The organism is Novosphingobium sp. AAP1 (assembly GCF_001295765.1).
Taxonomy (GTDB): Bacteria; Pseudomonadota; Alphaproteobacteria; order Sphingomonadales; family Sphingomonadaceae; genus Novosphingobium; species Novosphingobium capsulatum.
On sequence record NZ_LJHO01000003.1, the window covers coordinates 403,700 to 460,326 of the forward strand.

General features: G+C 66.3%; 51 protein-coding genes (2 of these 51 running past the window's edge). 34 read left to right on the plus strand and 17 right to left on the minus strand.

Translation table 11 applies throughout. From position 1 onward, the window contains the following. The 5 genes in view from IP65_RS08920 to IP65_RS08940 are tightly spaced (at most 32 nt apart) and all read left to right on the plus strand, a layout consistent with a single transcriptional unit that may run on beyond the window. Positions 1–791: the 3' portion of a TonB-dependent receptor gene (locus IP65_RS08920; RefSeq protein ID WP_054131476.1), read on the plus strand. The gene continues 1,477 nt to the left of window position 1, outside the view; 791 of the gene's 2,268 nt are visible here — the last part of the coding sequence; its start codon lies off the left edge, out of view; the stop codon is at positions 789–791. 17 nt (positions 792–808) lie between these two features. After that, the gene (locus IP65_RS08925) at positions 809–2,047 is read left to right on the plus strand and encodes a cytochrome P450 (protein ID WP_054131569.1); all 1,239 of its coding nucleotides are present in this window, start codon (positions 809–811) and stop codon (positions 2,045–2,047) included. A 32-nt stretch (positions 2,048–2,079) separates the two neighbouring features. Then, a complete protein-coding gene (locus IP65_RS08930; protein WP_022676838.1) occupies positions 2,080–2,964 on the plus strand; it encodes a helix-turn-helix domain-containing protein in 885 nt (294 codons plus the stop codon). A 7-nt stretch (positions 2,965–2,971) separates the two neighbouring features. Beyond that, a complete protein-coding gene (locus IP65_RS08935; protein WP_054131477.1) occupies positions 2,972–4,438 on the plus strand; it encodes an aldehyde dehydrogenase in 1,467 nt (488 codons plus the stop codon). A gap of 23 nt (positions 4,439–4,461) precedes the next feature. Then, positions 4,462–5,562, plus strand: a complete 1,101-nt coding sequence (locus tag IP65_RS08940) for an NAD(P)-dependent alcohol dehydrogenase (protein WP_054131478.1) — start codon at positions 4,462–4,464, stop codon at positions 5,560–5,562. 11 nt (positions 5,563–5,573) lie between these two features. Here IP65_RS08940 and IP65_RS08945 read toward each other — a convergent pair whose 3' ends face one another. Next, the gene (locus tag IP65_RS08945; protein WP_231627619.1) at positions 5,574–6,110 is read right to left on the minus strand and encodes a TlpA disulfide reductase family protein; all 537 of its coding nucleotides are present in this window, start codon (positions 6,108–6,110) and stop codon (positions 5,574–5,576) included. A gap of 195 nt (positions 6,111–6,305) precedes the next feature. On the opposite strand from IP65_RS08945, the gene bchI reads away from it, so the two are divergent. The 4 genes from bchI to IP65_RS08965 are packed head-to-tail and all read left to right on the plus strand — an operon-like array spanning position 6,306 to position 10,076. After that, a complete protein-coding gene (gene bchI, locus IP65_RS08950; RefSeq protein ID WP_054131479.1) occupies positions 6,306–7,301 on the plus strand; it encodes a magnesium chelatase ATPase subunit I in 996 nt (331 codons plus the stop codon). Next, positions 7,298–9,010, plus strand: coding sequence for a magnesium chelatase subunit D (locus IP65_RS08955; protein WP_054131480.1), 1,713 nt, complete (start codon positions 7,298–7,300; stop codon positions 9,008–9,010). Before bchI ends, IP65_RS08955 begins: the two co-directional genes overlap by 4 nt. Beyond that, the gene (gene bchO, locus IP65_RS08960) at positions 9,007–9,900 is read left to right on the plus strand and encodes an alpha/beta fold hydrolase BchO (RefSeq protein WP_054131481.1); all 894 of its coding nucleotides are present in this window, start codon (positions 9,007–9,009) and stop codon (positions 9,898–9,900) included. Before IP65_RS08955 ends, bchO begins: the two co-directional genes overlap by 4 nt. Further along, a complete protein-coding gene (locus IP65_RS08965) occupies positions 9,897–10,076 on the plus strand; it encodes a hypothetical protein (protein WP_022677068.1) in 180 nt (59 codons plus the stop codon). Before bchO ends, IP65_RS08965 begins: the two co-directional genes overlap by 4 nt. A 184-nt stretch (positions 10,077–10,260) precedes the next feature. Here IP65_RS08965 and IP65_RS08970 read toward each other — a convergent pair whose 3' ends face one another. Further along, positions 10,261–11,034, minus strand: coding sequence for a hydroxyneurosporene dehydrogenase (locus IP65_RS08970; RefSeq protein WP_022677067.1), 774 nt, complete (start codon positions 11,032–11,034; stop codon positions 10,261–10,263). 65 nt (positions 11,035–11,099) lie between these two features. Then, positions 11,100–12,656, minus strand: coding sequence for a 1-hydroxycarotenoid 3,4-desaturase CrtD (gene crtD, locus IP65_RS08975; protein WP_054131482.1), 1,557 nt, complete (start codon positions 12,654–12,656; stop codon positions 11,100–11,102). Between the two features lie 90 nt (positions 12,657–12,746). On the opposite strand from crtD, the gene IP65_RS08980 reads away from it, so the two are divergent. The 11 genes from IP65_RS08980 (at position 12,747) to IP65_RS09025 (ending at position 23,321) form a co-directional block, all read left to right on the plus strand. Then, the gene (locus IP65_RS08980; protein WP_054131571.1) at positions 12,747–13,886 is read left to right on the plus strand and encodes a methyltransferase; all 1,140 of its coding nucleotides are present in this window, start codon (positions 12,747–12,749) and stop codon (positions 13,884–13,886) included. Positions 13,887–14,011: 125 nt separating this feature from the next. Continuing rightward, the gene (gene bchC / locus IP65_RS08985) at positions 14,012–14,971 is read left to right on the plus strand and encodes a chlorophyll synthesis pathway protein BchC (RefSeq protein ID WP_022677065.1); all 960 of its coding nucleotides are present in this window, start codon (positions 14,012–14,014) and stop codon (positions 14,969–14,971) included. Beyond that, entirely contained in the window at positions 14,968–15,954 is a 987-nt protein-coding gene (locus tag IP65_RS08990) for a chlorophyllide a reductase iron protein subunit X (RefSeq protein WP_028658065.1), read from the plus strand. Before bchC ends, IP65_RS08990 begins: the two co-directional genes overlap by 4 nt. Next, a complete protein-coding gene (bchY, locus tag IP65_RS08995) occupies positions 15,941–17,485 on the plus strand; it encodes a chlorophyllide a reductase subunit Y (RefSeq protein ID WP_022677064.1) in 1,545 nt (514 codons plus the stop codon). The genes IP65_RS08990 and bchY overlap by 14 nt, the downstream gene beginning before the upstream one ends. Next, positions 17,482–18,942, plus strand: a complete 1,461-nt coding sequence (gene bchZ / locus IP65_RS09000) for a chlorophyllide a reductase subunit Z (protein WP_022677063.1) — start codon at positions 17,482–17,484, stop codon at positions 18,940–18,942. Before bchY ends, bchZ begins: the two co-directional genes overlap by 4 nt. A 139-nt stretch (positions 18,943–19,081) precedes the next feature. Beyond that, a complete protein-coding gene (pufB, locus tag IP65_RS20830) occupies positions 19,082–19,237 on the plus strand; it encodes a light-harvesting antenna LH1, beta subunit (RefSeq protein WP_022677062.1) in 156 nt (51 codons plus the stop codon). Between the two features lie 79 nt (positions 19,238–19,316). Continuing rightward, on the plus strand, positions 19,317–19,502 hold the full coding sequence (gene pufA, locus IP65_RS09005) for a light-harvesting antenna LH1, alpha subunit (protein ID WP_022677061.1): 186 nt from the start codon (positions 19,317–19,319) through the stop codon (positions 19,500–19,502). Between the two features lie 118 nt (positions 19,503–19,620). Continuing rightward, the gene (pufL, locus tag IP65_RS09010; RefSeq protein WP_054131572.1) at positions 19,621–20,445 is read left to right on the plus strand and encodes a photosynthetic reaction center subunit L; all 825 of its coding nucleotides are present in this window, start codon (positions 19,621–19,623) and stop codon (positions 20,443–20,445) included. A gap of 14 nt (positions 20,446–20,459) precedes the next feature. Then, positions 20,460–21,434: a photosynthetic reaction center subunit M gene (gene pufM / locus IP65_RS09015; RefSeq protein WP_028658063.1), complete on the plus strand. Its 975-nt coding sequence runs from the start codon at positions 20,460–20,462 to the stop codon at positions 21,432–21,434. Then, positions 21,431–22,531: a photosynthetic reaction center cytochrome PufC gene (pufC, locus tag IP65_RS09020; protein ID WP_022677058.1), complete on the plus strand. Its 1,101-nt coding sequence runs from the start codon at positions 21,431–21,433 to the stop codon at positions 22,529–22,531. Before pufM ends, pufC begins: the two co-directional genes overlap by 4 nt. A gap of 262 nt (positions 22,532–22,793) precedes the next feature. Next, complete coding sequence (locus tag IP65_RS09025) at positions 22,794–23,321, plus strand: cytochrome c family protein (protein ID WP_148291759.1); 528 nt, start codon at positions 22,794–22,796, stop codon at positions 23,319–23,321. Between the two features lie 170 nt (positions 23,322–23,491). Here IP65_RS09025 and IP65_RS09030 read toward each other — a convergent pair whose 3' ends face one another. The 3 genes from IP65_RS09030 to IP65_RS09040 are packed head-to-tail and all read right to left on the minus strand — an operon-like array spanning position 23,492 to position 26,482. After that, positions 23,492–23,941, minus strand: a complete 450-nt coding sequence (locus IP65_RS09030; RefSeq protein ID WP_022677056.1) for a nuclear transport factor 2 family protein — start codon at positions 23,939–23,941, stop codon at positions 23,492–23,494. Beyond that, positions 23,938–25,275 (minus strand): SRPBCC family protein, encoded by a 1,338-nt coding sequence (locus IP65_RS09035; protein WP_022677055.1) that lies wholly within the window; start codon positions 25,273–25,275, stop codon positions 23,938–23,940. Before IP65_RS09035 ends, IP65_RS09030 begins: the two co-directional genes overlap by 4 nt. Positions 25,276–25,288: 13 nt before the next feature. Further along, positions 25,289–26,482: an aromatic ring-hydroxylating dioxygenase subunit alpha gene (locus tag IP65_RS09040; RefSeq protein WP_022677054.1), complete on the minus strand. Its 1,194-nt coding sequence runs from the start codon at positions 26,480–26,482 to the stop codon at positions 25,289–25,291. 165 nt (positions 26,483–26,647) lie between these two features. Here IP65_RS09040 and IP65_RS09045 point away from each other — a divergent pair, with 165 nt between their 5' ends. Beyond that, positions 26,648–28,306, plus strand: a complete 1,659-nt coding sequence (locus IP65_RS09045) for an AMP-binding protein (protein ID WP_028658061.1) — start codon at positions 26,648–26,650, stop codon at positions 28,304–28,306. On the opposite strand, the gene IP65_RS09050 is transcribed toward IP65_RS09045, so the two are convergent. Continuing rightward, positions 28,272–29,402, minus strand: coding sequence for an AI-2E family transporter (locus IP65_RS09050; protein ID WP_054131483.1), 1,131 nt, complete (start codon positions 29,400–29,402; stop codon positions 28,272–28,274). The two genes, IP65_RS09045 and IP65_RS09050, sit on opposite strands and share 35 nt — an antisense overlap. Positions 29,403–29,458: 56 nt before the next feature. Beyond that, a complete protein-coding gene (locus IP65_RS09055; RefSeq protein WP_022677052.1) occupies positions 29,459–30,256 on the minus strand; it encodes an SDR family NAD(P)-dependent oxidoreductase in 798 nt (265 codons plus the stop codon). Between the two features lie 150 nt (positions 30,257–30,406). Here IP65_RS09055 and IP65_RS09060 point away from each other — a divergent pair, with 150 nt between their 5' ends. Further along, a complete protein-coding gene (locus IP65_RS09060) occupies positions 30,407–31,168 on the plus strand; it encodes an SDR family NAD(P)-dependent oxidoreductase (RefSeq protein ID WP_022677051.1) in 762 nt (253 codons plus the stop codon). 148 nt (positions 31,169–31,316) lie between these two features. Here the strand turns inward: IP65_RS09060 and IP65_RS09065 are convergent, their stop codons facing one another. After that, positions 31,317–32,348: an NADP-dependent oxidoreductase gene (locus IP65_RS09065; protein ID WP_054131484.1), complete on the minus strand. Its 1,032-nt coding sequence runs from the start codon at positions 32,346–32,348 to the stop codon at positions 31,317–31,319. Positions 32,349–32,565: 217 nt separating this feature from the next. Here IP65_RS09065 and IP65_RS09070 point away from each other — a divergent pair, with 217 nt between their 5' ends. Both IP65_RS09070 and IP65_RS09075 read left to right on the plus strand, forming a co-directional pair. Then, positions 32,566–34,839, plus strand: coding sequence for a TonB-dependent receptor (locus tag IP65_RS09070; protein WP_231627620.1), 2,274 nt, complete (start codon positions 32,566–32,568; stop codon positions 34,837–34,839). Between the two features lie 67 nt (positions 34,840–34,906). Continuing rightward, on the plus strand, positions 34,907–35,686 hold the full coding sequence (locus IP65_RS09075; protein ID WP_022677048.1) for an SDR family NAD(P)-dependent oxidoreductase: 780 nt from the start codon (positions 34,907–34,909) through the stop codon (positions 35,684–35,686). A gap of 122 nt (positions 35,687–35,808) precedes the next feature. Here IP65_RS09075 and IP65_RS09080 read toward each other — a convergent pair whose 3' ends face one another. Next, positions 35,809–36,609, minus strand: coding sequence for a ThuA domain-containing protein (locus IP65_RS09080; RefSeq protein ID WP_022677047.1), 801 nt, complete (start codon positions 36,607–36,609; stop codon positions 35,809–35,811). Next, complete coding sequence (locus tag IP65_RS09085; RefSeq protein WP_022677046.1) at positions 36,609–37,037, minus strand: nuclear transport factor 2 family protein; 429 nt, start codon at positions 37,035–37,037, stop codon at positions 36,609–36,611. The genes IP65_RS09080 and IP65_RS09085 overlap by 1 nt, the downstream gene beginning before the upstream one ends. A gap of 295 nt (positions 37,038–37,332) precedes the next feature. Here IP65_RS09085 and IP65_RS09090 point away from each other — a divergent pair, with 295 nt between their 5' ends. Both IP65_RS09090 and IP65_RS09095 read left to right on the plus strand, forming a co-directional pair. Further along, positions 37,333–38,802 (plus strand): GH1 family beta-glucosidase, encoded by a 1,470-nt coding sequence (locus tag IP65_RS09090; protein WP_054131485.1) that lies wholly within the window; start codon positions 37,333–37,335, stop codon positions 38,800–38,802. A 16-nt stretch (positions 38,803–38,818) separates the two neighbouring features. Next, positions 38,819–39,814: an alpha/beta hydrolase gene (locus tag IP65_RS09095; protein ID WP_054131486.1), complete on the plus strand. Its 996-nt coding sequence runs from the start codon at positions 38,819–38,821 to the stop codon at positions 39,812–39,814. A gap of 38 nt (positions 39,815–39,852) precedes the next feature. Here IP65_RS09095 and IP65_RS09100 read toward each other — a convergent pair whose 3' ends face one another. Both IP65_RS09100 and IP65_RS09105 read right to left on the minus strand, forming a co-directional pair. Then, positions 39,853–40,206: a Rieske (2Fe-2S) protein gene (locus IP65_RS09100; RefSeq protein ID WP_054131487.1), complete on the minus strand. Its 354-nt coding sequence runs from the start codon at positions 40,204–40,206 to the stop codon at positions 39,853–39,855. 31 nt (positions 40,207–40,237) lie between these two features. After that, the gene (locus IP65_RS09105) at positions 40,238–41,281 is read right to left on the minus strand and encodes an NADP-dependent oxidoreductase (protein WP_054131573.1); all 1,044 of its coding nucleotides are present in this window, start codon (positions 41,279–41,281) and stop codon (positions 40,238–40,240) included. A gap of 155 nt (positions 41,282–41,436) precedes the next feature. On the opposite strand from IP65_RS09105, the gene IP65_RS09110 reads away from it, so the two are divergent. The 4 genes from IP65_RS09110 (at position 41,437) to IP65_RS09125 (ending at position 47,160) form a co-directional block, all read left to right on the plus strand. Continuing rightward, positions 41,437–41,844, plus strand: coding sequence for a nuclear transport factor 2 family protein (locus IP65_RS09110; RefSeq protein ID WP_022677902.1), 408 nt, complete (start codon positions 41,437–41,439; stop codon positions 41,842–41,844). A gap of 21 nt (positions 41,845–41,865) precedes the next feature. Continuing rightward, positions 41,866–43,056, plus strand: a complete 1,191-nt coding sequence (gene bktB / locus IP65_RS09115; protein ID WP_022677901.1) for a beta-ketothiolase BktB — start codon at positions 41,866–41,868, stop codon at positions 43,054–43,056. A 107-nt stretch (positions 43,057–43,163) separates the two neighbouring features. Further along, on the plus strand, positions 43,164–44,525 hold the full coding sequence (locus tag IP65_RS09120) for a malonyl-CoA decarboxylase (protein ID WP_054131488.1): 1,362 nt from the start codon (positions 43,164–43,166) through the stop codon (positions 44,523–44,525). A gap of 250 nt (positions 44,526–44,775) precedes the next feature. Then, positions 44,776–47,160: a TonB-dependent receptor gene (locus IP65_RS09125; RefSeq protein ID WP_022677898.1), complete on the plus strand. Its 2,385-nt coding sequence runs from the start codon at positions 44,776–44,778 to the stop codon at positions 47,158–47,160. Positions 47,161–47,213: 53 nt separating this feature from the next. Here the strand turns inward: IP65_RS09125 and IP65_RS09130 are convergent, their stop codons facing one another. After that, positions 47,214–48,755, minus strand: coding sequence for a carboxylesterase/lipase family protein (locus tag IP65_RS09130; RefSeq protein WP_054131489.1), 1,542 nt, complete (start codon positions 48,753–48,755; stop codon positions 47,214–47,216). 3 nt (positions 48,756–48,758) lie between these two features. After that, on the minus strand, positions 48,759–50,285 hold the full coding sequence (locus tag IP65_RS09135) for a malonyl-CoA synthase (protein WP_028657413.1): 1,527 nt from the start codon (positions 50,283–50,285) through the stop codon (positions 48,759–48,761). A 156-nt stretch (positions 50,286–50,441) separates the two neighbouring features. Here IP65_RS09135 and IP65_RS09140 point away from each other — a divergent pair, with 156 nt between their 5' ends. The 4 genes from IP65_RS09140 to IP65_RS09155 all read left to right on the plus strand — a co-directional run bounded on the left by IP65_RS09140 (position 50,442) and on the right by IP65_RS09155 (position 55,022). Continuing rightward, positions 50,442–51,122, plus strand: a complete 681-nt coding sequence (locus tag IP65_RS09140; RefSeq protein WP_022674637.1) for a GntR family transcriptional regulator — start codon at positions 50,442–50,444, stop codon at positions 51,120–51,122. Between the two features lie 54 nt (positions 51,123–51,176). Then, positions 51,177–51,542: a malonate transporter subunit MadL gene (madL, locus tag IP65_RS09145; RefSeq protein ID WP_022674638.1), complete on the plus strand. Its 366-nt coding sequence runs from the start codon at positions 51,177–51,179 to the stop codon at positions 51,540–51,542. After that, the gene (gene madM, locus IP65_RS09150) at positions 51,535–52,296 is read left to right on the plus strand and encodes a malonate transporter subunit MadM (RefSeq protein WP_022674639.1); all 762 of its coding nucleotides are present in this window, start codon (positions 51,535–51,537) and stop codon (positions 52,294–52,296) included. The genes madL and madM overlap by 8 nt, the downstream gene beginning before the upstream one ends. A 347-nt stretch (positions 52,297–52,643) precedes the next feature. Beyond that, positions 52,644–55,022 carry a TonB-dependent receptor gene (locus IP65_RS09155; RefSeq protein ID WP_022674640.1) on the plus strand — a complete coding sequence of 793 codons (2,379 nt, stop codon included), beginning with the start codon at positions 52,644–52,646 and terminating at the stop codon, positions 55,020–55,022. 50 nt (positions 55,023–55,072) lie between these two features. Here the strand turns inward: IP65_RS09155 and IP65_RS09160 are convergent, their stop codons facing one another. After that, positions 55,073–56,173 (minus strand): DUF475 domain-containing protein, encoded by a 1,101-nt coding sequence (locus tag IP65_RS09160; RefSeq protein ID WP_022674641.1) that lies wholly within the window; start codon positions 56,171–56,173, stop codon positions 55,073–55,075. 180 nt (positions 56,174–56,353) lie between these two features. Further along, a protein-coding gene (locus tag IP65_RS09165; protein WP_231627621.1) for a TonB-dependent receptor crosses the window boundary here: on the minus strand, positions 56,354–56,627 show its end. 2,198 nt of this gene lie beyond the right edge of the window; 274 of the gene's 2,472 nt are visible here — the last part of the coding sequence; the start codon falls outside the window, past its right edge — the gene reads right to left on this strand; it ends in the stop codon at positions 56,354–56,356.

Below are 56,627 nucleotides of genomic sequence, written 5' to 3' on the forward strand. Positions count from 1 at the left end.
GCCGCGCCGCGCTCAGCTACAAGTGGGACAGCGGGCTGCTCGGCTATGTCAGCTATAACCGCGGCTATCGCTCCGGCGCGTTCAACGGCGGTTCCTACACCTCTTCGGCGGGGATCAACTTCGTCAAGCCCGAGACCGTCAACGCCTATGAAGTGGGGCTCAAGGGCCGGCTGTTTGACCGTACGCTGTCGTTCTCGACCGCGGCATTCTATTACGACTATTCCAACCAGCAGTTGCAGGACACGCGCCCCGGCCCGGTTTCGATCCTGGTCAATGCGCCCAAGTCGGAAATCTATGGCGCGGAAGGCGAGTTTACCTGGACGCCCAGCACGCGCTTTTCGATCAACGGGTCGGTGGGCCTGCTGCATGCCACGTACAAGGAACTGACGCTCCAGGGCACTAACCTCGCCGGCAACGACCTGCCGTTTGCCCCGCACGTAACCGCGCAACTGGGCGCCGATATCGTGCTGCTCGACAATGGGCCCGATCGCGTGACGCTGTCGCCCAACGTGGCCTATGCCGGGCACCAGTATTTCACGCCGTTCAACCTGACCAATGCTGCCGGCACGGCGCAGAACAACGCCGAATTGCAGCAGGACGCCAATGCCAAGGTGAACGGCCAGATCACCTGGCAGCACGCCAACCTGCAACTGCGGGCATGGATCAAGAACGCCTTCAACGCGCGCACCTATGCCTATGGGCTCGATCTGCGCGGCGCGGGCTTCCCCTACAACTTCCTGGTGCAATCGGCCCCGCGCACGTTCGGCGCCAGCGCCAGGGTCACGTTCTGATGCAGGATACCCCGGCCATGACCACAGCGACCAGCACCCGGCCCGATTTCAAGAACCCCGATCTCTATGTAGCCGGGGTGCCGCACGACCTGTTTGCCCAGGTGCGCGCGGATGAGCCGGTCTATTGGAATGCGGAAGCGGACGGGCCGGGGTTCTGGGCGGTGTTGCGCTATGCCGATATCGTCGAGGTATCGCGCCAGCCGCTGCTCTATTCCTCGGCCTATGCCAACGGCGGCCACCGCATCTTCAACGAGAACGAGGTGGGATTGACCGGGGCCGGGGAGAGCGCGATTGGCGTTCCGTTCATCTCGATCGATCCGCCGGTGCACACGCAGTATCGCAAGTTCATGATGCCGGCGGTGGCGCCGGGCCGCTTGTCCGGGATCGAGGAGCGCATTACCGAGCGCTGCCGCGCCCTGCTCGACGCCATACCGCTGGGTGAGCCGGTGGACCTGGTCCAGGCCCTGTCGGCGCCCCTGCCGCTGATGACGCTGTGCGAGCTGTTCGATCTGCCGCCCGAGATCGGCTGGCATGATCTTTATGACTGGACCAACGCCTTTGTCGGCGAGGATGACCCCGAGTTCCGCCAGAGCCCGGAGCAGATGGCGCAAGTGCTCGGCAGCTTTTTTGCCCTGATGCAGGCCCTGTTCGACACGCGCCGCCACCAGCCTGGGGCAGACCTGGCGACACTGCTCGCCAATGCCGAGATTAACGGGCAGCCGGTGCAGTTTCGCGATTTCGTGGGCAACATGATCCTGGCGCTGGTCGGCGCCAACGAGACGACGCGCAATTCGTTGAGCCACACGGTGGTGAACTTTGCCGCCCATCCCGCGCAGTGGCAGCTGGTGCGCGATGATCCCGCGATCCTGGCCACGGCGGTGCGCGAGATGGTGCGCCACGCCAGCCCGGTGATGCACATGCGCCGCACCGCCACCGCCGATACCGTGCTGGGCGGCCAGGCCATCGCCAAGGGTGACAAGGTGGTGCTGTGGTACACCGCCGCCAACCGCGACGAAACTGTGTTTGCCGATCCCGACACCTTTGACATCACGCGGGGAAATATCCAGCATCTGGCATTCGGCAGCGGCCAGCACGTGTGCATCGGTTCGCGGCTGGCCGAGATGCAATTGCGGGTGGCGTTTCGCCTGCTGGCGGAGCGGGTCAAAGGGTTCGAACTGGTTTCGGCCCCGCGGCGGTTCCGTTCCAACTTCATCAACGGGCTCAAGAACCTGGACGTGAAGCTGGTGGCAGGATGAAGCAGGCGGCACCGCAAGGCGGGAGAGATGGGATGCAGGAATTGCCGCGTTTCAATCCGGCGGGCACCAACGAGGCGATCATTTCCGATGCGCTGGGGCGTGGGCCCGACATGCAGCTGGGCTCGCGCGAGGATGGCTGGCAGCTGTGCCGCTGGCGCCAGTTCGTCGGCTCCTACACCGTGCCCGCGCTGCCCGAGCCGCTCTATACCATGCATATCGCCGGGCAGCAGCACAACCGCACCTGGCTCAACGGTGGGTGGAGCGAGCATGCCTCGATGCCCGGCTGCGCCACGATCGTGCCCTCGGGCCAGCAGACCGGCTGGCTGGTGGATGGCGAACTCGACGTGGTGACGCTGAGCGTGTCGTCGCAGCAGTTGCAGCGGGCGCCGGCGGCCGACCAGTTCCGCACCATGCGCTTTGCCTTTTCCGATCCGCTCGGCGCGGCGTTGACGCGGCAGGTGCTGTCCGAACTCTATGCCCCGCAAAGTGCCGAGCGCGAGGTCTATATCGGCGCGCTGGTCAATGCGCTGAAAGCGCATATCCTGCGCGGGGCCAATTCGGTGACGGCGCAGGATATCCCGATTTCCTCGTTCTCGTCCTATCGCATCCACCATGTGATGAACGCGATCCTGCAAAAACCCGAGGCGCAGCATTCGCTGGAAGAAATGTCGGCCGTGGCAGGCCTGACGCCATCGCATTTCTGCCGCGTATTCCGCAAGGCCACCGGCCTTTCGCCGCACCAGTATGTGATGAAGACCCGCCTGGATAAGGCGCAGCAGATGCTGCACCAGAGCGATCTTTCCATCGCCGCCATTTCCGAAAGCCTGGGCTTTACCAGCCAGAGCCATTTCACCCGCGCCTTTCGCCAGTTCACCGGCGAGGCGCCGAGCGATTTCCGCAAACGCACCAGGAATTGAACGCCTCATGACGATGCAGCCCGGCTTTGCCGATCTTGCCCTGCCGGACCTGCGCCTGCGGGTGGGAGACGATATCCTACCCGCGACCGGCGCGGTCGATGTGGAAGACCCGAGCACCGGCGCCACTGTGGCGCAAGCGCCATTGGCCGGCGATGCGGCGGTTGATGCCGCCGTGGCAGCGGCGCGCGCCGCGCTGGTGGCGCCGGCCTGGCGCGACCTGGCCCCGCTGGCGCGCGAGCGGCTGCTGCACCGCCTGGCCGATGCGATGGAGGCAGACCTGCCGCGCCTGGCGGCGCTGGAAGCACTCGATACCGGCAAGCCGCTGACCATGGCCGAAACCGTCGATATTCCTTCGGCCATTGCCTGGCTGCGCTGCTATGCCGGCTGGCCATCCAAGCTTGCCGGGCGGGCGGGAACGCTGAGCGCCACGCCTGGGGATTATCACGTCTATACCCGGCGCGAGCCGGTGGGCGTGGTCGCAGCGATCACGCCGTGGAATTTCCCGCTGGTTCTGGCGATGTGGAAGGTTGCCCCGGCGCTGGCGGCCGGCTGCACGCTGATCCTCAAGCCGGCGGCGGAAACCCCGCTGTCGGCGCTGCGCCTGGCCGAACTGGCCCGCGCGGTGGGCTTTCCCCCTGGCGTGTTTACGGTGCTGACCGGCGATGGCGCCACGGGTGCGGCGCTGTCGCGCCATCCCGGCGTGGCCAAGGTGGCGTTCACCGGCTCCACCGCCACGGGCGGGGCGATCCTGGCGGCGAGCGTGCCCGATTTCAAGCGCGTGACGCTGGAACTGGGCGGCAAGTCTCCTTCCATCGTCTGCGCCGACGCTGATCTGGCCAAGGCGATCCCGCAGGTGGCGATGGGCTGTTTCTTCAACAGCGGGCAGATCTGCTATGCCGGGTCGCGCGCCTATGTGCACCGCTCGATCTATGACCAGGTGCTCGATGGCCTGGCCGATGTGGGCGCCGCGCTGCGCCTGGGGCCGAGCGCCGATCGCGAGAGCCAGCTTGGCCCGCTGGTGAGCGCGCGGCAGCAGGCGCGTGTGGCCGGCTTTGTCGCGCGCGCACGGGACGCCGGCATTGCCGCGGTGGAACGCCGCGTGACACTGCCGGAAACCGGGCATTTCCTGGCGCCGACAGTGCTGCGCGATGTGCCACCCGATGCCGAGGTGGCGCGCGAAGAGGTGTTTGGCCCGGTCTTGGCAGTGACCGCGTTCGACGACCTGGACGAGGCGATCGCGCTGTCCAACGACAGCGCCTATGGCCTGGCCGCGCATGTGTGGACGCGCGACCATGCCACCGCGCACCATGCCGCGGCGCGGCTGGATGCCGGCACGGTCTTTGCCAACTGCATCCTGGTGGCCGATCCCGCCTTTCCCTTTGGCGGGATGAAGGCATCGGGCATCGGCCGCGAAAACGGCAGCGAAGTGCTGGACGCCTATCTCGAACCCAAATCCGTGATCATGGCGCTGTAAGGCGCCGCGAAAGGACGATGCCGATGAAGATCACCGCAGCCCTGGCCGTGGCGCCGCACAGCGATTTCAGCGTGGAAACGGTGGACCTGGGCGCGCCCCAGGCCAACGAGGTGCTGGTGCGCATTGCCGGGGTGGGGCTGTGCCATACCGACCTGGTCTTTCGCGATCAGTTCGTGCCGCTGCCGCTGCCGGCCGTGCTGGGCCATGAAGGCGCCGGCGTGGTGGAGGCGGTGGGCAGCGCGGTGACCGACCTGGCGCCCGGCGACACGGTGGTGCTGGGCTTTTCCAGCTGCGGTCACTGCCCGCGCTGCGCCGAGCATCTGCCCAGCTATTGCCGCGAGTTCGTGCCGCGCAACTATGCCGGGGTGCGGCCCGATGGCACCAGCCCGATCAGCCGCGATGGCAGCGCGGTGACGGCGGTGTTCTTTGGCCAATCCTCGTTCGCCAGCCATGCCATTGCCGATCGGCGTAACGTGGTGAAAGTGGCGGCGGGCGATGACCTGGCGATCATGGGGCCGCTCGGCTGCGGCCTGCAGACCGGGGCCGGCGCGGTGCTGCGCTCGCTCGATTGCCCGGCGGGCAGCACGCTAGCGGTGTTTGGCGGCGGGCCGGTGGGCCTGGCCGCAGTGATGGCTGCGCGCTATCGCGGGTGCAGCCGTATCATCCTGGTAGAGCCGGTGGCGGCGCGGCGCGCACTGGGCGTGGAGCTTGGCGCGACCGACGTGATCGACCCGGGCGAGGGCGACGTGGCCGCCGCGATCCGCGCGCTGCTGCCTGATGGCGTGGATTTTGCCGTGGAAAGCAGCGGCCGCGTGGCGGTGATGGAAACAGCATTGGCGAGCCTGGCCAGCCGGGGCGCGCTGGGCCTGGTCGGCGTGCCGCCGCGCGCCGAAGATGCCCTGGCGATCAACATTGCCGGCATGATCACGTTCGGCCATCGCGTGATCGGGATTATCGAGGGGGACAGCGACCTGCAGGGCTTCATCCCCGAACTCGTCGCGCTGTATCGCGCGGGGCATTTCCCGTTCGATCGGCTGATCAAGACCTATCCCCTGGCGCAGATCAACGAGGCCGTTGCTGCGCAGCATCGCGGCGAATGCGTCAAGGCGGTGCTGATTCCCTAGCCCTGTGCCTCCTAACCCTGGGGCGGCGCCTCGCGCAGCAAGGGGACCAGCACAGTGTTGAGATCATCGAGATCGAAGGCGCCGGCCTTGGCATAGCGAACCACGCCGGCGCGATCGATCACGAAGTTGGTCGGCACGCCGGTGAGCGGGGCATAGGGCCCCTTGAGCGCGCGCACCGCCGGAATGTGCATGACCGCAAACAGCTTTTTCAGCTGGTAGTTGGGCAGCGAATCCTCGGTCGTCACGGCAAAGACGCGCAACCCGTGCTTTTGCTGCAGGGCATAATATTGATCGAGCAGTGGCAGTTCCGCCTTGCACGGGCCGCACCAGGTGGCCCAGAAATTCAGGACCACGACCTGGCCCTTGAGATCGGCCAGCGACAGCTTGGTGCCATCGATCAGGCGCAGGTCAAACGGCGGGGCGGGCTGGCCTACCACGGGGTCTTTGGCCAGCGCCGGCGCGGTTGGCGCAAACGCCGTGGCGGCAAGCAGGGCGGCGGCGCCAGCCATGGCCAGGCGGCGCGGAACGGCAAAGCGGATCGGCATCATCTCGGTTCCTGTTGGTGCGCGCGGTGCCGGTGCCCCCGGTCGCCCGCGCAGACTGTCACACCGCGCCGATTGTCGCCAGTCTTGCCGCTGATATTCCCACCGTTTCGGCACAAATCTCGTCCCGCGCAGATGGGCGTTGCAAGCATGGCGATTTTGCTTGTTCTTACACTCTTTAATGTCCAGAGTGTTGGACATATGGCCCGCTTCCCTTTCTCTGCGATCGTCGGCCAGGACGAGATGAAGCTGGCGCTGCTGATTGCGGCGGTCGATCCGGCGATCGGCGGGGTCATGGTGTTTGGCGATCGCGGCACGGGTAAATCCACCGCCGCGCGCGCTCTGGCCGGGCTGCTGCCGCCGATCATGGTGGTGGAGGGCTGCCGCTTTGGCTGCGAAACGCCGGGCCAGTGCCCCGGGCCGTGCACGGGCGGCAAGACGGTGCGCCAGGCGGTGCCGTTCGTCGATCTGCCATTGGGCGCGACCGAAGACCGGCTGCTCGGCGCACTCGACCTGGAGCGCGCGCTGCGCACGGGCGAGCGGGTCTATGAACCCGGCCTGCTGGCGCGCGCGCATCGCGGGTTTCTTTATATCGACGAAATCAACCTGCTGGAGGATCACCTCGTCGACCTGCTGCTCGACGTGGCGGCATCGGGCCAGAACGTGGTGGAACGCGAAGGGCTGTCGGTGCGCCATGCCGCGCGCTTTGTCCTGATCGGCAGCGGCAATCCCGAAGAGGGCGAATTGCGTCCGCAACTGCTCGATCGCTTTGGCCTGTCGGTGGAAGTGCGCACGCCGCGCGCGATCGATACGCGGGTGGAGATCATGCGTCGCTGCGCCGCCCACGATGCCGATGCGGCGGCGTTTGCGGCGCAGTGGGCGCAAGAGGATGACAAAGTCTTGCAGCAGATCGCGCGCGGGCAGCGGCGGCTGGCGCGGATCACGGTGCCCGATGCGGTGATGGCCGATGCGGCGCTGTTGTGCAGCGAACTGGGCGTTGATGGCCTGCGCGGGGAATTGACGCTGATGCGCGCCAGCCGCGCGCTGGCCGCGCTCAAAGGCGCCAAGCTGGTGCGGCGCGAGCATCTGGTGGCGGTGGCGCCGCTCGCGCTGCGCCATCGCCTGCGCCGCGATGTGCTGGACGAAAGCGGATCGAGCGCGCGGATCGAACGCGCGCTGACCGAACACTTATCATGAACAGCGGGCTGGCAGATGCGCTCATGGCAGCGCGCCTGCTGGCCCAAAGCCCCACGGCGCTTGGCGGAATGTGCCTGCGCGGCGGCGGCCCGGCGGGCGATCTGGTGATGCAGGCGCTGGCCGCGCTGCTGCCGCCCGGCACGGCGTGGCATCGCCTGCCCGGCCATATCGACGAAGAGCGGCTGTGCGGCGGCACCGATATCGCCGCGAGCCTGGCCAGCGGCACGCTGGTGCACCAGCGCGGCCTGCTGGCGGCGGCGCGCGGCGGGGTGCTGGTGGTGCCGATGGCCCAGGGCCTGCGTGCTGACATTGCCGGCCGCGTGGCCCAAGCAATGGATGATGCAGGCGGGCCGATCCTGGTGTTGCTCGATGATGGCACAGCGGACGAAGCGCGCCCGCCGGCCGCGCTGATGGAACGCATTGCGTTCGACATCACGCTGGATGGGCTGCGGCCGGCTGACTTGGCAACGTCCTTGCCCGTGGCAGATACCATGCCGACATTCGCGTCTGCGCCCGGTGACGCCGCGCTCGCCGCGCTGGCCGCCGCCGCCACTGCGTTGGGCATCACCTCGATGCGGCCGCTGTTGCAGGCCGCAGCCGTGGCCCAGGCCCATGCCGCACTGGCGGGGCACGCGATCGTCGATGCCGAGGATGTGGCGCTGGCGGCGCGGTTGGTGCTCTCGCCCCGCGCGACGCAAGTGCCGCCCGACAGCGCGCCACCCCCTGATGCCCCGCCCGATATACCGCCCGAGCAGGAGCGGGACACGCGCGATGGCGAGCAGGAAGGCGAGGGGTCGGAGATTCCCGAAGACCTGGTGATCGACGCGGCGCGCGCGGCGATCCCGCGCGATGTGCTCGATCGCATTGCCGCCGGGCAGGCAGGGCGGGCCAAGGCTGGCGGTGGCGGCGGCACCGGGCAGCGCTTGCGGTCTGGGCGGCGCGGCCGGCCGCTGGGTGCGCGGCCCGGCCTGCCCGGTGGCGGGGCGCGCCTGGCCCTGATCGACAGCCTGCGCGCGGCCATTCCCTGGCAACCGCTGCGCCAGCGCGATCCCGCGCCCGACGGCGCCGGGCCGATCCGCTTTCGCCGCGACGATCTGCGCGTGCGCCGGTTTGAAGAGCGGCGCACCACCGTGACGGTGTTCTGCGTCGATGCCTCTGGCTCTACCGCAATGGCGCGCCTGGCCGAGGCCAAGGGCGCGGCCGAGCTGATCCTGGCGCAGGCCTATGTCAAGCGCGCGGAAGTGGCGGTGGTGGCGTTTCGCGGCGAGGGGGCAGAGGTGCTGTTGCCGCCAACCCGCTCGCTCACCCGCGCCAAGCGCGCGCTGGCCGCTCTGCCCGGCGGCGGCGGCAGCCCGCTGGCGCATGGACTGGTCCTGGCGCGGCAGATGGCAGAGGCGGTGGCCGCGCGCGGTGGCACGCCGATCCTGGTGTTCATGACCGATGGCAGCGCCAATATCGCGCTCGATGGTGCGCGCGGCCGTGCCCGCGCGCAGGATGATGCGCAGCGCGCGGCCCGCGCTATTGCCGTGGCCGGCCACGATGCCGTGGTGATCGATATCGCCGCGCGTCCCCGGCCGGAGGCAGCGGCCCTGGCCCAGGCGATGCGCGCGCGCTATCTGCCCTTGCCCTGCGCCGATGCCCGCGCGCTGCATGCCGCCGTGGCCCAGGCGACTGCGCCAGAGCCGGCGCTACGCCGGGCGCGGGCATGAGCAGCGGGCCGCGCTGGGCGGTGGAGGGCCGGAACTGGCCGCATCGCGCCGCCAGCCGCTTTGTCGAAACGCCAGGGCTGACCTGGCATGTACAGCAGATGGGCGATGGCGCGGGGCCAGTGGCGCTGCTGCTGCACGGCACCGGCGCGGCCACGCATAGCTGGCGCGATGTGATGCCGCTGCTGGCGCGCGATTATACCGTGGTGGCGCCCGATCTGCCCGGCCATGGCTTTACCCAGGGGCGCCCGCAAGGCGGGCTGACACTGGTGGCGATGGCGCGGGCGGTGGATGATCTGCTGGGCGCGCTGGGCCAGGTGCCGGCGGTGGTGGTGGGGCATTCGGCCGGCGCGGCGATCGCCCTGCAACTGGTGCACGGGCGGGGGGATGACGTGCCGGTGGTGGGCCTCAACCCCGCGCTGATGCCCTTTCCGGGCCTGGCGGCGCAGCTGTTTCCCTCGCTGGCGCGGATGCTGTTTGTCAACCCGCTGGTGCCACGCATGCTGGCGGGGATTGCCCGCCTGCCGGGAGAGCCGGAACGCTTTCTGCGCCGCGCCACCGGCTCTGCCCTCGATGCCCAGGGCCTGCGCTGCTATGCCGCGCTGCTCGGCAATGCCGGCCATTGCGGCGGGGCGATGGAAATGATGGCCAGCTGGGATCTCGATACCCTGAGTCGCACTTTGCCGGCGATTACCGCGCCGGTGCAGCTTGTGCATGCGCGCGGCGACGTGGCCGTGCCGCTGGCCTCGGTGGAAAAGGCCGCCGCCCTGCTGCCCCATGCACGGCTGGAGGTACTGCCTGGGCTGGGCCATCTGGCGCATGAGGAGTGGCCCGACCTGGTCGCGGCCTTGATCCACGCCCATGCCCGGCAACAGCGGGAGACCGTGGGATGAGTGGATGGAGCCAACATTTCGGCTGGGTGGAAATCGTCTTTACCGCCGCGATCGCCATCGGTTTTGGCGTGTGGCAGCTGTGGTCAGTCAACCGCGAAATCCGCCATGACCGTGCGCGCAAGGCCGAGCAGGAGCGGGCGGATGCCAGCGATGATGGGGCGCCGCCGGCTGTTTGAGCAAAGATTTCGCGCAGAGGCGCAGAGGCGCCGAGAAAATCTGAATCTCCGCGCCTCTGCGCCTCTGCGCGAACCAAATTATGTTCGGCACTGCCCGTCGTAGACGTGCGCGCGTTGCGTCAGAAGAGAACAGCTGGACCCCGGATCAAGTCCGGGGTGACGAAGAGCTATGTGTAACCCTGGCCTATTCCACCCGTGGAATGCGATAGGGCAGCATGAATTGCACGATCGGCGAGGAGAAGCGATCCATGTCGAGGCTTTCCTGGACCGAGACGACTGGTTCGCCCAGCAGGGTGGAGCGCAGGGTGGAGCGGGAATAGAACGGGGCGTCTTCCCAGGTGCGCACCACGCTGGCGTGGCCGCGATCGGCGCGGGTCTTGCGTTCCATTTGCCATAGCGTGTTGGGCAGGGGCGCCACGGGTGGCAGTTCGGCCTCTTCGTGCGGGGTGCCATCGGCGGCAAAGCGCAGGGCGCTGGCAAAGGGGCGGCCGTCGCGGCGGATGCCTTCGTAGAATACGAAAGAGCCGTGGCGGCCATGCGCGCGTGACCAGTGCCAGACGCGAAAACCCTGTTCCAGTGCCTCACTGCCGAAGTTGGAATCGAGATAGGCGCTGCCCTGCCAGGCCAGCCCGGGCTGCTGCATCGTCACTTCGATCCGCGCGCGCGGGGCAAGGCAGTGCCAGCGGTGCCGCCCTTGTGGGTCGAGCGCAAAGGCCTTGGCGTTCATCGCCTCGGGAATGACGCGCACACGCCCGGCCACGCGGCGCTGCCAGGGCACGCCGACGCGCTTGTCCATTTCCTCGATCTCGATTTCCAGCGCGTCGCCGGTCCAGCGCATGGCACTGGGGCCGATCTGCAGGCAATCGGCGTTGCGCCGCACCGCGCCGCGCCCGCGCTCGGTCATTGTCCAGCGCGCGCCGGGGCCATAGAGCGCGACGTTGAGCGCGCAGTGATCCAAGGGCGTGCCCCGGCCACTTTTCTTGTAATAAGGGGAAAACACGCTGCCGATGAAGGCGATGATCGTCAGCCCGTGGCGCCCGCACTGGCTGATGGCATCGACATACCACCAGCCATAGCCACCGGGTGGAATCGCCGCATCGAAGCGAGGTCTTGCAGCACTGCCCGGCTCGCCAGCCGTGCCGACAAGGCGGCCATCGGCACCCCCGCTCCGGGGTGGGTGCTTCCACCCGCGCAATAGAGCCCAGGGATCCGGGTCCGCGTGCCCTGCCGCAGGAATGACGCCGCCCAGCCGTGCGAGGCCCGTCCATAGATCGCTCCGCCGGTCGAGGGCAAAAAGGTCTCGAACTCGTTCGGCGTCAGCAGGATGCGGGGACAATCCGTTTCCAGCTCCAGCCCGCAGCGCTGCAGCGTCTTGCGCATGGCCAAGGTGCATTGGTCCCTCTCCTTTTCGCTATAGGCGTGGCTGTCGCCGTTGGCCGGGGCATTGACGATGATCTGCAGGCGCTCGCGCCCGCCGGCTTGCGGATTGTCGCCATCGCGGTCCTGCGCGCAGACATAGACGCTGGGATCGGTGGGCGGGCGGCCGCCGCGAATATCGCTGAACTCGCGCGGGTAATCGGGCGAGAACAGCACGTTGTGCCGTTGCAGCGCAAAGCCGCTGGTTTTGGCATGGGCGAGCCAGACCATGGCCGAAAGCGAGCGGTGGCGCGCGCCATGACTGCTGACCGCCATGGCGCCGATCGGGCCGAGGCGCCCGGCAGCAAGCGCTTCGGGATCGGCATTGGTGATCACGGCATCGGCTGGCACATGCTCGCCATTGGCAAGCACCACACCCGAGGCGCGGCCATTGTGCGTTTCCAGCATGGCCGCCCCGGTGCCAAAACGGAACTGCGCGCCATGGCGCTGCGCCAGGTTCATCAGCGCTTGAGCCAGCGCGCTGATGCCGCCATCGATCAGCCACACGCCCTGCGCCTCGACATGGGCGATCAGCATCAGCGTGGCCGGCGTGGCAAAGGGCGAGGAGCCGCAATAGGTGGAATAGCGCGCGAAAAGCTGGCGCAACCGTTGATCGGCAAAGTGCTCGCCCAAGACCTTCCACAGGCTTTCATAAGGGCGGATGGCCAGGAGATCGCCCACCCGCCACAGGCCGATGCGCCACATCAGCGAAGGCGGCCAGGCGAGCTTTGATCCGCGCAGCATGGTGGCGTCAAGAATGCCGTGGATGCGCGCGGCCTCGGCCCGGAAGGCGCGAAAGCCGGCGGCGGCCGCCGCGCCGGCAAAATCGCCGATCGCTTCCTCGCTGCGCGCGGGATCGGCATGGAGATCGAGCTGGCCGGCCCCGTCCCAGGCATGGCGGGCGAGCACCTGGGCGCGGCGGATCGTGACATGATCGGCTAGGTCAGCGCCGCAATCGCGGAAGACATCGGCAAACACATCGCGCAGGGTGAACACGGTGGGGCCGGCATCGATGCCCACGCCATCGACGGCCAACTGCCGCGCCTTGCCGCCCGGATGCCCGGCCTTTTCGATCACGGTCACCGCCAGGCCGCGCGCGGCGAGCAGCGCGGCCGCTGCCAGCCCGCCAATGCCTGCGCCGATGATCGCAACCCGTGCCGCCATGCGCGTCGTGCCCCTTTGCGAAAGGAATCACCCTCGGGAATAGGAATTGATCTTTACACCAATGATGTCCATTAAAATAGACATATGGAAATGTCCACTATTCCAGACCAATTGGACCCGCCGTCTGCCGTGGCGCCTTGGCGTCGACGGTGGACGGCGTGGCGCAACGGGGTGCTGGCCAGCCCGCGCTTCCAGTTCTGGGCGGCGCGGCTGCCAGGGATTGCGATCGTGTCACGCCGCCGCGCGGCGCAGGCGTTCGATCTGGTGGCGGGCTTCTGTTATTCGCAGGTGCTGATGGCGGCGGTGCAGGTTGGGCTGCTTGATCTCTTGCGTCGCGGGCCGTGCAGTGCAGATGACGTGGCGCTGGCCAGCGGCCTTTCGCCCCAGGCCGCGTTGCGCCTGGTGCGCGCGGCGGCTGCGCTCGACCTGGCCGAGGAAGTGGCACCGGGGTGGTGGATGCTGGGGCAACAGGGCGCCGCCCTGCAGGCCAATCCCGGCGCGATCGCGATGGTGCGCCATCATGCGCTGCTCTATGCCGATCTGGCCGATCCCGTGGCGCTGCTGCTGCGCGACCGGGCCATGCCCACCGCGCTTTCGTCGTTCTGGCACTATGCCCAGGATGCCAGCGAACACGAGGCGGCATCCTATTCCGCGCTCATGGCGGCTTCGCAGGCGATGGTCGCGCAGCAGGCGCTGGCGGCCTATCCCTTTGCCCGGCATCGGCGGTTGCTCGATCTCGGCGGTGGCCATGGCGCCTTTGCCAGCGCGGTGGCCAAGGCCTGTCCGGCGCTGGAGGTGGCGGTGTTCGATCTGCCGCCGGTGGTGGCCGGCGCCGGCGCCTGGCTGGATGCAGCGGCGATGCGCGGGCGCATCGCGTTGCATGGCGGCGATTTCTTTCGCGATCCGATTCCGCCGGGCCATGATTGCATCACGCTGGTGCGGGTGCTGCACGATCACGATGATGATGCCTGCCTGGCCCTGCTGCGCGCCGCGCGCCAGGCGCTGGTTTCGGGCGGGCGACTCGTGGTGGCAGAGCCGATGGCCAAGACGCCGGGCGCGGCCGCGATGGGTGATGCCTACTTCGGATTTTATCTCTGGGCGATGAATGCCGGGCGCCCGCGCAGCGCGGCTGAATATGGCGCGCTGCTCAAAAAGGCCGGATTTGCGGGGTGGCGGCGCCATCGCACGGCATATCCCGTGGTTGCCAGTGTGGTTGTCGCGTTTGGATGACACTTAAAAACGTCAAGGTAGATTGACGTATGTCAAGGTTGGCGTATGGTGATCCTTGCCGGAACGTACCCGCTTTCGGGTGAACGCGACGGGGTCTGACCGACCGTTGGGAGAAGGACCGGGGCATGGATGCGCTGGCCGTCATACTCGAAGCACCCAGGTGCATTGCGCTACGCAAGCTGACGTTGACCAGTTCGGTCGCCGGCAACGGCGCCGTTCTTGGCCCGAGCGACGTGGTGGTCGACATCCGCTGGAGCGGCATCAGCACGGGCACCGAAAAGCTGCTGTGGTCGGGCGAAATGCCGGTCTTTCCCGGCATGGGCTATCCGCTGGTGCCTGGGTATGAGTCGCTGGGCCGCATTGTCGACGCCGGGGCCGAGGCGCAGGGGCGCATTGGCGACTGGGTCTTTGTGCCGGGCGCGGCCTGTTATGCCGATGCGCGGGCGCTGTTTGGCGGCACGGCGCAGCGCGTGATCATTCCCTCGGCACGGGCCTTTCCCGTGGCCGAGTCGCTGGGCGCCGATGGCGTGCTGTTTGCCTTGGCGGCTACCGCGCTCCACGCGCTGCAAGGCGGCACGGCGCCCGATCTCATCATCGGGCATGGCACGCTCGGGCGCCTGCTGGCGCGGCTGACCATCGCCATGGGCGCGCCTGCGCCCACGGTGTGGGAACGCAACGCGGTGCGGCGTGAGGGCGCCAGCGGCTATCGCGTGATCGCGCCCAAGGACGATGACCGGCACGATTACGCCACGATCTATGACGCGAGCGGCAATTCCGATTGCCTGGACCAGCTGATCGCCCGGCTGCGCCACGGCGGCGAAGTGGTGATGGCCGGCTTCTATGCCAACCGCCCCAGTTTCGATTTTGCCCCGGCGTTCCGGCGCGAGGCGCGCTTTCGCATCGCCGCCGAATGGCAGCCGGCCGATCTGGTGGCGGCGCGCGGCCTGATCGACAGCGGGGCGTGCAGCCTGACCGGCCTGGTCAGCCACATGCGCCCGGCGACCGAGGCCAGGGACGCCTATCCCGAAACCTTCCTCGCCGCCGACTGCCTCAAGATGGTTCTCGATTGGAGCGCTTGCGCATGACCTTGCTGAACACTGCCGATGCCCTGCGCGCCGAAGCCGCGATCGAGCCCGATGCCCCGCACACGGGCGAGGTTACCAAGCAGACCCAGGTGATTGCCATCTATGGCAAGGGCGGATCGGGCAAGAGCTTTGCCCTGTCCAACCTCAGCTACATGATGGCGCAGCAGGGCAAGCGCGTGCTGCTGATCGGGTGCGATCCCAAGTCTGATACCACCAGCCTGCTGTTTGGCGGGCGCAGCTGCCCCACGATCATCGAAACCTCTGCCGCCAAGAAGCTGGCGGGCGAAGAAGTGCGTATCGAAGACGTGTGTTTCCAGCGTGATGGCGTGTTTGCCATGGAGCTGGGCGGACCGGAAGTGGGCCGTGGCTGCGGCGGGCGCGGCATCATCCATGGGTTCGAACTGCTGGAAAAGCTGGGCTTCCATGATTGGGGGTTCGACTATGTCCTGCTCGATTTCCTGGGCGACGTGGTCTGCGGCGGGTTCGGCCTGCCGATCGCGCGGGATATGTGCCAGAAGGTGATCGTGGTCGGCTCCAACGACCTGCAATCGCTCTACGTTGCCAACAACGTGTGCAAGGCGGTGGAATACTTCCGCAAGATGGGCGGCAATGTTGGCGTGGCCGGCATGATCGTCAACAAGGATGACGGCACCGGCGAAGCCGCCGCCTTTGCCGATGCCGTGGGCATCCCGGTGCTCTGCGCCATTCCTGCGGACGAAGACATTCGCCGCAAGTCAGCCAATTACCAGATCATCGGCCGGCCCGATGGCCAGTGGGGCAGCCTGTTCGAAGACCTGGCGGTCAACGTTGCCACCGCGCCCGCGCAGCAGCCGCGCCCGCTCGACCAGGATGGCCTGCTCGGCCTGTTCTCGCCTGAGCAGGTGGGCGGCGATGTGGTGCTGCGCCCCGCCACCCAGGCCGATATGCGCGGCGCCGCCTTTGTCCAGAAGCCCTCGCTCGAGGTGATCTATGACGAGGCTTGACGCACCCGCGCCGCCGGCCGCGCGCCAGGCAGACCGCATCGCGCTCGATCCGCCGCCGGCCAGCGGCGGTGGCTGCCATGCCGATGCCGGCGTGCTGCGCGCGGCGACCGACCAGGCCCAGGGCAGCGCCCTGCTGGAACGCTATGCCGCCGATTATCCTGTGGGGCCGCACGATCAGCCGCAAAGCATGTGCCCGGCGTTCGGCTCGCTGCGTGTCGGGCTGCGCATGCGCCGCACCGCCACGGTGCTGTCGGGTTCGGCCTGCTGTGTCTATGGCCTGACGTTCACCTCGCACTTTTACGGCGCGCGGCGGACGGTGGGCTATGTCCCGTTCAATTCCGAAACGCTCGTCACCGGCAAGCTGTTCGAGGATATCAAGGACGCGGTGGAAGGGCTGGCCGATCCGGCGCTCTATGATGCCATCGTGGTGACCAACCTGTGCGTGCCCACGGCCAGCGGTGTGCCGCTCCGCCTGCTGAAAAAGCAGATCAACGGCGTGCGCATCATCGGCATCGACGTGCCCGGCTTTGGCATTCCCACCCATGCCGAGGCGAAGGACGTGCTCGCCGGCGCGATGCTCGCCTATGCCCGGGCAGAGGCCGAGCAAGGCCCGGTGGCGGCGCCGCGCGTCAAGCCCGATCGCCCGACGGTAACTTTGCTGGGCGAGATGTTCCCGGCCGATCCGGTGGGCATCGGCATGATGCTGGAACCGCTGGGCCTGGCCGCCGGGCCGGTGGTGCCCACGCGCGAATGGCGCGAGCTGTATGCCGCGCTCGATTGCGCGGCGGTGGCGGCGATCCATCCGTTCTACACCGCCAGCATGCGCGAATTTTCCGCCGCCGGGCGCGGCATCGTCGGCTCTGCCCCGGTCGGGGTGGAAGGCACTGCCAGCTGGCTCGATGCGATCGGCGCGGCCTGCGGCGTGGCACAGGATCGCATCGATGCGGCCAAGAACCGCTTCCTGCCCGCGATCGGTGGCGCGCTGGCGGCCAATCCGATCAAGGGACGTATCACCGTGACCGGCTATGAAGGGTCGGAACTGCTGGTGGCGCGGCTGTTGATCGAAAGCGGCGCCGATGTGCCCTATGTCGGCACAGCCTGCCCGGCGACGCAGGCGGGTGAGGCTGACCGCGCCTGGCTGGAGGCGCGCGGCGTGCGCGTGAACTATCGCGCCAGTCTTGAGCAGGACATTGCCGCGGTGGAGGAATTTGGCCCCGACCTGGCCATCGGCACCACGCCGGTGGTGCAGCACGCCAAGCAGCGCGCGATCCCCGCGCTCTATTTCACCAACCTGATTTCCGCCCGCCCGCTGATGGGCGTGGCCGGCGCGGGTAGCCTGGCGCAAGTGGTCAACGCGGCGATGGCCAACAAGCCACGGTTTGACCGCATGCGTGCCTTTTTCGATGGCGTGGGCAGCGGGCCGGGCGCGGGCGTGTGGGAAGATACCCCGCAGGACCGGCCGCAGTTCAAGAAGAAATACGCCTCCCTGAACGAAGCCGCGCGCAAGGCGGCCGAGGCGGTGGGATCATGACTCTGGTTCTCGATCATGATCGCGCCGGCGGCTATTGGGGGGCGGTTTACGTCTTTACCGCGGTCAAAGGCCTGCAGGTGATCATCGACGGGCCGGTGGGGTGCGAAAACCTGCCGGTGACATCAGTGCTGCACTATACCGATGGCCTGCCGCCGCACGAACTGCCGATTGTGGTGACCGGCCTGGGCGAAGAGGAACTGGGCAAGACCGGCACCGAAGGCGCGATGAAGCGGGCGTGGAAGACGCTCGATCCCGATCTGCCGGCCGTGGTCGTCACCGGCTCCATCGCCGAGATGATCGGCGGCGGGGTGACGCCCGAAGGCACCAATATCAAGCGCTTCCTGCCGCGCACTATCGACGAGGACCAGTGGCAGAGCGCCGACCGCGCGCTGGGCTGGCTGTGGAAGGAATTTGGCCCCAAGGGCGTGCCCGCCGCCCGGCCGCTGCGCGAGGGGGAAAAGCCCCGCGTCAACATCATCGGCCCGTCTTACGGCATGTTCAACATGGCGAGCGATCTGCACGAGGTGCGCCGCCTGATCGAGGGGATCGGCGCGCAGGTCAATGTGGTGTTCCCGCTGGGGTGTCACCTGGCCGATATCCGCAAGCTGGCCGATGCCCAGGCCAACGTGTGCCTCTATCGCGAATTTGGCCGAGGCCTGTGCGAGACGCTGGAGCGGCCCTATTTCCAGGCGCCGATCGGGCTGGACAGCACCACGCTGTTCCTGCGCGCGCTGGGCGCGGAGCTGGGGCTCGATCCCGAACCGTTCATCGAGCGGGAAAAGCACACCACGATCAAGCCGCTGTGGGATCTGTGGCGCTCGGTAACGCAGGATTTCTTTGCCACCGCCAGCTTTGGCATCGTGGCCAACGAAACCTATGCCCGCGGCATCCGGCGGTTCCTGGAAGACGACATGGGCTTGCCGTGCAACTTTGCCTTTGCGCGCAGTGCCGGGGTCAAGCCGCGCAACGAGGACGTGCGCGCGGCGATCCATGCCAATCCGCCGCTGGTGCTTTTCGGTAGCTATAACGAGCGCATGTACAACGCCGAGCGCGGTGGGCGCGGGATCTATATCCCGGCCAGTTTCCCCGGCGCGGCGATCCGGCGCCACACCGGCACGCCGTTCATGGGCTATTCCGGCGCGACCTATTTGGTGCAGGAAGTGTGCAACGCGCTGTTCGACGCGCTTTTCCACATCCTGCCGCTGGCGACCGAAATGGACAAGGTAGAGCCCACGCCCGCGCGCGGGGTCGGCGAAGCGGCGTGGCGCGAATTGCCGTGGGATGACGATGCCAAGACGCGGCTGGACGAGGTGGTGGCAGCGCAGCCCGTGCTGATCCGCATTTCGGCGGCCAAGCGCCTGCGCGATGGCGCCGAGCGCGCCGCCCGCCGCCATGGCGAAGATCGCGTATCGGCCGATCGGCTGGCCGATGCCCTGCTTGAGGCGCAGGTCGCATGACCCGCGCCCGTTCCATCCGTCCGGAAGCCTGCCGCGCGCAGCCCGGCCCAGCCATTCTCACGGTGCATTCGGGCGCCGCGAGGATACCCGAAGAGGTCGTTTCGCCTCTCGCACACCACCAACGAAAGGAGATTGGGCTATGAGTGATCGTGACGATCGCTTTGGGCTGAGAACGTATCTCACGCCCGAGGAAGCCAAGGAGTTCCACAAGCTGTTCATGAGCAGCTTCCTGGGCTTCACCGGCGTGGCCGTGGTTGCACACGTCCTGGTCTGGATGTGGAAGCCCTGGCTGTAAGCCGCCCACTCCCTCGCGATGTCGGGCCAAGGGGGCCTGATCGGGCGAGGGCCAACACTCTTGCACAAGGATAAAACCCATGTGGAGACTTTGGCTGATTTTCGATCCGCGCAGGACATTGGTTGCCCTGTTCGGCTTTCTGCTCGTGCTGGCACTGATCATTCACTTCATCCTGCTCAGCACCGACACCTACAACTGGCTCGACGGCCCCAACTCGGCGCAGGGCGCCGCGCATGCCGCCGCAGCCGCAAAACCGGCCAGCTGACGCAAGCCCGTGCGAGAGGCGGCGGCGATCCCGACCGCCGCCTCATGGGCACTGACGCCTGAAAAAACCGGCATCTGAACACAATAGCCGCCGCATCCAGGCGGAGAGGGGGATGGCCATGGCACTCCTGAGTTTCGAACGAAAATATCGCGTGCGCGGTGGCACCTTGATCGGTGGCGACCTGTTCGATTTCTGGGTGGGCCCGTTCTACGTCGGCTTTTTCGGCGTGGTAACGGCGATCTTCGCCTCGCTGGGCACGGCGCTTATTTTCTATTCCGCATCACAAGGCCCGACCTGGAATCCCTGGCTGATTTCGATCGCGCCGCCCGATCTCAAATATGGCCTGGCGCTGGCGCCGCTCAAGGAGGGTGGCTTCTGGCAGATCATCACGGTCTGCGCGCTGGTGTCGTTCGTGTCATGGGCGCTGCGCGAGGTGGAAATCTGCCGCAAGCTGGGCATGGGCTATCATGTGCCGGTGGCCTTTGGCATGGCGATCTTTGCCTATTTCACGCTGGTGGTGATCCGTCCGGTCTTGCTGGGCGCGTGGCACTGGGGCTTCCCCTATGGGATCTTCAGCCACCTCGATTGGGTGTCGAACACCGGGTACCAGTACCTGCACTTCCATTATAACCCGGCGCATATGCTGGCGGTGTCGTTCTTCTTCACCACCACCCTGGCGCTGGCCCTGCATGGCGCGCTGGTGCTGTCGGCGGTGAACCCGCCCAAGGGTGGTGAGGTCAAGTCACCGGAATACGAAGACACCTTCTTCCGCGATCTTATCGGCTATTCGATCGGCACGCTGGGCATTCACCGCCTGGGCCTGTTGCTGGCGCTGAACGCCGGGTTCTGGAGCGCGGTGTGCATAGTCATCAGCGGCCCATTGTGGACGCGCGGTTGGCCCGAGTGGTGGACCTGGTGGCTCAACCTGCCGATCTGGTCGTGAAGGAGCACCGTGCGATGACGACCTACCAGAACATATTCACCCAAGTGCAATTGCGCGGCGAACCGGAAATGGGCGTGGCCCTGCCACCTGGCAGCGAAGAGCGCATCGGGCAGGGCAGCTTCGTCCACCTGCTTGGCCTGGTTGGCCAGGCGCAGATCGGCCCGATCTACCTGGGCTGGACCGGCATTTTCGCGCTGATCTTCGGGTTTACCGCGTTCGAGATCATCGGTCTCAACATGCTGGCCTCGGTCAACTGGAACCCGATCCAGTTCGTGCGCCTGCTGCCGTGGCTGTCGCTCGAACCGCCCGGCCCGCAATATGGCTTTTCCCCGTTCGTGCCGCTGGCCAAGGGTGGGTGGTGGATCATCGCCGGTTTCTGCCTGACCACCTCGGTCATGCTGTGGTGGGTGCGCACCTATACCCGCGCCCGCGCGCTCGGCATGGGCACGCATGTGGCCTGGGCCTTCCTCAGCGCGATTTGGCTGTTCCTGGTGCTGGGCTTTATCCGCCCGTTCTTCATGGGCAGCTGGGCCGAAAGCGTGCCGTTCGGCATCTTTCCGCACCTCGATTGGACCGCGGCGTTTTCGATCCGCTATGGCAACTTGTTCTACAACCCGTTCCACTGCTTCTCGATCGCGTTCCTCTATGGCTCCACCCTGCTGTTTGCCATGCACGGCGCGACGATCCTGGCGGTGGGCCGCTATGGTGGCGAGCGCGAGATCGAGCAGATCACCGATCGCGGCACCGCATCGGAACGCGCCGCGCTGTTCTGGCGCTGGACCATGGGTTTCAACGCCACGATGGAATCGATCCATCGCTGGGCCTGGTGGTTTGCCGTGCTGACCACGCTGACCGGGGGCATCGGCATCCTGCTGACCGGCACGGTGGTCGACAACTGGTATCTGTGGGCACAGCAGCACGGCTATGCGCCGCACTATCCCGCAACCGGGGTGATCGACCCCGCCACCTTGGGGAGCTCGGGGAAATGAGACGGATCACCGCTATTGCCCTGGCGGCGCTTGCCGCGCTGTCCCTGGGGGGCTGCGAACTTTCCCACAAGGTTTCGGGCCAGAACGGCTATCGCGGCACCGGCATGGACCAGGTCACGGTCAAGAAAGTGGCCATGGCCAAGGACGAGGTGCCGCCACCGCCCTATGACCCGCCATCGACCGAGGGGCCGCGCGCCAAGGAGCAGTTCCAGAACCTGCAGGTGCTGGGCGATGAATCCGCCGAGCAGCTGAGCTATACCATGGCCGCGATGACCGCCTGGGTGGCGCCCAAGGAAGGCTGCAACTATTGCCACAATCCCAACAACATGGCCTCTGACGAACTCTATACCAAGGTTGTCGCGCGGCGCATGCTGCAGATGACGCGCAACATCAACCACAACTGGCAATCGCACGTGGCCCAGACCGGGGTGACCTGCTGGACCTGCCACCGTGGCCAGGCCGTGCCGACCAACCACTGGACCATGCCGCCCGCGCCGCCCAGCGGCATCATCGGCAACCGCCATGGCCAGGACGACCCGATCGCCGCCACGGGATTTTCGTCGCTACCCGATGCCTCGCTGGCGCTCTATCTGACCGGCGATCCGAAAAAGGACCAGAACATCCGCGTTCAGGCCACGGCCGCGCATCCTTCGCCGGCTGACAAGACCAGCGTGATGCAGACCGAAAATTCCTATGCCGTGATGATCCACGTGTCCAAGGCGCTGGGGGTGAACTGCACGTTCTGCCACAATGCCCAGGCTCTTGGTGCCTGGCCGATCAGCACGCCCAAGCGGGCCAAGGCCTGGTACGGCATCCGCATGGTGCGCGAAACCAATGGGCAGTATATCAGCTCGCTGACCAATGCTTTCCCGGCCTATCGCAAGGGGCCGATGGGTGATCCGTTCAAGGTCAGCTGCGCCACCTGCCACCAGGGCAAGAACAAGCCGATGGGCGGCTATCCCATGGCCAAGGATTACCATGCCTTGTGGGGCGCGCCGGGCAACGCCACGGTTCCCGCCACGTTCCCCGCGCCGTTGCAGGCGCCAACGCCCACCCAGCCGGTCGCCTCGGCCGCGCCGGCCACTCCGGCGGGATGAAGGCAATGCCGAAAGCCAGCCAGCCGCCTTGATGTCAGGCCCGATCATGCATTCGGGAACGGTTCGGGGGGCCAGCCGTTAACGCGCGAGGGAAGTATCGGAAAAATGCGGGATAACTGGCACGATCCGCCGGCCAGATCCGCACCCTGGCGATGATATGTTCTTGCCCTTACGGCCGTATTGCGTGGCACTATCGGACACGTTCTAGTTTCCCGCCGTCCTGTGTGACGCGCAGCCTCATAAAACAAAACGGAGGATGCAGATGATATCCAAGGTTCATTATCTTGCACTGGGCACCGCCACGCTGCTGCTTGCCGCGTGTGGTGGCGGCGGCAGCAAATCGGCAGCGGAACAGACGCCAGCTGCCAGCGAAACCACGACGGCCGCTGCAGCGGCATCGATGACCCCGGCCGCAGCGGCCAGCACGCCCGCGCCGGCGGCTGATTCCACCGACACACTCGATCACACCACGCTGGCATCGTTCACCGCCGATCCGGTGCACGGCAAGCAGATCTTCGCACAGTGCCAGGCCTGCCACTCGGCCGAGCCCGGCAAGAACATGATCGGGCCCTCGCTCGCAGGGGTGGTGGGTCGCAAGGCTGGCTCCATCGCCGGGTTTGCCTATTCCAACGCCAACAAGAGCAGTGGAATTACCTGGACCGCCGAAAAGCTGTTCCAGTACCTGGAAAAGCCGCAGCGCGTGGTGCCGGGCACCAAGATGACGTTCCCCGGCCTGCCCAAGGGCCAGGACCGCGCCGACGTGATCGCCTATTTGAAGAACCCGACCTGATCACCGACGCTATTGCGATTTGTACAAAGGCGCGAAGGCACTGCGGTGTTCTTCGCGTCTTTGTGTGTGGGTGGAGGACAGCGTGCCGTCCTGCTCTGCGATGTTCGAGACCGCGCCCCTCCGTCAGCCCTGCGGGCTGCCACCTCCCCGCTGGGCGGGGAGGATCGTGTTCAGGGCGCCGGGGTGTGGACCGGGGGCAGCAGCATGGTCATGCCCAGGCGCGCGATGCGCCAGGTGCCCTCGTGCTGGGCAAGGTCGAAGGCGTAGCGGGCTTTCACCTCTAGCAGGGTGCCATCGGTGCCCAGGCTGAAGGCGTGGCCATAGGCCGTGACCTGCGCGGTGCCGGCTGTGGCGTCATAGGCGCCGAGTGCCACGTTGCCGACAAAGTGGGCGTTGCTGGCCATGGTGGCAAAGGCGGCTTCGAAGAACCCCTGGATGCCTGCACGCCCGACGATCCGGTCCATGCCCAGGCTGGTCAGGTCATAGCAGCCATCGGGCGCGAACAGCGCGGCAACGCCGGCGGCATTGCCGATATCGTCCACCGCCATGGCATAGGCGGTGACCAGATCGGCAAGGGCCTGTCGCACGTCTGCGGGGCAGGGCGGCGGGGGATAGGTCATGCCGGCTGCACCGGGCCCTTGCCGGCCACGTAATCGTTGAGCAGTTCGTGGAAGCGCTGGATGCGCTTTTCCTGGCCGGGCAGGATGCAGCCCTTGAAGCCGCGTGAATTGAGGCCTTGTTGCTGCGTGGTGCCGATCGACAGATCCTGATCGGCGACAAAGCCCAGCGACACGCCATCGCCATAGCGGCTGTGCCGTGCCACGGCATCGTGGCGCAGCGGCACGGTGCCGATCGGGGTGACCACCTCTTTCATCCCCTTGACCGGGGGATAGAGGCACCAGTGCTGGAACACGCACTTTTCCGGGTCGGTGGGATGCGGCTCGGTGCGCAGCACCTGCATCTGTTCGGGCGACATGGTGAGGGTGAGATTGGGGAACAGCGTGCAGTGGAAATAGTCCACCAGCTGCTGGTCGGTCATGTCTTCGTACATGGTATAGCCGCGCTCTGGCCCCAGCTTGCGCTTGGCGGCGATCACGGCGGCGCGGATTTCGCCGGTGCGGCCCTGATAATCGGCCGGATCGATGCCCCAGGCGCGGGCGATATCATCGAGCGGGGCGGGCACTTCGGCGCTGTGATAGTCCACCCGCGTGGTGGCCTGGTGGCCGATCATCCACATCGCGTTGTGGCCGCTGGGATACATCTCGAAGACCGTGGTGGGCAGGCCGTCGTTGATGAACGTGGCCAGTTCGGGATGGATCGTGGGGAGGTGGTAGCTTTCGTTGAAATTGTCGCGGATCACCTTCCAGTTGAATTCCGCGTCGCACGACAGCTTGAGCACGCGCACCCAGTTATCCAGGCCATAGTTGGCGAGGCGTTCCTGCAAGGGCGCCATCCACTGCGCCAGTGGCGGCACGTCATCATCCATGCACCAGAACACGAACGGGCCCCAGGTTTCGCAGCGCAGTTCCGACAGGTGCACTTTGCCGCAGGGGTTGCCGCCGGCAAAATCATCCGGGTCCTGCACTTTGGCGAGCACGCCATCAGGGGTGAACTGCCAGCCGTGATAGCCGCAGGTGATGCGCGGCAGCGAGCCGGCATCGCCCAGCACCAGGCGGTTTCCGCGATGCGGGCAGCTGTTGTAGAACGCGCGCACGCTGCCATCGGCCTGGGCGATCATCAGGATCGAATCCTTGCCGAAATCGTGGCGGATGAAGTCGCCTTCCTCCTCCAGTTCGGCCAGCATTCCGCCCAGGTGCCACACCTTGGGCCACAGGTTCTGCCCTTCCTTGTCCATCCAGTCGCGCGAGATATAGCGATCGGCTGTGATCGTATCGCCGCGCACCGGCATGTCGAAATCGGGCGAATAGCGCGATTTGTTGTCCTGAACCGTCATGCTCGCCGCCCTCTCACATTACCGGCTTGGGCAGGGTGGCGTCATCCTGCAGATACCAGTTGAGCCATTCGTGGAAATACTGGTTGCCGCGTTCGTTGCGGCCGAACACCAGGTTGTCGTGCGCGCCGCTTTCCAGCCCTTTCTGGATTTCCAATCCGATCACATAGTCTTCCTGATAGGTCACATCGCGGAAGAAGTTGATCATCTGCTCCACCGCGGCGCGGTCGGCCTCGTCGCGGATCGGCTCGCGCCGCAGATAGTGCAGCACGGTGCGGTTGCGATCGGGCGTCGGCCCGGGGAACAGCTGGGCCACCTGGGTAATTTCGGGCGCGAGGAACGCCGAGACATTGGGGAACAGGATGCGCACGAAATCAAAGCCGTTGTTTTCCTGGTCGCCCCAATCCTCGCGTGGCACGTCTTTCAGCGCCTCGGCAATGCGGTGCTGGGGAAAGCCGATGCGCATCGAGGGGCCGAAGCCTTCGTAGAACATGCGGTTCGATGGCGTGCGCGGCTCGATCGTGGCGGGGTGCAGCGAGGCGAAGTGATAGCCTTCGAGATAGCCGTCGAACGCGATCTTCCAGTTGGCGCCCTCGATCGTGCGGCTGCCGAGATAGGCCCAGTCGGCAAAGCCGACATTGTCGAAATCCTCGAGAAAGCCCTGGAAATAGTCATCGAGATCGAGCGGGGCATTGGGCGTGAGCGCCACGAAGATCATCCCCGCGCGCTCCTCGCAAGGCAGCGCGCGCAGGGCGAGGCCGGCCTTGTCGACATCGCCAAAGTTGGCGCTTTCCGACACGCCCAGCAGCTTGCCATCCTGGCCATAGGTCCAGCCGTGGTACTTGCAGGTGAAGCGGGCGCACTTGCCGTGCCCTTCGGAAGCGACCGGCGCGCCGCGATGCGAGCAGACGTTGAGGAACGCGCGCACTTCTCCCGCCTTGTCGCGCACGATCAGCACGGGCAGGCCCATCGCGTCCATCGCCTTGTAATTGCCCGGCTCGGGCAGTTCGGCGGTGAAGGCCAGCATCAGCGGCACGCGGCGGAACACCAGTTCCATCTCGGCCTTCCACTGATCGGGATCGGTATAGGTGGCGGTGCGGACGCGCGCCACCTGCTGGGCCTGGTAGGTGCTGTTGTGCTCGACGTAATCCAGCATGATCTCGGCAATATCGCCGATCCGCTGGCGCCGCTCGGCCCGTTCATTGCTCATCTGCGGCCTCTCCTGCCTGTTTTGCTTGTGTCGCTAATAGCCAAAGCTGCCGCAGGCAGATCGCCTTGCCAAGCTGGGACAGGTGACAGGTTCCTCGCATTTTGGCCAAGTGGACAGGCGCCCGCTAACCGGCGAACAAGCGTAAAAACGGGCTAGGCGACGAGGATGATGAACGACAGCGGCGAATCAGCGCGTGAACCTGCCCAGTCTTGGCCCGCCGTTCCGGCCGCGCACCAGGCGCCGTTCGTGCGCGACGGGCTGTGGCCGCATCAGACGATAGCCGATCGCGCCGCTGATCTGGCGGCCACGCGGCCCGATGATCCGTGCATCATTGATGACGCCGGCGCGCTGACGTTTGCGGCGCTGTGGGCCGATGCCCTAGCGTTGGCCGCGTCGCTGCGCGCCCGGGGCCTGGTGCCGGGCGATGTGGTGGCGTTCCAGCTGCCCAACTGGCGCGAGGCGGCGGTGCTGAACCTAGCCTGCGTGATCGCCGGGCTTGTGGTCAACCCGATCGTGCCGATCTATCGCGACGCCGAAATGCGCGTGATGCTGGGCGATGCCGTGGCCCGCGCGCTGTTCGTGCCCACGGTGTTCCGCAAGGTGGACCATGCCGCCATGGCCGCCCGGGTGCAGGCCGATCTGCCCGCGCTGGCGCATGTGTTCACCGTGCGCGGCGAGGGGCCTGACGATCTTGCCAGCCTGGTGGCGGCCGGGCGCAGCCTGCCGGATGCACGGGTGGCGGTCGATCCCATGGCGGTGAAGATGGTGCTCTATACCTCGGGCACCACGGGGCGGCCCAAGGGCGTGCTGCACAGCCACGCCACGCTGGGCCGGGTAATCGGCCAGAGCGGGGCGTTCTGGGGGCTGAAACCGGGCGAGGCGGTGCTGATGCCATCGCCGGTCACGCATGTGTCGGGCTTTGCCAATGGCCTGGAAATGCCGCTGGTGATGGGCACCTGCACGGTGCTAATGGAAAGCTGGAACGCGCAGGAGGCTTTGGCCCTGATCGCGCGGCATGGCGTGGTTGGCACGGTGGCGGCCACGCCGTTCCTGGTGGAACTGGCCGCTGCCGCGCGCGGGGCGGGCGAGACCCTGCCCACGTTCCGTTTCTTTGCCTGTGGCGGCGCCGCCGTCGCGCCCGAAGTGATCGTTCAGGCGCGATCCGCCTTTGCCCGCTGCGCGCCGTTTCGCGTGTTCGGCAGTTCCGAAGTGCCGCTGGTCAGCTTTGGCTGGCCCGATGACCCTGCGCGCGCGGCGCAGACCGATGGGCGCATCGTCGACTATGCCGTGCGCATTGTCGATGACGCCGGCAACGATCTGCCCGATGGGCGCGAGGGCGAAATCCTGGCACGCGGGCCGGCGATGATGATCGGCTATACCGACGTGGCCGAAACCGCCAAGGCCATCGACGCGCAGGGCTTTTTCCGCACCGGAGACCTGGGCGTGCGCGACGCCGCCGGCGCGATCACCGTGACCGGGCGCAAGAAAGACCTGATCATTCGCGGCGGCGAAAACATCTCCGCGACCGAGATCGAGCAGGTGCTGGCAATGCACCCGGCCGTGGCCGATTGCGCGGTGGTGGCCATGCCCCATGCCCGGCTGGGCGAGGGGGTCTGCGCGTTCATCGTGGCGCGGGGCGCTGTGGCGGCGGCTGATCTGGCCGCGCACGTGGCGGCCAGTGGCCTGGCGCGGCAGAAGATTCCCGAACGCTTTGAAACGATCCCTGCCCTGCCGCGCACGGCGGCGGGCAAGGTGCGCAAGGATCAGCTGCGCGCGCAGATCGCCCAGATCATTGCGGCAGAGACGCTTCCGGCGCCGGGTTAAGCGGGCCCTGGTGCGCGCCAACCCATTCGCGCCACAGCAGCATCAGCACAGCAATCAGCGCCGGCCCGATCACCAGCCCGATCAGGCCCCAGGTTTCGATCCCGCCCAGGATGGCCAGCAGCACCCACAGGAACGGCAGCCGCGTGGCCCCGCCGATGAACACCGGCCGCACGAAGTGATCGGCCACGAAGATCACCACGCCGCCAAAGACCAGCACGATCACCGCCGCCGCCGCCTTGCCGGCCGCGGCGAGCAGGGCAGCGGCGAGGACCACCGCCGCCACCGCGCCGAGCGGAATGGCCGACAGCAGTGCGGTGAGCAGGCCGAGTAGCGCGGCATGGTCCACTCCGGCAAAGCCATAGGCCAGGCCCATCAACACGCCTTCGCCAAAGCCGATGATGATCAGGCCATTGACCGTGCCGCGCACCGCCAGCACCGCCTGATCGGCCACGCGCAGGCCCAGTTCGCCAAAGGCGCGGCGCGTGCCGATGCGCAAGGCATGGGCCACACGCGCGCCATCGCGCATCAGGAAGAACAGCGTCAGCAGCATGAAGCTGACCAGCAGCACGCGATGCGCGACCAGGCCCAGGATCTTTTCGCCCGACGTAAAATGCAGCTTGTGTGCCTGCATCGACAGGCGATCGATCGCCTCGGGCGTGGCCAGGGTCTGCTGCCACCAGGCGACCAGGTGATCGCCATAGGGCAGGTGCGCCACGAAATCGGGCACCGGCACGCCCTGGGCATGGGCCTGCGCCAGCCACTGCGTCACGGCCATGCTGTCGTGCGCCACGGCGGCGGCGACCATGACCAGCGGGATGACAAACACCAGCAGCACCAGCAGGGTGAACACCGCAGGCAAGACCAGCTTCTGCCCGCGTGGCCAGCGCTGCGCCGCTGTAACGTGGAGCGGCCAAAGCGAGACCGCCAGGATGACGCCCCAGCCCAGCGCGGGCAGGAACATCCGCAAGGTCCACAGGCCAGCCAGCGCCAGCAGCACGATGGCAACGACACCGGTTATCCGTTGCGCCCGCGTGGCGTGGTTGGCCCCTTGCGCGGTCCAGGTTCCGGGCGCGTCGTCATCATGGCTTGCTTGCATCAGGCCTGCCTAGCGCAGCACACCGAGCGAAACCAGATGGCAGCGGGCGGTCTTTTTCAGCCGCCCTTGGCCATGGCCGCGGCCATTTCCACGCGGGTGGGGTTGCGCCGCAAGGTAAGGCCGCCGTTTACCTGGAGGTTTTCCCCGGTCATGAAGCATTCGTCGCTGGCCAGGAACACGGCGGCGGCGGCGATATCGTCGCTCGTGCCGATGCGGCCCAGCGGATAGCCCGCCAGGAAGCTGTCGAACAGGCCGGGCACGGCCTTGGCCTGCGCGGTCATCGGCGTTTCGGTGAGGCCCGGCGAGATCGAATTGGCGCGGATGCCTTCCTCACCAAATTCGTGCGCGACGCAGCGCACCACGTGGTCGGTGCCGGCCTTGGTGCCCATGTAGGCGGCGTGATCGTTGAGCATGATCGTGGCCGTGGCGCTGCTGATCTGGATCAGGCTGCCGCCGCGGCCGCCCATGCTGCGCGCCATCTTGCGGATCATCGCCTGGTAGAACTGGAACGGGCCGATGTATTGCAGCGCGGTGATGGTATCGAGTTCGTCGCGCGTGGTATCGAGGAACGGCTTGAGCAGGCCCCAGCCCGTGGCGTTGACGGCAATATCCACCCCGCCCATCGCGCCAACCGCCGCATCGGCCATCGCGGCAAGGCTTTCCGGGCTGGTGATGTCGCACGCCGCCCAGTGGCACGCATGGGCACTGGCAAAATCGGCGAGCACGCTTTCCTTGCGCCCGGCGACCAGAACCTGTGCGCCTTCGTCCAGAAAACGGCGCGCGATGTGCTGGCCCATGTTGCCTTCGCTGCTCGCGCCCAGAACCACGGCGCGCTTGCCGTCCAACCTGCCCATCGCTCTCTCCCGCATGACGTTTGCCCGCTTGCTAACACAGGCACGCGCAGGCCATTCCTCTCCAAAAGGGCAGTGGAGCGCGGCCGGGGCGATGCGCCAGTTTGATCCTGCTATCATGGCGCGGCGTGCGCGTCCGAAAGGAACGAGAACATGGATCTGGGACTCAAGGGGAAAAAGGTAATCCTCACCGGCGGCAGCCGGGGCATCGGCCGCGCCACGGTAGAGCTGTTCGCCGCAGAAGGCGCCGATGTCGCGTTCTGTTCGCGCAATGCCGAACAGGTGGCCGAAACCGCCGCCGCGCTGGCCGCGCATGGCGGCAAGGTATTTGGCAGCGCATTCGACATGGAAAGCGGCCACGATGCCTATCGCGCGTGGCTGACGCAGGCGCGCGACGCGCTGGGCGGATGCGATATCTTCGTGCCGATGATCTCCACCAGCGGCGCGGGCGCGACGGGCGATTGGCAAAAGAGCCTGGATTACGACATCATGGGCCTGGTCATCGGGGTGGAGGTGCTGGAAGAGGCGCTCGCCGCCTCGGGTGAGGGCAGCATCGTGGTCACGGCCAGCACGGCCGGCGTGGAAACCTTCATCGTGCCGCAAGGCTACAACGCGCTTAAGGGCGCGCTGCTGGTGCATGCCGGACAGCTGAGCCAGGCTCTGGGCGCCAAGGGCATTCGCGTCAACAGTGTATCACCGGGCCCGATCCGCTTTCCCGGCGGCAACTGGGAAGCGATCGAGGGCGTCATGCCCGAACTCTATGCCGCCACGCAGGCGCAGTTCGTGCTGGGCCGCTGGGGCGGGCCGGAAGAAGTGGCGCGCACCGTGGTGTTCCTGGCCAGCCCGGCATCGTCTTTCACCACGGGAACCAATGTGGTGATTGATGGCGGCTATACCAAGCGTGTGCAGTTCTGAGGTTTTGGGGATTGTGCGTTTGGGGGGTGAAGCGATTTCTCCCCTCCTCTTCAGAGGAGGGGTCGGGGGTGGTGCGAAGCCTTGCACTACCTTTCCACCACCCCCCGACCCCCTCCTCTGAAGAGGAGGGGGAGAGAGTTTACGCCCATCACTCCACCGCCAGCACCAGCTTGCCGGTGTTGGCGCCAGTGAACAGGCGCATGAATGCGTCATAGGCGTTTTCCAGGCCATGCTGGATATCCTCGTCCACGCGCAGGCGCCCTTCGCCGATCCATTGCGCCACGGCCGCGCCGCCTTCGGCAAAGCGGGGGACATAGCCGGCGATCAGGAAACCCTTGATCGTCGCCTGTTTCACGATCACCTGCCACAGGTTGCGAATGCCGATCGTTTCCGGGGCGTTGTATTCGCTGATCAACCCGCACAGCACCACGCGGGCATGCAGCGCCAGGTTCATCAGCACCGCATCCATCACATCGCCGCCGACGTTCTCAAACAGGATATCCACCCCCTGCGGCGCGGCAGCGGCAATTTCGGCCGAGAGGGCGTCGACCGGCTTGGCCCCGTGCGCGTCCTTGTAGTCGATTGCCATGTCAAAGCTGTAGTCCTGCACCAGGCGGCGGCACTTTTCCGCGCCGCCGGCAATGCCGATGACCCTAAGGCCCAGGATCTTGCCGATCTGACCCACCATCGATCCCACTGCCCCGGCTGCACCTGTAACCAGAAGGGTTTCTCCAGCGCGCGGTGCCGCTGCATCGGTAAGCCCGAAATAGGCCGTCAGGCCCACCGCGCCCACGGCCGAGAGATAGCGCGAGGGGCTATCGACGATCGACACGTCGATCTTGCTGGTGAAGCCGCCGGGGGTGACCACCGAATAATCCTCGATCGCGTTAAGGCCCAGCACCCAGTCGCCCACCGCGAAATCGGGATTGCGCGACTCGTGCACCCGACCCACCGTGGTGGCGCGCACGGCATCGCCCAGCGCGATCGGCGGCATATAGCTGGGCGCATCGTCCATCCATCCGCGCTGCGCCGGATCGAGCGAGATGAAATGGTTGCGCACTACCATGCCGCCTTGCGGGGCAGCTGGCACGGCGCCGGTTTCCAGGTGGAAGTCATCGCGCTGTGGTGTGCCGTGTGGGCGCCGTTGCAACAGGAAACGGCGATTTTCCAGGGGGTTCATCATTGCTCTCCCAATCCGGCGGGGCTGCCTTGGCCAGCCCCGATCATGTGCTTGCAGCTTGGCCCAAACCCCGGGGCAAGCACCTATGATTTGTTGCAGTAGGTGTGCGTGCCCTCCCCGGCATAGGTTCCCATCATCAAGGGGCAAGAACCCTGCGGGATAAAGATACTGGGGGAGTGAGAGGATGAAAGGCTGCTTTGCCAATCGTGCTGCGTGCGTGCTTCTGGCCGGGGTCAGCGTGCCGCTGTTCCCCGGGCTGGCCTTGGCCGAAGGGGCGCCTGCGCCGCAAGCGCCGGCGGCCGATGCTGCCCCGCAGGCCGATAGCGCCGTCTCGCAAGACACCAACGCCATCATCGTGACCGCCCGCCGCCGCGCGGAATCGCTGCAGACCACGCCGGTGGCGATCACCGCGGTCAATGCCGCGATGCTGGAAAACAAGGCCGCGGTGAACATCGGCGATCTGCAGGGCGCGGCGCCCGGCCTGCTGATCACCCAGCAGAATTCCGGTGCCCAGGCGGCCAACCTGTCTATCCGCGGGTTGACCTATGCCGACATCGAAAAGAGCCAGACGCCGACGGTCGGCGTGGTCGTCGATGGCGTGACCATCGGCACCAACACCGGCCAGTTGCAGGACGCGTTCGATATTGCCCAGATCGAAGTGCTGCGCGGGCCGCAGGGCACGCTGTTTGGCGCCAATACCATCGGCGGCGTGGTCAATATCACGCGCAGCAAGCCGACCATGACCGCGGGCATGAAGGCCGAGTTCACCTATGGTCGCTGGAATACCTGGTCGGGCAAGGCGATCGGCAATTTCGGCAATGGCGAAACCCTGGGCCTCAAGCTGTGGTACTTCCACAACCAGAGCGATGGTTTCTATCACAATGCCACCTACAACCGTTCTGACGGCGCGTCCAAGGGTGACAGCTTTGGCGGCACGATCCTGTTCAAGCCGGCCGATTCCGATTTTACCGCGCAGTTCACTATCGAGAACGTGATCCAGTCGTTCGTGCCGGTGGTGAGCAACCTGGCCAAGACCGGCGAAGTGTTCTGCGCGTTCGAGCCGGCGCAAGAATGCAACCGCAACACCACCACCGATCTCTATACCACGTTCGGCCAGCCGGCGCTCAGCACCTATCACGCCCCCGATGCCACGCTGGAAATGAACTATAACCTGGGCAGCGTTAAGTTGACCTCGATCACTGGCTGGCGCCACAGTGCCGAGCGGCAGACCCAGGATTTCGACGGTTCGTCCACCGATCTCTATTACGTCGATCGCATCCAGAACTACACGCAGTGGAGCCAGGAACTGCGCGCCGCCGGCAACCTGATCCAGGGTTTGGACTATGTGATCGGCGGGTTCTATTTCAACAGCAAGTATGATTTCAAGCAGTGCTCGCGCGTGTTCGGCTTTTCGCCCAACACCCCGCCGTGCACGTTTGACCCGGCGCCGCAGATCGAAAACGCCAAGTCGGAAAGCTATGCCGCCTTTGCCGATTTCAACTGGGCGATCATCGACAAGGTACGCCTCTCGTTCGGCGGGCGCTGGTCGCACGATTACAAGTACCTGGCCAATGGCTTCCTCGGGGCGCCATTCCCGCCCGGTTCGGCCAACTTCTCCAAGTTCACGCCCAAGGTGGGCATCGACTATCGCCCCAATTCCGATGCGATGTTCTATGCCAGCTGGTCGCGCGGGTATCGTTCCGGCGGGTTCAGCCCGCGCGCGGGCGACGCGAACTATGCCACCCGGCCGTTCCAGCCCGAAACGCTCGATTCCTATGAAGTGGGTGCCAAGCTTGATCTGTTCGATCACCGCCTGAACATCAACCTGGCCGGCTATATCTCTGATTACAAGAACATGCAGCAGAACACGACGATCCCGTGCGCCTGCTCCACCGGCAACCAGACGATCACCAGCAACGTGCCGGGCGGCGCGCTGATCAAGGGGATCGAGTTCGACGGCTCGCTGCGCGTCAGCTCCAACTTCAAGATCACGGCCTCGGCCGCGCTGATGCAGTCGCACTTCCGCCGCTTCGTGGTGGGCGGCCTGGTCGGTACCACGATCACGCCGTTCGATTACACCGCCAACCGCCTGATCTATGCGCCCACGTTCTCGGGCTCGATCAGCGGCGACTATACCGTCCCCACCGATTTCGGCAGCGTGGTCAGCTCGCTGTCGTGGCGGCACATCAGCCCCTATGACGAGCAGATCTCGATCGCATCGAGCGCGGCGGGCACCACGGCGCTCGGCACGCCCGGCCAGATCGTGAGCGGCAACGATGCGCGCGTGCGTACGGTGACCCAGGATCTGGTCGATGCCAGCCTGACGCTCAATTTCAAGATCAACAAGACTGATGCCTATCTGCGCGTGTTCGGGCGCAACCTTGCCGATATCCGCACCACCACCCATGCCTTTACCGTGGCGGGGCTGTGGTCATTCGGCATGGCGCTCGAACCGCGCACCTATGGCGGCACGATCGGTTTCAAGTTCTGATGGCCGGTCGGGATCGGGCCGCGCCTGGTCCCGGCCCCTGCCAAGGTCGCACAAGAAAGGAAACAGCATGAAGCGCTTGGAAGGCAAGATCGCCCTCGTTACCGGCGGGGCATCGGTGCCCGGGCTGGGCAGTGCCACGGCCATCCGCTTTGCCCAGGAAGGCGCGCGGGTCTATGTCACCGATCGCGATCTGGCCGGCGCGGAACAGGTGGCGCAATCGATCCGCGATGCCGGCGGGGTGGCCACGGCGCTGGCGCATGACGTGACCTCGGAAGCCGATTGGGACCGGGTGATCGCCGCGATCGATGCCGCCGATGGGGCGCTCGACATTATCGTCAACAATGCCGGTATCGCCGTGCTGGGCGAGTTTGACAAGGTGACCACGGCCGATTGGCTGCGGCAGAACGACGTGAACCTCAACAGCGTGTTCCAGGGCACGCAGCGCGCGTTCGTGATGATGCGCCGCCCGGGCGCCGATGGCCGCGCGCGCGGCGGGTCGATCATCAATATCTCCTCGGTCGCCGGCCTGATCGGCGTGCCAGGCTGCGCCGCCTATGCCGCCAGCAAGGGCGGGGTGCGGCTGTTTTCCAAGGTTGTCGCACTGGAAGGGGCCACCGACGGCATCCGCTGCAACACGGTGCATCCGGGCATGATCGCCACCAATATCCAGGGCGTGGCGCTGGAAGACAATGCCGCCAACTATGACGCGGTGATGGGCCTGGTGCCGATGGGCTATATGGGCGCGCCCGAAGATATCGCTAACATGAACCTGTTCCTCGCGTCGGACGAGGCACGCTATATCACCGGCGCAGAGTTCGTGGTGGACGGCGGGATGACCGCGCGCTGAGGTCCTTTTCACCACTGTTACCCCGGGCTTGACCCGGGGTGACGCTTGTTTTTCAAGGCGTTGTGCCAGTGACTAAGAAGCGGACCCCGGATCAAGTCCGGGGTGACGTAGTATATATTGGCTCAACGCAGGTCCTGGTGCGCCACCCAGCGCATCGCGTTTTCCAGCAGGGTGCGATAGGGCGCGCTGTTCCATGCGCCGGGGCCATCGCCGGGCTGGAGATAGACCAGCCGGCTGGCCAGCGCTTGCTTGGCCCAGCCGATCAGCGGTGGGGCGGGCGGATGGTCCCAGCCGTGGTTGGCAAACATCGTGCCGCGCACGGCAAGGTCTGCCGACCAGAAGTGATCGCGCGTGAACGGCGCATCGCAGGTGAGCAGCGGCACCACCTCATCGGCAAAGACCTGCGCCAGATAAAGCTCGTCCACCACAGGAAATTCCGTGGGGATTCCGTGGGTAACGGGATGGGCATGGGTCTGGGCAGTATAGGCTACATCGTGGCGATAGCCGCTGTCGGGCGCAAGTTGGCCGCGCACCATGGCCGGCCGGTACAGGAACTGGCCGCCCAGCCATTCATGATAGTCGGCCCAGGTGGGCCAGGCCGCCAGCGCATGGTGCAGCGCCACCACGCCCTTGCCCTGTTCCAGCAGCGCGCGAAAGCCGGCCTGCAACTGCGGCGAGGGCGCCAGCATGGCGGGCGGCTCGGCTGCTTCGAAATCGAGGCCGGGCATGTCGTAGAGCACCAGCACGTCGAATTCGGCCATGCCATCGGGGTTCATCAGCAGGGCGGCGGCGGGCTGGTCCACCATCGTCGCGCTGACGCCGTCCATCGCCTGGAACATGGCATCAAAGCCGGTGCGATCAAACGGATGGCCACGCACCGCCACCAGCGCGCGCAGCCCGGCGTGATGGCGAATGATAGGCATTACAAACCCTTCGGCGCGATCTGCCGGTGGATGTTGCGGAACGTGCGCGCCTTGAAATACCAGCGGCCATCGATGCGGAGGCATTCATCGTCATACTGCCCACGATCGCGGTGCACGCCATCGGGCCAGTCATAGACCTCAGCAGTGTAGGACCGCAGCGTGGCGCGATCGCCATCGACCACGATGCTGCCGGGCCAGGCTTCGAACATGATGCCGGGATAATGCTTCATCGCTTCCACCCACATCGCCACGATCGCGGCGCGGCCACAGGTGGTGCCAATTTCGGGATAATCGGGCAGCGACCATTGCGCATCCTCGGCCCAGGTTTCCCCCCAGGCCTGGGCATCGCAGCGCGTGACCGCATCGGCATAGGTTTCGAGCAGTTCGCGCAAGGCCAGGCGATCTTCGGCGGGGCCGGCAAAGGGCATGGGGGTCTCTCCCGTTATGGCTTTGGCGCCGACCATAGCCGGGGGGCAGGGCCACGGCGCCTAGCCGATTGCACAGGCGGCGCACGGCCGGCGAGCGCGCAGCAATCGATTTTGTCAAACACAGGCATTGTCAGCAGGGGCAATGATAGCGTAACCATTGCCGAGAATACGGGGGTTCGAGCCCGATTGGCAGCAGCCCTGGCATTGGCCCTGGCGGCCTGATCTGGTGCAGTGATCCGCACACTTTCGCGCCAGAACACAACCAAGCCAGAACACTATCAAGGAAGAGGACAGCATGAGCAGAATCAGTCGTCGCGATCTGGGCCGTGGGTTGGGCGTGGCCGCCCTGGGCGCATCGATCGGCGGGACGCACCCCGTGCTGGCACAAACCGCAACTGCGGCCGGCACCGCGACGGGCGCGGGCGATGACCTGGCATTCCCGGCCGATTTTGCCTGGGGCTGCGCCACCGCAGCCTATCAGATCGAAGGCGCGGTGAAGGAAGACGGGCGAGGGCCCACCAACTGGGATATCTTTTCCCACACCCCCGGCAAGGTTGCCCACGGCGATACCGGCGATGTGGCGTGCGACAGCTATCACCGCTATCCCGAGGATATTGCCCTGATGAAGGCACTGGGCGTCAAGGCCTATCGCTTTTCGGCGGCTTGGTCGCGCATCTTCCCGGAAGGGAAGGGCAAGCCCAATGCCAAGGGGTTGGATTACTACAACCGCCTGGTCGATGGCCTGCTGGCCGCCGGCATCACCCCGCATGTCACGCTGTTCCACTGGGACCTGCCCGCCGCGCTGCCCGGCGGCTGGCAGAACCGTGACACCGCGCTGGCCTTTGCCGACTATGCCGGGTTCATGGCCGGCAAGCTGACCGACCGCGTCAAGCATGTCATGACGGTCAACGAGCTGCGCTGCTTTACCGACCTGAGCTATATGACCGGGGGCAAGGCGCCCGGCCTCAAGCTGCCGATGGGCGAAGTTAACCAGGTGCGCCACCATGGCGTGCTGGCCCATGGCCTGGGCGTGCAGGCGATCCGCGCCCATGCCCGCCCCGGCACGCAGGTGGGCCTGGCGGACAACGCGACGATCTTTGTGCCTGCGCTGGAAACGCCCGAGCATATCGACGCGGTCAAGCGCGCGGTGCGCGAGGAAAACGCCATGTTCCTCACCGCCATCATGGAAGGCCGCTACATCGACAGCTACCTGGCCGCGCAGGGCAAGGACGCGCCCAAAGTGCAGGCCGGCGACATGGCCGCGATCGGCAGCCCGCTCGATTTCGTTTCGGTCAATATCTACACCGGCAACACCGTGCGCGCCGATGCCAGCAAGCCCGGCGGCTATGAGATCCTGCCGCACCTGCCGCAGTCGCCGCGCATGGCCTCGCCCTGGCTCTATGTCACGCCCGAGGTGATGTATTGGGGGCTGCGCACCATCAACGACCTGTGGAAGCCCAAGGCGCTGTACATTTCCGAAAACGGCTGTTCTGCCGATGATGCCGTGGCCGCCGATGGCAAGGTCTATGACGCCGATCGCGTGATGTACCTGCGCAACTACCTCACCCACCTGCAGCGCGCCACGCGCGAGGGGCTGCCGGTGAAGGGCTATTTCCTGTGGAGCCTGATGGACAATTTCGAATGGGAAGATGGCTATACCAAGCTGTTTGGCATCCACCACGTCGATTTCGCCACGCAGAAGCGCGCCCCCAAGATGAGCGCGGACTGGTATCGCGAAGTCATCCGCACCAATCGCCTGGTCTGAGCGAAAGGACCGACCGATGACCACCACGATCGCGCCCTCGCGCCGCGCCTTGCTTGGCGGCCTCGCCACGCTGGGCGCGCTTGCCGCCGCCAGCCCCAAGGCGAGCGCCGGCCCCACGGCGATCCACTATGGCGGCCCCTCAATTCCGCTGTGGCCCGGTGCCGCGCCGGGCGCTCCGGCCATCTTGCCCAAGCGCCGGATCGAGCAGCGCAGCCAGAGCGCAGCGTTCGACGATCGCTGGCTCTATGGCGTGGCCACGCCCACGATCGAGGTGCGCCGGCCGGCCTATCAGGATGGCTCGGCCGTGATCCTGGTGCCGGGCGGCGGCTATGGCTTCCTCTCGATCGATAACGAGGGGGAAGAGCAGGCCAACTGGCTGACCCAGCGCGGGGTGACCTGCTTCATCCTCTATTATCGACTGCCGGGCGAGGGCTGGGGCGATCGCGGCCTGGTGCCCTTGCAGGATATGCAGCGCGCCATCCGCCTGGTGCGCCATCGCGCCGGCGAATTCGGCATCGACCCGGCGCGGGTGGCAGTGCTGGGCTTTTCGGCCGGCGGGCACCTGGCCGGCAGCCTGGCGACGCGCTTTGCCGAACAGACCTATGCCCCGCGCGACGCGGCCGACGCGCTTTCGGCGCGGCCTGACCTCGCCGGGCTGATCTATCCGGTGATCACCTTGAGCGAGACATTCGTCCACGCCGGTTCGCGCGACAACCTGCTGGGTCCCGGCGCCCCGGCGGCGGCCGCGCGGGCAGGCTCGGTGGAACAGCGGGTGGGCGCCGATACGCCGCCCACGTTCCTGACCGCCGCCTCTGACGATGGCCTGGTGCCGATCCAGAACAGCCTGGTGATGTATCAGGCGCTGCTGGCCAAGGCCCGGCCGTGCGAATTCCACGGCTTTGACCAAGGCGGCCACGGCTTTGGCGCGCGCCTGCCGCAAACCGTGCCGGCGCATGCCTGGCCCGACCTGTTCCACGCCTTTGGCCGGCGGCATGGGGTGTTCAAGGGCTGATCGCGAGGGTTGAGGGTTTCAGCGACCAGCCGAAGCCCTCAATGATCGACGGGCATTTCATCCATGCCGGGCGGCGTGGCAGGCACGGCGACTTCTACCACGCCATCGCTTTCGCGCACGGGGAAGCGGCGCAGCGCCGGATAGGCGCCGCCGATGCAGTGGCCGTCAGCCAGGTCGAACCGCGCGCCGTGAAGCGGGCACATCAGCGCGCCGCGGCGGATGCGGCCGGTGGAAAGGCGCGCGGCGGCGTGGGTGCAGCGGTCGTTGACGGCCACGATCGCGTCTTCATGGCGCGTCAGCAGCACCTGCCAGCCGCCGACTGCGTGCACGCTGGCTTGGCCTTCGGCAATATGGTCTGCGCTGCCGATCGGGTGCCAGACTTGCTCTTCCACGGCGCGTTGCTCCTTGTCGGTGGTCGGTTGGTCAGATTTCCACCAGCGTCTTGCCGGTGGTTTGCCCCTGCATCAAGGCGATGAATGCGTCCGGCAGGCTTTCGAAGCCGTGGTGGACGTTTTCGAGCGGCACCAGTTCGCCCCGGCCGTGCAGATCATCGAGCATGGCCTGCGCCTCGGCCAGGCGATCGGCATGGTCATACGTGAGGAAACCGCGCAAGGTCAGCCGCTTGACCACCAGTTGCCATAGCTGCGTCACGCCGTGGGGATGATCGGCATCATTGTATTGCGCGATCATCCCGCACAGCGCGATGCGTCCGCCTTCGCGCATGCGCGGCAGGACGAGGTCGAGCAGCGGCCCGCCGACATTGTCGAAATAGACATCGATGCCCTGCGGCGCTGCGGCATCGAGCGCGGCGGCCAGTGCATCGGGCGCCACGCGGTGGTCGATCGCCGCGTCGGCGCCCAGGCGCTGCACCAGCGCGGCCTTGTCTGCCCCGCCAGCCAGGCCCACCACGCGGCAGCCCATGGCGCGCGCCAGTTGCACCACCGTGCTGCCGGTGGCGCCGGCTGCGGCGCTGACCAGCACGGTATCGCCCGGCCGCGCCTGGCCCACCGCGACAAGGCCCACCCAGGCCGTCAGCCCCACCGGTCCCAGCGCGCCCATATAGGCACGCAGCGGCACGCCCGGTTGCGGTGTAACGCGTTCCAGTCCCAGTGCATCGGGTGTGATGACATAGTGATCGGACCAGGTGCCGAGCACCCGCACCAGCGTGCCCACCGGCCAATCGCCATGGCGGCTGGCCACCACCTCGCCCAGCGACATACCGGTGACCGGCGCATCGATGGCCACCGGCGGCAGGTAGGATGGGCGATCATCGAGGAAGCCGCGGATCGCCGGATCGACCGAGCCGACGCGCATGCGCACCAGCATCTGGCCATCGTCCAGCACCGGCATGGGGGTTTCCACCAGGGCAAAGCAATCGGGCGTGGGCACGCCCACCGGCCGGCGGCGCAACACGATGTGGCGCACCGTTGCGGGCAGGGCGGCCGTGGGGTGAGCAGCAGAGGTCATCTGATCAGGCATCCGTCTTTCAGCATTGTGTTCTTGTCTATCCATGCCTGATAGGCGCTTGGCCCGCTGTGGCGCTCTAGCTTTTTCGCTAGGTGGCGTGGCGCTGGGGCGGGGCGATGATGGCGCAATACCCAGCGGGAAGAGGAACGCCGGCCATGACGCCTGCCGAAATGATCGCCTTTGTCGATGAACTGTATGGCCTGACCGCCACCGGGCAATGGGATGCCGTGGCCGCGCGGCTGACCGACGATTTCGTGGTGGTGGAGGCCGATGGCCTGCCCATGGCCGGCACCTATCGCGGGGTGCAGGGCCTGCAGGACCTGTTCACCAAAGTGATGGGATTGATGGATGTGGTGGCGATGGACCGGGTGGAAACCACCGCCGGCGCCAATCACGCGGTGACGATCCTGTCGCTGCGCTTTGCCGATCCCGCCCTGGCGCCGGCCGAGCTGTGCGAGCTGTTCCGTTTTCGCGATGGCAAGGCCTGCGCGATCATTCCCTATTACTTCGATCCGGCGCCAGTGCTGGCCGCCACTGCTGCCAAGCGCGCCGCGCTGGCCTGACCTCTAAGGACCATCACGACCATGACCAACAAGCCCGACGACATCATGATCCTTGGCCCGGTGCGCACCGCTATCGGGGATTTCGGCGGCGCGCTGAAAAGCTTTGCTGCGGCCGAGCTGGGCGCGCGCGTGATGGCCGAGGCTGTGCGCCGCGCCGGGCTGACGCCGCAGGACATGGAGCACGTGGTGATGGGGCAGGTGATCCCGTCAAGCGGCAAGGACGCCTATCTGGCGCGCGCCGCCGCGCTCAAGGCCGGGGTGCCGGTGGAAGTGCCGGCCTTGACGGTCAACCGCCTGTGCGGATCGGGGCTGCAGGCGATCATCTCGGCCGCGCAGATGATGCAACTGGGCGAGGCGGACATCACCCTGGCCGGTGGCGCGGAAAGCATGTCGAACACGCCCTATCACGATCACGGCCAGCGTTGGGGCCGCAAGATGGGCGATGCCACGCTGGTCGATGCGCTGGTGGAAACGCTGTCCGATCCGCTTGATGGCTGCCACATGGGGATCACGGCGGAAAATATTGCCGCGCGCCACGATATTTCGCGCGCGGATCAGGATGCGCTGGCGGCGCAAGGCCATGCCCGCGCGCTGCGCGCGATTGCCGAAGGGCGCTTTGCCGAGCAGATTCTGCCGATCGAGCTGGTCACGCGCAAGGGCACCACGGTGTTCGATACCGACGAGCACCCGCGCGCCGGAACCACGGCCGAGGCGCTGGCGGGCATGAAGCCGGCATTCCGCAAGGACGGTACCGTCACCGCGGCCAATGCCAGCGGCATCAACGATGGCGCGGCGGCCATGGTTCTGGCGCGGCGCAGCGTGGCACAGCAGCGCGGCCTGGCGCCGATCGCGCGCATCGTCAGCTGGGGTCACGCCGGGGTGGAGCCGGCCTATATGGGCATGGGCCCGGTCAAGGCCGTGCCGATTGCCCTGGCCCGCGCCGGGCTGACCCTGGCCGATATCGACGTGATCGAGGCGAACGAGGCCTTTGCCGCGCAGGCGCTGGCGGTCTCGCGCACGCTCGGGTTCGATAGCGAGCGGGTTAATCCCAACGGCAGCGGTATTGCCCTGGGTCATCCGGTGGGCGCGACCGGCGCGATCCTGGTGGTGAAAGCCGCGCATGAATTGCGCCGCACCGGCGGCCGGCGCGCGCTGGTCACGATGTGCATCGGGGGCGGGCAGGGTATCGCCATGGTCATCGAGGCGACCTGATCATATGCAGGAATATTAAAAAACGCTTATCGTGTATGCGGTGGTGTGATTGAGCGCTGTAGTGTATATCCAAAGGCCTGATATCGGCCTTGGGAGAATCACGCGCCATGCCGCTCGACCGATCGCGCCTTGCCCGCGACATTCTCGAAAGTCTGTTCCAGCGCTGGCGCCGGCCGGTCGTTGGCAAGGGTGCGCCGAGCGTGGCTGCGGTGCCGGCCGATGCGCCGCTGATCGATCGTGCCGCGGCCCTGCTGGAAGAACGCAGCCAGTCTTCGGGTGTGCATCTGGCGGCTGGCATCCTGGCTGATTATGCCGCGTGCGACGATGCCGGGCGCCACGCGTTCCTGCGCGCCCTCGCCACGCGCTTTGCCCCCGATCCGCAGGCCATTCGTGCCGCGCTCGATGCGCATGATGCCGATCCCGGCCCGGCGCGCCTGTCGGCAGTGACCCGGGCGGCAGAGGCGCCGCGCCAGGAGGTCTTGCGCCGGCTGAACCAGGCGCCGGCCGGCACGGCGGCGCTGGTGGCGATGCGGGCCGATCTGCTGCGCCACTTGCCGCAAGACCCGATGCTGGCGCCGCTGGAAGACGATCTCGTGCATCTGTTGCGCTCGTGGTTCAACCGCGGGTTCCTGGTGCTGCGGCGCATCGACTGGAGTAGCCCGGCCGATCTACTGGAGCGGATCATCCGCTATGAGGCGGTGCATTCCATCGCCACCTGGGACGATCTGCGCGCCCGCCTGCTGCCGGCTGATCGGCGCTGCTATGGCTTTTTTCATCCCGCGCTTGGCGACGAGCCGCTGATCTTCGTGGAGGTGGCGCTGTGCGCGCAAGTGCCGGATTCGATCGGCGCGCTGTTGGCGCAAGACCGCGCCGTGCTCGATCCGCAGGCCGCGCGCGTGGCGGTGTTCTATTCGATATCCAACTGCCAGGCGGGCCTGGCCGGGATCAGCTTTGGCCAGTTCCTGATCAAGCAGGTGGTCGAGGATCTCGGCGCCGAATTTCCCGGCCTGGAAAGCTATGTGACGCTTTCGCCGATCCCCGGCTTTGCCCGCTGGCTGCGGGATGCGGCGGCCAAGGGCGATGCGGCGGCCGGGCAGGCCCTGGCACAAGGCGCGCCCGATGCCGGCTGGGCAGGGGATGATCCCCGCCGCCACGCGCTGATGCGGCTGGGCGCGCGCTATCTGCTGGCCGAGCGCGATGGGCGCGGGCGGCTGCGCGATCCGGTGGCGCGTTTCCATGTCGGCAATGGCGCGCGGGTAGAGCGGCTGTGCTGGCTGGCCGACACCAGCCCGCGCGGGATGAAGCAATCGCTGGGGCTGATGGTCAACTACCTCTACGATCTTGCCAGCGTGGAGGCCAACCACAACGCCTACGCCCGCCACCGCGTGGTCAATGCCAGCGGCGCGATGCACGCACTCTTGGCGCCGGAGCGACACACGCATGCCAAATTGGTATTGCCAGCTGCCTGACCTGTTTTGCTGCTCTGTTAAGCCAGATGGTGGGCGCAACACGGCGTCTTGCCCGATCGCGCGCGGCATATGCTGCATTCTCGCCACATATTCGGCTTTGACTGCGGCGTGGCAACGCCGACTTTGACGCCTTTGCATGCATGAAACAGATGAATAACGATAAAATGAATTGATTTCCGTTCTTCCTAAAACCAAGCCAAGGATATTGGTAAGGCCAAAATGTGTGGCCAAATGAATGAGGGAGGAACCTGTGCGCACACTTACCATCGCGGCTTCGCTGTCGGCATCGATGCTGGCCGCACCAGCTGCCCTGGCCCAGGCCGCGGGCGCTGCTGACGCAGGTGGCGATGCCGTGCAGAACGGCGAGATCATCGTTACCGCGCAGCGCCGCAGCGAAAGCCTGCAGCGCGTGCCGGTCAGCGTTATGGCGCTGACCAAGGATGCGCTGGCGTCGCAGAACCTCAACGATCTGACCCAGATTGCCCGCGCTGCGCCCTCGCTGCAGGTGGGCGTGGACAATTCCTTTGCCGTGCGCGGCATCGGCACGCTGGCCTTTGCCGGCACGATCGACAGCAGCGTGGCCATCGCCATCGACGACGTGAACCTGGGCCGCCCCGTGCTCAACAGCCCGCTGCTCAACGATCTGGCGCGCGTCGAAGTGCTCAACGGGCCGCAAGGCCTGCTGTTCGGCAAGAATGCCTCGGCCGGCCTGCTCAACATCGTCACCGCGCGGCCCAAGCTGGGTGACTATTCCAGCTCGGCCAACCTCGAACTGCTCAGCCGCGACAAGCCCTCTGAATCGGGCAATGCCTTTGGCGTTATCGCGCGCGAGACGCTGAACATCCCGGTGACCGCCAATTCGGCGCTGCGGTTGAGCGGCCTTTATTCCTATCAGGAGCCGGCCACCACCCATGTCGGCGCCTATGCGCCCGGCTCGCGGCACGATCTCAATGCCACCAGCTTTTCCTTCAAGGGCAAGTACCTGGCCGAGCTGACCGACCAGCTCTCGTTCTATGCCATTGGCGATTACAACGAAAACCACGGCATCGCCGGGATCTTCGACAACACTTATCGCCAGGTCGACGTAGCCAGCGTCAACCTGCCGTCGCTCAACTCTGTCGGGATCACGCCGGGCAGCCGCAATTTCCTGTTCGGGGGCGAAGCCAGCCAGTTCCGCGACATCAAGACCGGCGGCGCACAGGGCCAGCTGTCGTATCGCATGGCTTCGGGCATCGAGATCAGCAATCTGTTTGCCTGGCGGTTCTATACCCAGAACCAGGCGGTTGACGGCGATTACCTGCCCGGCAACGGCTTGAACACCAATGCCTCGCAATCGCGCTATGACCAATATTCCAACGAATTGCGCGTGGCGCTTCCGGCCGAGAACCGCTTGAGCGGCCAGGTCGGTCTCTATTGGTTCAAGTCGAAGCTCGATCTGGCGCGCCAACTGGCCGGCAACAGCTACCTGCCGGACGCTGCCGTGCGCGGCTATCCCTTCTGCGTGGGTGCGGTTGCCGTTCCCGGCGCCAACCCGCCGACGTGTTCGCGGTCCAACGTGGCGCAGCTGGGCAGCGATCGCAACTATGTGCAGAACACGCAAAGCTATGCCGGCTTCGGCCAGTTGACCTACAAGGTGGTCGATGGGCTGCAACTGATCGCCGGTGGCCGCGTCACGCACGACAAAATCGACCTGGTCCTGTCGCAGAACCAGCTGAACTATTTCCAGGCGCTGGGCGGCCCGCGTGGCGTATTCTCGTCCAGCTACGCCAACACCGATTTCAGCTGGAAGGCCGGGGCGCAGTTCCAGGCGACGCCCACGATCATGGTCTATGGTTTCTATGGTCGCGGCTACAAGGGGCCGGGCTTCAACGATACGTTCCCCACCGCGACCGCCAATGTGGTGGTGCGCCCGGAAACCTCGCGCACGGCCGAAATCGGTGTGAAATCCAGCTTCTTCAACCGCAAGCTGACAGTCAACCTGTCGGCGTTCCACACCAAGTTCGACGATTTCCAGGTGCAGTCGTTCGACGCCACCCTGGCGACCTTCCAGGTGCAGAACGCCGCCAGCGTCACCTCGAAGGGGATCGAGGCCATGGTCATCGTGGCGCCGTTCACCGGCTTCACGCTGACGAGTTCGGCCTCGCTGCTGTCTTCCAAGTTCGACAGCTTTCCCGGGGCGCAATGCTATCCCACGCAAACGACCTATGGGTGCTCTGCCACCCAGTCCACCTTCAATGCATCAGGCCTGACCTTGCCGGCCGCGCCGCGCTTCACCTCCAGCATGCTGGCGCGCTATGAAGTGCCGCTGGAAGGAACGGTCAAGCCGTTCATCCAGGGCAACTGGTATCACCGCTCGTCGATCAACTACACCGTCAACCAGGCGCCCGGCGCCACTGTCGGCCCGATCGACGTATTCGGTGCCAGCATCGGTGCGAAGCTGTCCAACCGCGTGGAAATCTCGGTGTTCTGCAAGAACTGCACGAACGCGATCAACCCGACCTCGATCGGCGTCGATTCGGGCGATTCCAACGCCCGCAACGCGCGCGGGCAGGCGACGCCGAAGCTATCCTATACCCAGCAGTTCGGGCTGGATTCGGTGCGATCGTTCGGCCTCAACCTTGCCATGAACTTCTGAGCCATTATCCAGTCAAGGCCCCTGCAGCGCCATCGCGGCGCTGCAGGTTGGTATTATTCCCCCCAGATTTTCCGTTCCACGCCATCGGGATCGCTCACCAGGGCCGGCACCTGGTCCAGCATCATGGTGGCATGTGCCCTGGCGTCATAGCCGTGCCAGGCGGGAAGCCCTGGACCGGCCGGTGCCTCTCCCTGCACAAAGCGCACCATCGCCCCGTGCATGCCATCGGCGAGCGGCTGCTCGGCGGCCGAAAGGCCAAAGAACTGCGCCATGCCCGGCGATGTCAGGTGATCGAACGTGAACGGCAGATCGAGCACGTGGGGGCTGTGGCCCTTGAACGGTCCACCCGGCGCCGGAAACGCCAGGCGATAGCGCCACACTGGCGCGCCGCTCTGGGCATGGGCCAGCGCCAGGCGCAGGCACGGCATGCCGTATTCCTCGGCCGTGATCAGGCGCCAGTGGCGCTCTGCCGTGGAAAGATCGGGAAAGGCCTGGGCATAGGCGGCGTCGCGCGCCACCATCTCTGCGACCGTGGCATTGGACAGCGCCTGGGGCTGGATCGGCCCGGCGGCCTGTTCGGCGTTGAGGAACAGGCGGCTTTCATCGGCATTGCTGCCGATCAGCAGCGGCACGCGCGGTGCCTTGCCGGCGCGCAGACGCGCGAGCGGCACCAGCGGCAGCGCCTGGCCATCGACCACCGGGCGGAACGGGAAGTTACGCGGCCAGGCCGATCGCGCCGCGGCCTGCGCGGCTAGCAACTGGTCGGTCGTGGCGGAAAGCAGGCGATCCGCACCGCCCAGCTTGGCCACGAACAGGCGGGCAAATTCCTGCGCTTCGGCCAAGGTGTGCACGGTCTGGCCGCCGCCGCTGAAGATCGCGGCGCGGGCATACAGGCCATCGGCCATGGGCATGCCCATCAGCGTGCCGACGTTCTTGCCGCCGGCGGATTCGCCCGCGATCGTCACGCGCGCCGGATCGCCGCCGAACGCGGCGATATTGGCCCTGATCCAGCGCAGCGCCAGCACCAGATCGCGCATGCCGTTGTTGCCGCTGCCGGCATAGGCATGGCCCAGGGCTTCCCCGGTTTCCAGGAAACCAAGCGCACCAACGCGATAGTTGACCGTCACCGCCACGACGCCATCGGCGGCAAAGCGATCACCTGCTGTCAACGCCTCGCCGCTCCAGCCGCCTTCGTTGCCACCGCCGTGGATATAGACCAGCACGGGATGGCGCCCCGGCGTGGCCGGTGCCCAGATGTTGAGCGCCAGGCAATCTTCGGTCATCGTGCCGGCAAACGGCGTCATGCCGGGTTTTTGCGGGCAGACCGGCGCGGGCGCGGTGGCATCGCGCACCCCGGCCCAGCGCGGCGCCGGGCGCGGCGCGGCAAAGCGGGCGGCCTGGCCATAGGGAATGCCGGTGAACACCCGCACGCCGCCGGCCATCTGCCCGCGCACCAGGCCACTGCCGGTGGCGATCGTCAGCCCATCGTGGGCCAGGGGAGCGCGGGCGAGGGCGGGCGCAAAGGCCGGCGCGAGCAGCGCACCCGCGCCGATCAGGCCCAGCACCTGGCGGCGATCGATCGTGGTGGCGCGCATGGCTCAGTTCACCTTGGCGGCAAAGAGGGTGGCATAGGTTTCGCGCAGGGCCTTTTTCTGGATCTTGCCCATGGTGTTGCGCGGCAGTTCGGGCACGAACACCACGCGGCGCGGCTGCTTGAAGCGGGCCAGCTGCCCCTGCAACGCGCCCAGCACGGCGGCTTCGTCGAGCGCGGCATCGCGCGCCTGGACCACCGCCACCACGCCTTCGCCCATGTCGGGGTGGGGCACGCCGATCACCGCGCTTTCGGCGATGCCGGGGATGGCATCGATCAGCGCTTCCACTTCGGCCGGATAGACGTTGAACCCGCCGCAGATGATCAGGTCCTTGGCCCGGCCGACGATCGCAACATAGCCGGCCGGATCGATCACGCCCATGTCGCCGGTGATGAAGAAGCCATCGGGGCGCAGTTCCTCGGCGGTCTTTTCGGGCATCTGCCAATAGCCCTTGAACACGTTGGGGCCGCGCACCTCGATCCCGCCGACCGCGCCCTGGGGCAGGACAGCGCCGGTTTCAGGATCGGTGATGCGCAGTTCCACGCCGGGCAGCGGCAGGCCGACATTGCCGGGAATGCGCGGCCCGTCATAGGGGTTGGACGTGTTCATGTTGGTTTCGGTCATGCCATAGCGTTCGAGGATGGCATGGCCGGTGCGCGCGGAAAATTCCTTGTGCGTTTCGGCCGATAGCGGCGCCGAGCCAGACACGAACAGGCGCATGTGCGCCACCAGATCGTGGGTGAACGCCGGCTCTGCCAGCAGCCGCGAATAGAACGTGGGCACCCCCATCAGCACGCTGGCGCGCGGCATCAGGCGGATCAGCTCGGCCACGTCGAACCGGGGGCACAGGATCATCGCGCTGCCCGCCGCAATCGTGATGTTGGTGGCCACGAACAGGCCGTGGGTGTGGAAGATCGGCAGGGCATGCAGCAGCACGTCAGCTGCGCCAAAGCGCCAGTAATCCTTGAGCGTGAAGGCATTGGACGCCAGGTTGACGCGCGTGAGCATCGCCCCTTTCGAACGCCCGGTGGTGCCCGAGGTGTAGAGGATCGCGGCAAGATCGCCTGGGCTCGCGGCATATGGGGCCAGATCGGGCGCGTAATCATTGAGGCCAGCAGCCAGCGTGCCTTGCTCATCGGCGCCCAAGGTCAGCCGCGCGGGCACGCCGATGTCGGCGCACAGCGCGGCCATCGCGGCATCGTCCTGCGGGCGGTGGATGAACAGCGCCGGGCGCGCATCGGCCAGGAAATAGCGCACCTCGGCGGCGGTATAGGCGGTATTGAGCGGCAGATAGACCGCGCCGATCGCCTGCGCGGCCAGATAGGTCAGCAGGGCCGTGGGGCTCTTTTCCACCTGAACGGCCAGCCGGTCACCCGGCTGCACCCCGGCGGCGCGGAACAGGCCGGCCATCTGTCCACAACGCGCCAGTGCGGCGCCATAGGTGATCGTCGAAAGATCGGGCAGGATCAGGAATGGCGTATCGGGGGCATCCAGCGCACGGGCCTGGAAAGTGGTGAAAAGGTCCTGCTCCATGCTCATCCCTTTGTGTGTCCGCGATATCGGCGCCGCGGCCGGTTCATATCCCGGCGGGGGCTCGGTGTGCTGTGTGGCACATACATGATGGTTGAATAGGCTTCTAGTGTATGCAAGATGTGTTGTGGAGAAAATTTGCGCATGCAGGATAATCCAATGAACCCCGTCGAGGAAGCGCCCGGCCTGCTCCTTTCCGAGCGGATCCGCATTGCCCTGGCCGACGAGATCACCGCCGGCAGCCTGGTCCCCGGCGCCACGCTGGATGAACAGCAGATTGGCGATCGCTTTGGCGCGTCGCGCACGCCGGTGCGCGAGGCGATCCGCCAGCTGTCTGCCGTGGGCCTGGTGGAAATGCGGCCCCGGCGCGGCGCGGTGGTCTCGGGCTTTACCACCCAGCGCATCATCGACATGTTCGAGATGAGCGCCGAGATCGAGGCCATGTGCGTGCGCCTGGCGGCCTATCGCATGAACCCGATGGAGCGCAGCCGCCTGGCCCAGTTGCACGAGGATTCGCTGGCGATGGTGGAGGCGGGCGATCTCGATGCCTATGACCGCCTGAACTGGTCGTTCCACCAGGTGATCTATGAAGGCACGCACAATGCCTTCATCGCCGAACAGGCCATGGCGCTGCGCGATCGCATGGCCGCGTTCCGCCGTACCCAGCTGCGCGAAACCGGCCGCCCGGTGCGCTCGCGCGCAGAGCATGGCGACGTGGTGGCTGCGATCATGCGCGGCGATGGCGAGGAAGCCGCGCGCTGCATGCGCGCGCACATGTTCAACGCCTCGATCGCGCTGGAGCGCTTTACCGCCAAGCGCGAGGAACTGGGCGGCGGCTGACGACACACACAAGCCGCTGTTTTTCAAAAACGATAATCGGGAGAGGGCAAGGCGATGGCAATTTATGGGACGGCGCTTCTGGCGCTGTGCACGCTGCTGGGGGCGGCGCTGGGGGAATTGCTGGGCCATGTCCTGCATGTGAAGGCCAATGTCGGCGGCGTGGGGCTGGCCATGTTGCTGCTCATCGCGGCCAAGGCCTGGCTGGCGCGCCGTGGCAAGTTGACGCCGGGCCTGCGCCTGGGCGTGGAATTCTGGGGCCTGATGTATATCCCTATCGTGGTCGCCATGGCCGCGCAGCAGAATGTGCTGGCCGCGCTCGAAGGCGGGCCGATGGTGGTGATCGCCGGGATCAGCGCGGTCACGCTGTGCTTTGCCTTGGTGGCCGTGCTGGGCCGGGTGATGGGCGGCCGCCATGGGTGATATCGTGCAAAAGATCCTGGCCGATCAGGGCTTGGTCTTGGCCTTTGCCGTGGTCGGCGGGCTGATGCTGGCCAGCACGGCGGTGTCGCGCCATCTCACCGGCGGGCGCATCCACGCCAGTGCCATCGCCATCCTGGCCGCGCTGGCCCTGGCCTGGTGGGGCGGGGTGCTGACCGGCGGCAGGAAGGGCCTGGCCGATGTGCCGGGCCTGGCTGGGCTGGCGCTGATGGGCGGGGCGATGCTGCGCGATTTTGCCATCGTTGCCACCGCGTTCGAGGTTGACGTGATCGAGGCGCGCAAGGCCGGCTTGATGGGCGTGATCGCGCTGGCGCTGGGCACGATCGTGCCCTTTGCGGTGGGCGTAGGCGTTGCCTGGAGCTTTGGCTATCGTGATGCCGTGTCGCTCACCACGCTGGGCGCGGGCACGGTCACCTACATCGTCGGACCGGTGACCGGCGCGGCGCTGGGCGCTTCATCTCCGGTGATTGCCCTGTCGATCGCCACCGGCGTGCTCAAGGCCGTGTTGGTGATGACGTTCACGCCGATGGTCGCGCGCCTGATCGGGCTCGACAACCCGCGCAGTGCCATGGCCTTTGGCGGGCTGATGGGCACGGTCAGCGGCGTGGCGGGCGGCCTTGCCGCCACCGACGCGCGGCTGGTGCCCTATGGCGCGCTGACCGCCACGTTCCACACCGGCATCGGCTGCCTGGTGTGCCCCTCGATCTTTTTCCTGATCGTTCGCGCACTGGCCTGACTGCGTATACAGCGCGGCATGGCTGGGTCGCCCGCCAGGCGTTTGACGCGCCGGGCAGGGCATGTCGTGCGCGCTGTGTGCACATAAATGCCACATCGCCCAAAACTGGCATACACTATGCCGATCAGGGTTTGACAACGCCGTCAGCGTGAAATACAAAATTACGAAATAGCCGCATTCGGTATGCCCAATCGTGCAGCGAGCCACGAATCAGCATACAGAGCTTGCGCGGTGAACCGGGTTGAGGGTGTGATGGGGGCAAAATCTGCCGGGGCCGAAGGCTGCCCGGCCGGCGCGTGCGCCTCCCTCATGCCAGACATAGAAAAATGCCTGATGGGAGCAGACGCATGACAACCACCTTTGCCATGCCCACCGTATGTGGGCCGAAAATTTCCGCAGCGATTTCGCTGGGCGCGCTGGCGCTGGCCTTGGCCATGCCGGGCGCGGCACTTGCTGCTGCCCCGGCCGCTGCGCCAGCCGCGCCGGCTGCCCCTGCGGCTGACACGCCGCCCGCCGGCGTGACCGATATCGTCGTCACCGCGCAAAAGCGCAGCGAGCGCCTGCAGGATGTTCCGGTGGCGGTCAGCTCGGTCAGCGGTGACATGCTCAAGGCGGCAAACCTTACCAATATCACCGATATCCGCTTCCTGGCCCCCAGCGTGCAGTTTGCCGAATCCAACAGCGTGCGCGGCGAAGGCTTTGCCATTCGCGGCGTGGGTACGTTCGCCTTTGCCGATGGCACCGAACAGAGCGTGAGCGTGGTGGTCGATGGCGTGGTGCTCGGCCGGCCGGGCATGGGCACGGGCGATCTTGCCGATGTGGCGCAGGTCGACGTGCTGCGCGGACCGCAGGGCATGCTGTTCGGCAAGGGCGGTTCGGCCGGCGTGGTGTCGATCTCCACCCGCAACCCGACCCAGAATTTCGAAGGCAGCGCGCGCGCGTCCTACGGCACCGACAACGAGACCAAGCTGGAAGGCGTGCTCAACGTGCCGCTGACCGACAATCTCGCCTGGCGCACCACCGGCTATTTCAACCACCGCGATGGCTTCATCAACAATGTATACACGGGCCAGACGCTCGGCGGGCAGAGCGAGGGCGGTTTCCGCACCAAGCTGCTGTTCAAGCCCGACAGCGACCTGTCGGTGCTGGCCTCGTTCGATTGGGGGCACCATTCCTCGGCCTGCTGCCAGTCGGTGATTGTCGGCACGGTGGGCGCGGCGCCCAACAATTATGTGGTGCAGCGCCTGGCCGCCTACAATATCGTGCCCAGCCTGGATAACCGCGAAACCAATGTGGGCGGTCCGGTCTATCTGAACATGACGCAGTGGGGCGGCTCGCTGCAGGTCGACAAGTCGATCGGCGATTATACGCTCACCTCGATCACCGCGTTCCGCCGCTGGGTGTTGCATGACAACACCGACACTGGCTTTACCGATACGCCGTTCTTCCCGATCAACGGCGCCGATGAAGCGCAGCAGCAGTTGACCCAGGAACTGCGCCTGGCATCGCCCAAGCGCGGCCTGGTCGATTATGTGGTCGGCCTCTATTACTTCAACCAGAACCTCAAGGCGGCCTATCCGCAGCAGGGGCAACTGGGCCTGCCCGCCTCCACCGCGGTCTATAGCCGCAAGGCGCAGCCCGATATCCAGACGCTGAACTATGCCGTGTTCGGCCAGGGCAACATCAACCTGACGCCGCAGTGGAAGCTGATCGTGGGCGGGCGCTATACCCACGATGACCTGACCATGATCCGCTACAACCGCACGCTGGTCAGCCCCACCGACAATGCGTTCCCCGGCGCGCCGCCGCTGTCGTTTGACCAGACCACCTATCCCAGCAATCGCAAGGCCGACAATTTCAGCTACAAGCTGGGCACCGAATACAAGATCACCCCCGATGTGATGACCTATTTCACCTATTCGCGTGGCTACAAGGGGCCGGGCATCGGCCTGGTCAGCGGCTATTCGCTGGGCCAGCCGCTGTTTTCCAACCCGGAAATTCCCACCAACTATGAAATTGGCCTGAAAACCGCGTGGTTCAACCGCCGCCTGGTGTTCAACATCGATGCCTACACCACCGACATCAAGGATTTCCAGACGCAGATTTCCACGCCGTTCATCTTCAACGGCACCAACCTGGCGATCCTGCAGATTGCCAATGCCGGCAAGGTCCGCTCGCGCGGGATCGAAATGGACTTTTCCGCGCGGCCGACCGACCGGCTGACGATCAGCGGGAACGCAGCCTATATCGATGCCAAGTTTGCCTATTTCCCCAACGGCACGTGCAACTATCCCACGCAGCCCGGCTGCTTTGTCAGCACCACGATCCCCGGCACGACCACCACCGTGCCGGCCACGCGGTTCTTCAACAACACCGGCAACGTGCTGCCCAACAGCCCCAAGTTCACCTATTCGCTCAACGCCAATTACGACGTGCCATTGACCAGCGAAATCACCGGCTTCATCAAGGCGAACTACAACTATCGCAGTTCGGTGAACTTCAGCGCCAACGGCGATCCGCTCACCTATCAGCGCGGCTATGGTATTGCCGGTGGCCAGATCGGCGTGCGCGATGCCGATGGGCGCTGGAACGTGGCGGTGTTTGCCCGCAACCTGTTCAACACCCGCTTCGTCACCGCGATCAGCAACAACGGCAGCTATCAGACCGCCTGGCTCACCACGCAGGCCATGCGCACCATCGGCGTGCTGGGCGACGTGAAGTTCTAAGCGGCCGGCCGCGCGCGGGTTCCGTGGAGCCGCGCGCGACGGCCCTTGGCTCAGGCGGTGTGCTGGCCGGGCTGCACATCGCCGCTGGGCAGGATCGCGTCGGCCTCGCCGGCTTCCTCGTATTCGTGGGGGAAGCGCCGCTTGTGGCGGATCGAGGCATAGAGTGAGGCACCGATGATCACCGCGCCGATCAGGCCGGTGACGATCTCGGGCACGTGCACGCGGATGCTGATCAGCATGATCACCGCAAGCGCGACGATGGCATAGAACGCGCCGGGTTCGAGAAAGCGAAACTCGCTCAAGTGCCCGCCCCGCACCAGGGCCACGGTCATCGAGCGCACGAACATCGCGCCGATGCCCAGGCCCAGTGCGATCAGCAGGATATCGTTGGTGATGGCAAAGGCGCCGATCACCCCGTCGAACGAGAACGAGGCATCGAGAAACTCGAGATAGACGAACGCCGCCGCGCCCGAGCGGACCACCTTGCCGGTGGCAGCATCTTCTTCGCCGCCCATCAGGTCACCGAATTTCTGGACCGCGAAATAGGTTGCCACGCCGGCGAGGCCCGCGATCAGGAACGTCTGCTGTTCGCCCGGGTGCAACCAGAACGAGAGCGCGCCAACCACGATCGCGGTGACCAGATAGGGCGCCAGGGGCAGCCGCGCGAAGGCCGCCAGCGGCCGTTCGATCAGGCCGATCCAGTGATGCTCGCGGTCGGTATCGAAGAAGAACGAGAGGCCCACCAGCATCAGGAACGCGCCGCCAAAGCCGGAAATGCCCACATGCGCGCCGGTCACGATCGCTTCGTAGCGGGCATGATCGGCAATCGCGATGCGCGCCGCTTCCCAGGGGGAAACCAGCGCGGCGACCGAGACGATCAGGATCGGGAAGACGATGCGCATGCCGAACACGGCGATGATGATCCCCCAGGTCAGAAAGCGGCGTTGCCACAGCGGGTCCATGTCCTTGAGAATGGACGCGTTGACCACGGCGTTATCGAGGCTGAGCGAGGTTTCCATCACGCCGAGCACGCCGGCGATGAACACCATCGAGAGCGCCGGGCCGATCAACCCGGTCTCGACATAGCCGAGCACGCCGGCGAGGATCAGGCAGACGACCGTGAAGATCATCGAGCCGCGAAAGGCTTGCATGGGAATGACGCTTTCTTGTTGCACTATTGGGTCCCGCACCGGGCGGGCCGGCACGCGTGCTGCGTTAACGGATCGCTGGCGCGGCGCCAACCAACGCTTCACCATGAAAAAAGGCGCGGGTGCCGAATTGTCCGGCACCCGCGCCTCACGCGGTCCTGCTGATCGCGCGCGGTGCGCCGATCAGAAGTTCTTGGTCAGCGAGATCTGCACCGTTCGGGGCAGCGCGCCAAAGCCCATGAGATCGGCATGCAGCGCATTGGCCGTTCCGGTGCCGCTGCCGGTGAGCGGCGCATCGACGCCGCCGTTGATATACTGCTTGTTGGTCAGGTTCTTGCCGATGATCGCCACTTGCCAGTTATCGTCCGTGGCGCCCAAGCGCAGGCCTACGTCGAGCACGGCATAGGCGGGATTGCGCGAGAACTGCTCGCCAAAGCCGGAGACGAGATACGACGCG

Excerpts from the sequence above, each read along its gene's own strand:
- IP65_RS08945 (WP_231627619.1), bottom strand. The coding sequence starts at position 6,110 with ATGATGCCGATCCGCTTTGCCGTTCCGCGCCGCCTGGCCATGGCTGGC.
- IP65_RS09035 (WP_022677055.1), bottom strand. The coding sequence starts at position 25,275 with ATGACGGTTCAGGACAACAAATCGCGCTATTCGCCCGATTTCGACATG.
- IP65_RS09160 (WP_022674641.1), bottom strand. The coding sequence starts at position 56,173 with ATGCAAGCCTTTCGCGGCTCGATGATCTTCACGGTCGTCTGCCTGATC.
- bchC (WP_022677065.1), top strand. The coding sequence starts at position 14,012 with ATGGATGCGCTGGCCGTCATACTCGAAGCACCCAGGTGCATTGCGCTA.
- IP65_RS09135 (WP_028657413.1), bottom strand. The coding sequence starts at position 50,285 with ATGGAGCAGGACCTTTTCACCACTTTCCAGGCCCGTGCGCTGGATGCC.
- IP65_RS08935 (WP_054131477.1), top strand. The coding sequence starts at position 2,972 with ATGACGATGCAGCCCGGCTTTGCCGATCTTGCCCTGCCGGACCTGCGC.
- IP65_RS09110 (WP_022677902.1), top strand. The coding sequence starts at position 41,437 with ATGACGCCTGCCGAAATGATCGCCTTTGTCGATGAACTGTATGGCCTG.
- IP65_RS08980 (WP_054131571.1), top strand. The coding sequence starts at position 12,747 with ATGTCCACTATTCCAGACCAATTGGACCCGCCGTCTGCCGTGGCGCCT.
- IP65_RS09090 (WP_054131485.1), top strand. The coding sequence starts at position 37,333 with ATGAGCAGAATCAGTCGTCGCGATCTGGGCCGTGGGTTGGGCGTGGCC.
- IP65_RS09075 (WP_022677048.1), top strand. The coding sequence starts at position 34,907 with ATGAAGCGCTTGGAAGGCAAGATCGCCCTCGTTACCGGCGGGGCATCG.
- pufC (WP_022677058.1), top strand. The coding sequence starts at position 21,431 with ATGAGACGGATCACCGCTATTGCCCTGGCGGCGCTTGCCGCGCTGTCC.
- IP65_RS09030 (WP_022677056.1), bottom strand. The coding sequence starts at position 23,941 with ATGACCTATCCCCCGCCGCCCTGCCCCGCAGACGTGCGACAGGCCCTT.
- madM (WP_022674639.1), top strand. The coding sequence starts at position 51,535 with ATGGGTGATATCGTGCAAAAGATCCTGGCCGATCAGGGCTTGGTCTTG.
- IP65_RS08925 (WP_054131569.1), top strand. The coding sequence starts at position 809 with ATGACCACAGCGACCAGCACCCGGCCCGATTTCAAGAACCCCGATCTC.
- pufL (WP_054131572.1), top strand. The coding sequence starts at position 19,621 with ATGGCACTCCTGAGTTTCGAACGAAAATATCGCGTGCGCGGTGGCACC.
- IP65_RS09050 (WP_054131483.1), bottom strand. The coding sequence starts at position 29,402 with ATGCAAGCAAGCCATGATGACGACGCGCCCGGAACCTGGACCGCGCAA.
- IP65_RS09120 (WP_054131488.1), top strand. The coding sequence starts at position 43,164 with ATGCCGCTCGACCGATCGCGCCTTGCCCGCGACATTCTCGAAAGTCTG.
- IP65_RS09085 (WP_022677046.1), bottom strand. The coding sequence starts at position 37,037 with ATGCCCTTTGCCGGCCCCGCCGAAGATCGCCTGGCCTTGCGCGAACTG.
- IP65_RS09045 (WP_028658061.1), top strand. The coding sequence starts at position 26,648 with ATGATGAACGACAGCGGCGAATCAGCGCGTGAACCTGCCCAGTCTTGG.
- IP65_RS09105 (WP_054131573.1), bottom strand. The coding sequence starts at position 41,281 with ATGACCTCTGCTGCTCACCCCACGGCCGCCCTGCCCGCAACGGTGCGC.
- bktB (WP_022677901.1), top strand. The coding sequence starts at position 41,866 with ATGACCAACAAGCCCGACGACATCATGATCCTTGGCCCGGTGCGCACC.
- bchI (WP_054131479.1), top strand. The coding sequence starts at position 6,306 with ATGGCCCGCTTCCCTTTCTCTGCGATCGTCGGCCAGGACGAGATGAAG.
- IP65_RS08940 (WP_054131478.1), top strand. The coding sequence starts at position 4,462 with ATGAAGATCACCGCAGCCCTGGCCGTGGCGCCGCACAGCGATTTCAGC.
- IP65_RS09040 (WP_022677054.1), bottom strand. The coding sequence starts at position 26,482 with ATGAGCAATGAACGGGCCGAGCGGCGCCAGCGGATCGGCGATATTGCC.
- IP65_RS09155 (WP_022674640.1), top strand. The coding sequence starts at position 52,644 with ATGACAACCACCTTTGCCATGCCCACCGTATGTGGGCCGAAAATTTCC.
- madL (WP_022674638.1), top strand. The coding sequence starts at position 51,177 with ATGGCAATTTATGGGACGGCGCTTCTGGCGCTGTGCACGCTGCTGGGG.
- IP65_RS09025 (WP_148291759.1), top strand. The coding sequence starts at position 22,794 with ATGATATCCAAGGTTCATTATCTTGCACTGGGCACCGCCACGCTGCTG.
- IP65_RS09055 (WP_022677052.1), bottom strand. The coding sequence starts at position 30,256 with ATGGGCAGGTTGGACGGCAAGCGCGCCGTGGTTCTGGGCGCGAGCAGC.
- IP65_RS09130 (WP_054131489.1), bottom strand. The coding sequence starts at position 48,755 with ATGCGCGCCACCACGATCGATCGCCGCCAGGTGCTGGGCCTGATCGGC.
- IP65_RS09095 (WP_054131486.1), top strand. The coding sequence starts at position 38,819 with ATGACCACCACGATCGCGCCCTCGCGCCGCGCCTTGCTTGGCGGCCTC.
- IP65_RS08990 (WP_028658065.1), top strand. The coding sequence starts at position 14,968 with ATGACCTTGCTGAACACTGCCGATGCCCTGCGCGCCGAAGCCGCGATC.
- pufM (WP_028658063.1), top strand. The coding sequence starts at position 20,460 with ATGACGACCTACCAGAACATATTCACCCAAGTGCAATTGCGCGGCGAA.
- pufB (WP_022677062.1), top strand. The coding sequence starts at position 19,082 with ATGAGTGATCGTGACGATCGCTTTGGGCTGAGAACGTATCTCACGCCC.
- bchO (WP_054131481.1), top strand. The coding sequence starts at position 9,007 with ATGAGCAGCGGGCCGCGCTGGGCGGTGGAGGGCCGGAACTGGCCGCAT.
- IP65_RS08930 (WP_022676838.1), top strand. The coding sequence starts at position 2,080 with ATGCAGGAATTGCCGCGTTTCAATCCGGCGGGCACCAACGAGGCGATC.
- IP65_RS09060 (WP_022677051.1), top strand. The coding sequence starts at position 30,407 with ATGGATCTGGGACTCAAGGGGAAAAAGGTAATCCTCACCGGCGGCAGC.
- IP65_RS08965 (WP_022677068.1), top strand. The coding sequence starts at position 9,897 with ATGAGTGGATGGAGCCAACATTTCGGCTGGGTGGAAATCGTCTTTACC.
- bchZ (WP_022677063.1), top strand. The coding sequence starts at position 17,482 with ATGACTCTGGTTCTCGATCATGATCGCGCCGGCGGCTATTGGGGGGCG.
- IP65_RS09080 (WP_022677047.1), bottom strand. The coding sequence starts at position 36,609 with ATGCCTATCATTCGCCATCACGCCGGGCTGCGCGCGCTGGTGGCGGTG.
- pufA (WP_022677061.1), top strand. The coding sequence starts at position 19,317 with ATGTGGAGACTTTGGCTGATTTTCGATCCGCGCAGGACATTGGTTGCC.
- IP65_RS09065 (WP_054131484.1), bottom strand. The coding sequence starts at position 32,348 with ATGAACCCCCTGGAAAATCGCCGTTTCCTGTTGCAACGGCGCCCACAC.
- bchY (WP_022677064.1), top strand. The coding sequence starts at position 15,941 with ATGACGAGGCTTGACGCACCCGCGCCGCCGGCCGCGCGCCAGGCAGAC.
- IP65_RS08955 (WP_054131480.1), top strand. The coding sequence starts at position 7,298 with ATGAACAGCGGGCTGGCAGATGCGCTCATGGCAGCGCGCCTGCTGGCC.
- IP65_RS09140 (WP_022674637.1), top strand. The coding sequence starts at position 50,442 with ATGAACCCCGTCGAGGAAGCGCCCGGCCTGCTCCTTTCCGAGCGGATC.
- crtD (WP_054131482.1), bottom strand. The coding sequence starts at position 12,656 with ATGGCGGCACGGGTTGCGATCATCGGCGCAGGCATTGGCGGGCTGGCA.